General features: G+C 44.4%; 41 protein-coding genes, 1 other RNA gene and 1 CRISPR repeat array. All 42 genes read left to right on the forward strand.

Annotated features, from left to right (window positions below; all coding sequences use genetic code 11):
* Positions 1 to 1,179 precede the first annotated feature (1,179 nt).
* Positions 1,180 to 2,427: an MFS transporter gene (locus tag Q0G26_RS09590; protein ID WP_293830160.1), complete on the forward strand. Its 1,248-nt coding sequence runs from the start codon at positions 1,180 to 1,182 to the stop codon at positions 2,425 to 2,427.
* A gap of 296 nt (positions 2,428 to 2,723) precedes the next feature.
* Complete coding sequence (gene queC / locus Q0G26_RS09595; RefSeq protein WP_293830162.1) at positions 2,724 to 3,404, forward strand: 7-cyano-7-deazaguanine synthase QueC; 681 nt, start codon at positions 2,724 to 2,726, stop codon at positions 3,402 to 3,404.
* 16 nt (positions 3,405 to 3,420) lie between these two features.
* Positions 3,421 to 3,924 (forward strand): QueT transporter family protein, encoded by a 504-nt coding sequence (locus Q0G26_RS09600; protein WP_293830164.1) that lies wholly within the window; start codon positions 3,421 to 3,423, stop codon positions 3,922 to 3,924.
* Positions 3,924 to 4,421: a preQ(1) synthase gene (queF, locus tag Q0G26_RS09605; RefSeq protein WP_293830166.1), complete on the forward strand. Its 498-nt coding sequence runs from the start codon at positions 3,924 to 3,926 to the stop codon at positions 4,419 to 4,421. The genes Q0G26_RS09600 and queF overlap by 1 nt, the downstream gene beginning before the upstream one ends.
* A 276-nt stretch (positions 4,422 to 4,697) precedes the next feature.
* Positions 4,698 to 5,732 carry a sugar-binding domain-containing protein gene (locus Q0G26_RS09610; RefSeq protein WP_293830168.1) on the forward strand — a complete coding sequence of 345 codons (1,035 nt, stop codon included), beginning with the start codon at positions 4,698 to 4,700 and terminating at the stop codon, positions 5,730 to 5,732.
* A gap of 83 nt (positions 5,733 to 5,815) precedes the next feature.
* Positions 5,816 to 6,823: a type I glyceraldehyde-3-phosphate dehydrogenase gene (gene gap, locus Q0G26_RS09615; protein ID WP_087942312.1), complete on the forward strand. Its 1,008-nt coding sequence runs from the start codon at positions 5,816 to 5,818 to the stop codon at positions 6,821 to 6,823.
* An 18-nt stretch (positions 6,824 to 6,841) separates the two neighbouring features.
* Complete coding sequence (gene tpiA, locus Q0G26_RS09620; protein ID WP_293830170.1) at positions 6,842 to 8,767, forward strand: triose-phosphate isomerase; 1,926 nt, start codon at positions 6,842 to 6,844, stop codon at positions 8,765 to 8,767.
* 55 nt (positions 8,768 to 8,822) lie between these two features.
* Positions 8,823 to 10,337: a 2,3-bisphosphoglycerate-independent phosphoglycerate mutase gene (gene gpmI / locus Q0G26_RS09625; protein WP_366517768.1), complete on the forward strand. Its 1,515-nt coding sequence runs from the start codon at positions 8,823 to 8,825 to the stop codon at positions 10,335 to 10,337.
* Positions 10,338 to 10,354: 17 nt separating this feature from the next.
* Positions 10,355 to 11,638, forward strand: a complete 1,284-nt coding sequence (eno, locus tag Q0G26_RS09630) for a phosphopyruvate hydratase (RefSeq protein ID WP_293830172.1) — start codon at positions 10,355 to 10,357, stop codon at positions 11,636 to 11,638.
* 347 nt (positions 11,639 to 11,985) lie between these two features.
* Positions 11,986 to 12,216 (forward strand): preprotein translocase subunit SecG, encoded by a 231-nt coding sequence (gene secG, locus Q0G26_RS09635; RefSeq protein ID WP_293830174.1) that lies wholly within the window; start codon positions 11,986 to 11,988, stop codon positions 12,214 to 12,216.
* A 115-nt stretch (positions 12,217 to 12,331) separates the two neighbouring features.
* Positions 12,332 to 14,332 (forward strand): sodium-translocating pyrophosphatase, encoded by a 2,001-nt coding sequence (locus Q0G26_RS09640; protein WP_363316413.1) that lies wholly within the window; start codon positions 12,332 to 12,334, stop codon positions 14,330 to 14,332.
* Positions 14,333 to 14,766: 434 nt separating this feature from the next.
* A complete protein-coding gene (locus Q0G26_RS09645; RefSeq protein WP_293830176.1) occupies positions 14,767 to 16,008 on the forward strand; it encodes an S-layer homology domain-containing protein in 1,242 nt (413 codons plus the stop codon).
* 564 nt (positions 16,009 to 16,572) lie between these two features.
* On the forward strand, positions 16,573 to 17,814 hold the full coding sequence (locus Q0G26_RS09650; RefSeq protein ID WP_293830178.1) for an S-layer homology domain-containing protein: 1,242 nt from the start codon (positions 16,573 to 16,575) through the stop codon (positions 17,812 to 17,814).
* Positions 17,815 to 17,959: 145 nt separating this feature from the next.
* On the forward strand, positions 17,960 to 18,364 hold the full coding sequence (locus Q0G26_RS09655) for a type II toxin-antitoxin system HicB family antitoxin (RefSeq protein ID WP_293830180.1): 405 nt from the start codon (positions 17,960 to 17,962) through the stop codon (positions 18,362 to 18,364).
* 120 nt (positions 18,365 to 18,484) lie between these two features.
* Complete coding sequence (locus Q0G26_RS09660) at positions 18,485 to 18,697, forward strand: hypothetical protein (RefSeq protein ID WP_021720543.1); 213 nt, start codon at positions 18,485 to 18,487, stop codon at positions 18,695 to 18,697.
* Positions 18,698 to 18,814: 117 nt separating this feature from the next.
* Positions 18,815 to 19,087, forward strand: a complete 273-nt coding sequence (locus tag Q0G26_RS09665) for a hypothetical protein (RefSeq protein WP_044484564.1) — start codon at positions 18,815 to 18,817, stop codon at positions 19,085 to 19,087.
* A 214-nt stretch (positions 19,088 to 19,301) separates the two neighbouring features.
* On the forward strand, positions 19,302 to 20,513 hold the full coding sequence (locus tag Q0G26_RS09670; RefSeq protein ID WP_293830182.1) for an ATP-binding protein: 1,212 nt from the start codon (positions 19,302 to 19,304) through the stop codon (positions 20,511 to 20,513).
* A gap of 16 nt (positions 20,514 to 20,529) precedes the next feature.
* Positions 20,530 to 21,288: an alpha/beta fold hydrolase gene (locus Q0G26_RS09675; RefSeq protein WP_293830184.1), complete on the forward strand. Its 759-nt coding sequence runs from the start codon at positions 20,530 to 20,532 to the stop codon at positions 21,286 to 21,288.
* 10 nt (positions 21,289 to 21,298) lie between these two features.
* Positions 21,299 to 21,760: a PaaI family thioesterase gene (locus Q0G26_RS09680; protein WP_009146157.1), complete on the forward strand. Its 462-nt coding sequence runs from the start codon at positions 21,299 to 21,301 to the stop codon at positions 21,758 to 21,760.
* Positions 21,761 to 21,771: 11 nt separating this feature from the next.
* Complete coding sequence (rnr, locus tag Q0G26_RS09685; RefSeq protein ID WP_293830187.1) at positions 21,772 to 24,135, forward strand: ribonuclease R; 2,364 nt, start codon at positions 21,772 to 21,774, stop codon at positions 24,133 to 24,135.
* 2 nt (positions 24,136 to 24,137) lie between these two features.
* On the forward strand, positions 24,138 to 24,605 hold the full coding sequence (gene smpB, locus Q0G26_RS09690) for an SsrA-binding protein SmpB (protein ID WP_293810152.1): 468 nt from the start codon (positions 24,138 to 24,140) through the stop codon (positions 24,603 to 24,605).
* 86 nt (positions 24,606 to 24,691) lie between these two features.
* Positions 24,692 to 28,363: an SNF2 helicase associated domain-containing protein gene (locus tag Q0G26_RS09695; protein ID WP_293830189.1), complete on the forward strand. Its 3,672-nt coding sequence runs from the start codon at positions 24,692 to 24,694 to the stop codon at positions 28,361 to 28,363.
* Between the two features lie 103 nt (positions 28,364 to 28,466).
* Positions 28,467 to 28,816: a transfer-messenger RNA gene (gene ssrA / locus Q0G26_RS09700) on the forward strand.
* Between the two features lie 164 nt (positions 28,817 to 28,980).
* Entirely contained in the window at positions 28,981 to 29,433 is a 453-nt protein-coding gene (locus Q0G26_RS09705) for a hypothetical protein (RefSeq protein ID WP_293830191.1), read from the forward strand.
* Positions 29,434 to 29,907: 474 nt separating this feature from the next.
* The gene (locus tag Q0G26_RS09710; RefSeq protein WP_293830192.1) at positions 29,908 to 30,729 is read left to right on the forward strand and encodes a tetratricopeptide repeat protein; all 822 of its coding nucleotides are present in this window, start codon (positions 29,908 to 29,910) and stop codon (positions 30,727 to 30,729) included.
* Between the two features lie 549 nt (positions 30,730 to 31,278).
* On the forward strand, positions 31,279 to 32,559 hold the full coding sequence (locus Q0G26_RS09715) for a hypothetical protein (protein ID WP_293830194.1): 1,281 nt from the start codon (positions 31,279 to 31,281) through the stop codon (positions 32,557 to 32,559).
* Positions 32,552 to 32,743 carry a hypothetical protein gene (locus tag Q0G26_RS09720; RefSeq protein ID WP_293830196.1) on the forward strand — a complete coding sequence of 64 codons (192 nt, stop codon included), beginning with the start codon at positions 32,552 to 32,554 and terminating at the stop codon, positions 32,741 to 32,743. Before Q0G26_RS09715 ends, Q0G26_RS09720 begins: the two co-directional genes overlap by 8 nt.
* 174 nt (positions 32,744 to 32,917) lie before the next feature.
* Entirely contained in the window at positions 32,918 to 33,793 is an 876-nt protein-coding gene (locus Q0G26_RS09725) for a hypothetical protein (protein ID WP_293830198.1), read from the forward strand.
* Between the two features lie 210 nt (positions 33,794 to 34,003).
* The gene (locus Q0G26_RS09730) at positions 34,004 to 34,267 is read left to right on the forward strand and encodes a DUF1653 domain-containing protein (protein WP_293830199.1); all 264 of its coding nucleotides are present in this window, start codon (positions 34,004 to 34,006) and stop codon (positions 34,265 to 34,267) included.
* 53 nt (positions 34,268 to 34,320) lie between these two features.
* Positions 34,321 to 34,971 (forward strand): MmcQ/YjbR family DNA-binding protein, encoded by a 651-nt coding sequence (locus tag Q0G26_RS09735; RefSeq protein WP_293830201.1) that lies wholly within the window; start codon positions 34,321 to 34,323, stop codon positions 34,969 to 34,971.
* A 17-nt stretch (positions 34,972 to 34,988) separates the two neighbouring features.
* Positions 34,989 to 35,822 (forward strand): deoxyribonuclease IV, encoded by an 834-nt coding sequence (locus tag Q0G26_RS09740; RefSeq protein ID WP_293830203.1) that lies wholly within the window; start codon positions 34,989 to 34,991, stop codon positions 35,820 to 35,822.
* Positions 35,823 to 35,858: 36 nt separating this feature from the next.
* Complete coding sequence (locus tag Q0G26_RS09745; RefSeq protein ID WP_293830205.1) at positions 35,859 to 37,178, forward strand: M18 family aminopeptidase; 1,320 nt, start codon at positions 35,859 to 35,861, stop codon at positions 37,176 to 37,178.
* A 133-nt stretch (positions 37,179 to 37,311) separates the two neighbouring features.
* Positions 37,312 to 38,634: a hypothetical protein gene (locus Q0G26_RS09750; RefSeq protein WP_293830207.1), complete on the forward strand. Its 1,323-nt coding sequence runs from the start codon at positions 37,312 to 37,314 to the stop codon at positions 38,632 to 38,634.
* A 418-nt stretch (positions 38,635 to 39,052) separates the two neighbouring features.
* Complete coding sequence (cas3, locus tag Q0G26_RS09755; RefSeq protein WP_293830209.1) at positions 39,053 to 41,446, forward strand: CRISPR-associated helicase Cas3'; 2,394 nt, start codon at positions 39,053 to 39,055, stop codon at positions 41,444 to 41,446.
* Between the two features lie 16 nt (positions 41,447 to 41,462).
* Entirely contained in the window at positions 41,463 to 42,209 is a 747-nt protein-coding gene (gene cas5c, locus Q0G26_RS09760; protein ID WP_293830211.1) for a type I-C CRISPR-associated protein Cas5c, read from the forward strand.
* Positions 42,196 to 44,058, forward strand: a complete 1,863-nt coding sequence (gene cas8c / locus Q0G26_RS09765; protein ID WP_293830213.1) for a type I-C CRISPR-associated protein Cas8c/Csd1 — start codon at positions 42,196 to 42,198, stop codon at positions 44,056 to 44,058. Before cas5c ends, cas8c begins: the two co-directional genes overlap by 14 nt.
* Before the next feature lies 1 nt (position 44,059).
* Positions 44,060 to 44,983: a type I-C CRISPR-associated protein Cas7/Csd2 gene (gene cas7c, locus Q0G26_RS09770; RefSeq protein ID WP_293830215.1), complete on the forward strand. Its 924-nt coding sequence runs from the start codon at positions 44,060 to 44,062 to the stop codon at positions 44,981 to 44,983.
* Between the two features lies 1 nt (position 44,984).
* On the forward strand, positions 44,985 to 45,824 hold the full coding sequence (locus Q0G26_RS09775) for a Fic family protein (RefSeq protein ID WP_293830217.1): 840 nt from the start codon (positions 44,985 to 44,987) through the stop codon (positions 45,822 to 45,824).
* Positions 45,825 to 46,006: 182 nt separating this feature from the next.
* A CRISPR array of direct repeats spans positions 46,007 to 48,578; the repeat unit is 31 nt; unit sequence GTCGCTCCCGTGAGGGAGCGTGGATTGAAAT.
* 84 nt (positions 48,579 to 48,662) lie between these two features.
* The gene (gene cas4 / locus Q0G26_RS09780; protein WP_293830220.1) at positions 48,663 to 49,328 is read left to right on the forward strand and encodes a CRISPR-associated protein Cas4; all 666 of its coding nucleotides are present in this window, start codon (positions 48,663 to 48,665) and stop codon (positions 49,326 to 49,328) included.
* Positions 49,325 to 50,356, forward strand: a complete 1,032-nt coding sequence (gene cas1c / locus Q0G26_RS09785; RefSeq protein ID WP_293830222.1) for a type I-C CRISPR-associated endonuclease Cas1c — start codon at positions 49,325 to 49,327, stop codon at positions 50,354 to 50,356. The genes cas4 and cas1c overlap by 4 nt, the downstream gene beginning before the upstream one ends.
* A 10-nt stretch (positions 50,357 to 50,366) precedes the next feature.
* Complete coding sequence (gene cas2 / locus Q0G26_RS09790) at positions 50,367 to 50,657, forward strand: CRISPR-associated endonuclease Cas2 (protein ID WP_293847684.1); 291 nt, start codon at positions 50,367 to 50,369, stop codon at positions 50,655 to 50,657.
* Between the two features lie 519 nt (positions 50,658 to 51,176).
* On the forward strand, positions 51,177 to 51,995 hold the full coding sequence (locus Q0G26_RS09795; RefSeq protein ID WP_293830226.1) for a PD-(D/E)XK nuclease family transposase: 819 nt from the start codon (positions 51,177 to 51,179) through the stop codon (positions 51,993 to 51,995).
* The last annotated feature ends 535 nt before the right edge of the window (positions 51,996 to 52,530 follow it).

Raw genomic sequence — 52,530 nt, forward strand, 5'->3', positions numbered from 1 at the left:
ATACCAAAAGGTATGGTTCTTTTTTTCTGCCTGCAGCCATCTTATGAGCAGCAGCGGGCCTGGCTGCCCAGCCACCGTGCCTAAAGGAGCTTTGCGACGCATAGGCGCGTTTGTGGCGAGGCGTGTCGCTTGCGATTGAGAAGCGACACTCGATTTGTCACGAGCTTTGCGACGTGAGAAATCGAGAAGGTGGAGCTTTCTCCGAAAATGCGACCGAATAGGGAGTATTTTTGGAGAGATAGATTCTTAAATTATGTAATAAAGTCGGCAGTAGGAACTTTTTAGTAAAGTATTGGTGAGGAGTATTTTTGGAGGGATAGATAGCCATGCTTGAAGGAGTGAAACGACGCACAAGTATGTGTCAGGCTTTCTACCAAACTTTCTATATTCGCGAGAGATATATCGTTCCAGTCAGCAGCAATTTTCCCGTGCCCATAGGGCACAACGCAAATTTCGCATGAAACCAGGACGAAGTGCCGCAAAACTCGCGCTATGCTGAGAGAGTTTTCTACAGCGGATTGCTTAGCGCTCAAACAGTTGCGACACTTCGATGGTACCAGATGCTTATTTGCTAAAATTGCTATTCCTTACACGATATATCCCTAGCTCAATTTACTTGTGATTGACGCGCAAGCATGTGTTAGACTTACTCCCATACTTTCTCTATTCGCGAGAGGTATATCGTTCCAGTCAACAGCAATTTTCCCGTGCCCGTAGGGCACAACGCAAATTTCGCATGGAACCAGGACGAAGTGCCGCAAAACTCGCGCTATGCTGAGAGATTTTTCTACAGTAGCTTGCTTAGCGCTCAAACAGTTGCGACACTTCGATGGTACCAGATGCTCATTTGCTAAAATTGCTATTCCTTACACGATATATCTCTCGCTCAGTTTACTTGAGTTCAATGTGCTTGACAGCTAATCGGCGTTTTCCTGCGGACATACTTCTTGGATGGTTTTTTCTACAATATTTTAGATATACATGCTACCTTTGCGACGCATTTTTCCCTTCATTTCAATAAAAACTCAAAAATCCTTACATAATAGACAAATATTCGCACAAATCAAACGGCAAAAAAATATTGACAGTTTTAAGAAGAAATAGTATCATTATTGTTAACTGTTCGACAGAATATATATAAAAGAACAGAATTTGTTTTTTATGAAGGGAAAGAAAACTATGAAAATGACAAACTTCAGATGGAAGGTAGCGTGGCTGATCTTTGCTATCAGCTTTGTATCCTACATGGACCGCGTTAACCTTTCTGTTGCAACACCCGTAATCATGAATGAATTTGGCTTTACTAAAATAGATATGGGCCTTATTCAATCCTTCTTCTTCGCCGGTTATGCTTTGATGCAGGTTCCAGGTGGTATGGTTGCCGAAAAATTCGGCCATCGCTTTACCGGTTCTATTGCCTGCGCATGGTGGTCAATCTTTACTGCTTTAACTGCTATAGCAAGCGGTAAGTATACCTTTGCCATTGTACGTTTGATGTTTGGCCTGGGCGAAGCGCCGATTTATCCTGCTTTTGCTATGGCAGAACACAAATGGTTTAATAAAGATGAAAAGGGCAAGGCAAGCTCCTTTATTCTCAACGGCTGCTTCTTTGGTCCTGTAGTCGGTCCTGCTGTTGTAGTATGGCTGATGACTACCTTTGGCTGGCATCATGTATTCCTCAGCTTTGGTGTAGTTGGTCTGCTGCTGGCTTGGGCCTGGCATAAATATGTTACTGATGATCCGAAGGATAGTCCTTATGTTAATGAAGCGGAATTGGCTCACATCAACGAAGGCCGTGTGGAAGCAACCGGTGAAAAACAGATTGCTCCGTGGGGCAAGCTGTTGCGTTCTTCCCAATTCTGGGCTTTGGGCATTCAGTTCCTGATTACCGACTACATTATGTACGTTTTCCTGGCCTGGTTGCCGATGTACCTCATGGAGGTGCACAAATTCTCCTTAGCTAAAATGGGTATCTGGGCAGCTGCTCCTTGGATTTCTTTGATGGCTGTAGTAACTCTTTGCGGTCACTATTCCGACAAGCTGTTGCGTAGTGGCATGTCTCAGAATATGGTTAAGACTGCAACCGGTGCTGCTGGCATTCTGCTGTGTGCAGGTGCATTGTACATTTCCACCCGTACTGCTGATCCGATGATGAATGTTCTCTGGCTTTCCGTATCCTTAGGCTCTCTTGGTTTGACTATGAGTGCTTCCTGGTCCAGCGTAATCACCATGGGCGGCAAATTTGCCGGTTCTGTATCCGGCTGGATGAACTTCTGGGGCAATATCGGCGGCGTACTGGCACCTACCATTACCGCCTGGTTTGCAACTAACTATGGCTGGCAGGCTGCTTTGGCAGCAACTGCTGTAACCGGCATCTGCGGTGCTATTGCCTGGTTCTTTGTAAAGCCTGATAAAGCGATTGTCTAAATAACAAAAGATAAGCTGTAACGCTTTAGAACAGACACCTCGATATGCTGTAAGTATGTCGGCGGTGTCTGTTTTTAATTGGGCTATTTTCTTATGCTGGACAAATAGCGCGATATGCTGTATAATATCCTAGAAGTTCATAACAGACAGTTCGTAACCATCCTGTCTATAAATAAAACTACGGGCGATGTACTGGCGCCGGCCGGTATTTTTTATGTATGCAAGGATTTCGTCTGTAGCGGACGGAATCCTTTTATATTTTGTGGACTTTGCCCGCTCATTAATTGGGAGGAGAAATGAAGGTTTTAGTATTATTAAGCGGTGGCGTAGACAGCTCAACCTGTCTGGCACTGGCAAAAGAAAAATACGGCGATAATGTTCTGGCTTTGTCGATGTCCTATGGTCAGAAGCATGCCAAGGAGCTTGCAGCAGCGCAGGCGATTGCCGATTATTATCATGTAGAGCTGCTGCATATGGATTTGTCGAAGATTTTCGCTCACAGCAAATGCTCTCTGCTACAGGGCTCGGAGACCAGCGTTCCGCACGCATCCTATGCAGAGCAGCTGAAGGAAAGCAAGGGTGAGCCTGTAAGCACATATGTGCCTTTCCGTAATGGCCTGTTCTTGGCTGCTGCAGCAAGCATTGCGCTGGAATATGAATGCAATGAGATTTACTACGGTCCCCATGCCGATGATGCTGCAGGCAATGCTTATCCCGATTGCAGTGTTGAATTTAATGAGTCGATGAATTTGGCAGTATATTTGGGAAGCGGCCGTAAGGTGCGTCTGGTTGCTCCCTTTGTTGACAAAACAAAGAAGGATATTGTTGCCGAGGGCTTGCGTCTGGGCGTTCCTTATGAGCTGACCTGGAGCTGTTATGATGGTGGCGTAAAGCCCTGTCACAAGTGCGGTACCTGTATTGACCGTGAGGCAGCCTTTGCTGCCAACGGTGTTGTTGATCCCTTAGCAGAGGCTTGAAGGAGGTATAAGGATAATGAAGAGCTTAAGTAACCAAAAATTAGTATTTTCCGCGTTGTGCATTGCTTTATATATTGTTGTGATGATGTGCACCCAAAGCTTTGCTTTTGGTCAGTATCAGATTCGTATTGCTACTGCACTGTATGGCCTGAGTGCTATTTTCCCGTTTTTGATTTTACCGTTTGGCCTGGCGAACGTTGTCAGCAACACGGTGATGGGCGGTCTTGGTCTGCCGGATATTATCGGTGGCTTTATTGTCGGTATCGTAACGACCAGCATTATTGTGTTTGCTAAGCGTCGTGGCTGCGGTAACTGGATTATCTGGGCAGCAGTAACCTTTGTACCGGGACTTGGTGTTCCTGTATGGCTGAGCGTACTGCTGGATATCCCTTATCTGGTACTGGCAAGCAGTCTGCTGATTGGTCAGTGCATCTGCGGTATTGCCAGTGTAATGCTGGTTACCGCTTTGGAACGTGTGGGAGCAGGCAAGCTGTTTGCATTTGATGGAGGTAAGCAATAATGACGAGTGGCAGAAGTAAAGAAGAATTCCAGGGCGTAAGCCTGTTAGGCAACAAGACTGCTTATAAAAGCGATTATGCGCCGGAGGTTCTGGAGTCCTTCCCGAATAAGCATCCGCAAAATGATTACTGGGTTAAATTTAACTGCCCGGAATTTACCAGCCTGTGTCCGATGACAGGTCAGCCGGATTTTGCGACTATTTACATTTCCTATGTGCCGGACGAACGTCTGGTAGAAAGCAAATCCCTGAAGCTGTATCTGTTCAGCTTCCGCAATCATGGTGACTTCCATGAGGACTGCGTAAACATCATTATGAAGGATCTTATTAAGCTGATGGAGCCTAAATATATTGAGGTTTGGGGCAAATTCTTGCCGCGCGGTGGTCTGTCCATCGATCCGTATGCCAACTACGGCAAGCCGGGAACCGAATGGGAGCAGGCTGCGAAGAAGCGTCTTTTCATGCATGATATGTATCCCGAAACAGTTAATAACAGATAAAAATCTGGAGCTGCTGCGTAATGCGGCAGCTCTTTTTTGGCGCACGTAGTATACTTAAGAAGATAAAAAAATCTTTTTAGGCAGTATAAGTTAACTTAAGCTAACCGAAGAGCGGTTTTAACAAAAATTTTTCGATAAACACTAATACAGCACTTTATTTCTTAATTAGAGTATGCTATAATGAGCTATAGACAAATAATTCACTTATTTGTATTGAATCTGTGGGACACGAAAAGTACCACGAGGGACAAAACACGTCAAGGGATGTAACTGCTTATGGATAGTATTATTAATCTGCAAAAGAAAATTGTGCCGGAGCTGACAGATCTGCTCGTACAGCGTTACCAGATTCTGCGTCAGGTGAGCCATGAAGCGCCGATAGGCCGACGTGCACTGGCTGCAAGACTGGGACTCAGCGAAAGGGTGTTGCGTGCTCAGGTTGATTTTCTGAAGAAAAGCGGCTTGCTGGATTTTTCTTCCAGTGGCATGAGCGTAACAGATGAGGGTGCGGATATTCTTAAGGAGCTGGCGGATTATGTACGCAAGCTGCAGGATATTTCGTTTTTGGAAAATGCTCTCAGTGATACGCTGAAGATTGGCAAGGTTGTCATTCTTCCTGGCGATTCTGATCAGGAGGACGTTGTCAAGCGTGAAATCGGCCGTACTGCAGCGCATATCCTTAGTAAGCTGCTGAGCGATGGCAATAAGCATATCGTTGCCGTCAGCGGCGGTACTACTATGGCGGCTATGGCAGCCAATGTTTCCGGCTCTCAGCCTAATACGGTGGTTGTACCGGCCCGCGGCGGTTTGGGTGATAATGTGGAACTGCAGGCCAATACGATTGCAACTGTTTTGGCACAAAAGCTCGGAGCATCCTATCGTCAGCTTTATGTTCCCGACTGTGTAAGCGAGGATATCTTAAACAGTATTCTTAAAGAGGATATCGGTGTACGCGCTGTCGTTGATATTATCAAGCAGGCAGATATTCTTGTCCACGGTGTAGGCCGTGCCAGTGTTATGGCAAGGCACAGACGCTTAGGCAGCGAGGTAATTGCCAAGCTGGAGGCAGATGGTGCTGTAGGCGAGGCCTTTGGCCAGTATTGCGCTTTAGACGGCAGACAGGTCTATATGACTAATAATGCCGGCCTGATGCTGCAGGATTTGCAGCACATCGGCACAATCATCGGCATTGCCGGAGGCAAATCGAAGGCTGCCGCAATTTTATCGGTTATCCGTGCTTCCAGGCAGGATATTTTGATTACCGATGAGGCTGCAGCGCATGAGATTCTCAAAATGGCTAAAGAGCAATAAACAAGCGAAGCTCTTAAAGTATTAATTTGTTACTGAGCACATTTGTGCAAAATTTAGATTCTCTCAGAATTAAGGAGGAAATTATTATGACAAAAGTAGGTATTAATGGTTTTGGCCGTATCGGCCGCGAGGTTTTCCGTGTAGCATTCAACAATCCTGAGGTAGAGGTTGTTGCTGTCAACGATCCTGGCGACATCACCGCTTTGGCTCACCTGTTGAAATATGACTCTATCCATGGCACCTTCAACCATGAAGTCAGCATCGAAGGCAACTACATTATTGTTGACGACCGCAAAATCGAAGTATTCGCTTGCCTGGATCCTGCACAGATTCCTTGGGGCGAAGCTGGTGCTGAAATTGTTGTAGAATCCACCGGCCGTTTCACCGAAGCTGCAAAGGCTGCAGCTCATCTGCATGACACTGTTAAAAAGGTTATCATCTCCGCTCCTGCAAAAGGCGAAGACATCACCATCGTTATGGGTGTTAACGAAGACAAATATGATCCTGCAAAACACAACATCATTTCCAACGCTTCCTGCACCACCAACTGCCTGGCTCCGTTCACCAAAGTATTGCTGAACAAATTTGGTATTGAAAGCGGTCTGATGACCACTGTTCACTCCTACACCAATGACCAGAGAATCCTGGACCTGCCGCATAAAGACCTGCGTCGTGCCCGTGCTGCTGCTTGCTCCATCATCCCGACCACTACCGGTGCTGCAAAAGCAGTTGCTCTGGTTCTGCCGGAACTGAAAGGCAAACTGAACGGCTTCGCAATGCGCGTTCCGACTCCGAACGTTTCCATCACCGACCTGACCGTACTGCTGCAAAAAGACACCACTGCTGAAGAAATCAACGCAGTGCTGAAGGAAGCTGCTGAAGGCGAACTCAAAGGCATCATGGGCTACAGCGACGAACCGCTGGTATCCCGCGATTACAACGGTTGCCCGCTGAGCTCCATCATCGACGGCCTGTCCACCATGATGGTTGGCCCGCGTATGGCTAAGGTTGTAAGCTGGTACGACAATGAATGGGGTTATTCCAACCGCGTAGTTGACCTGGCTGCATATATTGCTAAAAAAGGTCTGTAATAAAGGAGATTCTTATCCGTGGATAAAAAAACTGTACGTGATTTAGACGTTGCCGGTAAAAAAGTACTGGTACGCGTAGATTTTAACGTTCCTCTGAATGATAAAGGCGAGATTACCGATGATACCCGTATCACCGCATCTTTACCGACCATTCAATATTTGCTGGAGCAAAAGGCTGCCGTTATTTTAATGGCACATCTTGGCCGTCCTAAAGGACAGGTTAAGCCGGAACTGTCTTTGGCTCCCGTAGCTAAGCATTTGGGCAAGCTGCTGGGCAAAAAGATTCTGTTTGCACCGGACTGCGTAGGCGAAGCTGCACAAGCTGCTGCCAGCAAGCTGAAACCGGGGCACATCCTGCTGCTGGAAAACCTGCGTTTCCATAAGGAAGAAGAAAAGAACGACATGGACTTTGCTGAGAAGCTGGCTTCTCTGGCAGACCTGTATGTCAACGATGGCTTCGGTGTATCTCACCGCGCACACGCTTCTGTGGAAGGCGTAACCCACTTCCTGCCTGCAGCTGCAGGCTTCCTGCTGGAAAAGGAAATCCAGTATGTAGGTCAGGCTGTAACCAACCCGCTGCATCCGTTTGTTGCTATTATTGGCGGTGCTAAGGTAAGCGACAAAATCGGCGTTATCAGCAACCTGCTCGATAAGGTTGATACCCTGCTTATCGGCGGCGGTATGGCTAACACCTTCCTGGCTGCACAGGGCTACAAAATGGGCAAGTCCCTGGTAGAAGAGGATAAGCTGGACCTGGCTAAAGAGCTTTTGGCTAAGGCTAAGAAAAATAAAGTAAATATGCTGCTGCCTACCGATTTGGTAATGGCTGCTGCATTTGCTCCTGACGCTGAGCATGTAACCGAAAAGGTGAAAAACCTGAACCAGGCTTATATGGCTCTGGATATCGGCGCGGAAACCAGCAAGGCTTACGCTGAGGCTCTGGCTGACGCTAAGATGATTGTCTGGAACGGACCGATGGGCGTTTTCGAAATGGACGCCTTCTGCAAGGGTACCGAAGCTGTAGCGAAGGCTGTAGCTAAGAGCCGTGCTACCAGCATTGTAGGCGGCGGCGACAGCGTTGCTGCTATCGAAAAGCTGGGCCTGGCTAAACGCATTACCCACATTTCCACCGGTGGCGGTGCTTCTCTGGAATATCTGGAAGGCAAGGTACTGCCCGGCGTTGCTGCACTTGATGACCTGCGTCGTAAAATGATTGCCGGCAACTGGAAGATGCACAAAACCGTAAGCGAGGCTGTAGAGCTTGCTGAGGACATTGTTATGGAAACTAACGGTACCTTGAACGAGGTTGTTATTTTCCCGCCGTTCACCGCACTGGAAACTGTTGCGGACGCTATTGACGGCAAGCACGTAGGCTACGGTGCACAGGATTTGCATTGGGAAGACAAGGGTGCCTTCACCGGCGCTGTTTCCGGTGCGATGATTGCTGACATCTGCGCTGAATATGTTCTCGTTGGTCACAGCGAACGCCGTACTATTTTCGGTGAAAACGAAAAAATTGTTGCCAGCAAGATTATTGCTGCTTACCGCAATGGCCTGAAGCCGTTGCTGTGCGTTGGTGAAAACCTGGCTGAGCGTGAAGCAGGCAAAACTGCCCGCAAAATCAACATGCAGCTGAAGAGTGCTCTGCGTGTAATTACTGCAGAGGATGCAGAAAACCTTGTTGTTGCTTATGAGCCTATCTGGGCTATCGGCAGCGGTAAGGCTGCTACTCCGGAGGATGCTTTGGAGGTATGCACTCTGATTCGTGAGAAAATCGGCAAAATCTTTACGCCTGATATTGCCCGCAAGGTTCGTATTCTTTACGGCGGCAGTGTTAATGAAAAGAACGCTGCTTCCTTCAACCTCAGCGGCATTGACGGTGTACTGGTCGGCGGCGCAAGCCTGAAGGCTGACACTTTTGCTGCAATTGTAAGAAGCTTTTAATTAGACCTCGGAGAAAGCACCTGTTGCTTTCTCCTTCGTCTTTAGGAATTTGATAATGAAAAAACCAGTTTTACTAATGATTCTTGATGGTTGGGGCATTGCTCCCGCAGATAAAACCAATGCTGCGGCGATGGCAAAAACCCCTAACCTGGACAGCTATTTTGCAAATTATCCTCATACAACCTTGGAAGCCAGCGGCAAGGCTGTTGGTTTGCCTGCAGGCCAGATTGGCAATTCCGAGGTCGGTCACCTGAATATCGGTGCCGGTCGCATCATCTACCAAAGCCTGACACGCATTGACAAGGCGATTGAGGATGGCGATTTGTATAAAAATGAAGTGCTTGGCAGGGTGATGGACGAAACGAAGCAGGCTGGCAAGGCGCTGCATCTTCTGGGACTGTTATCCGACGGCGGCGTACACAGCCATATTGAGCATCTTTTAGCACTTATCTGCATGGCGAAGGTTAAAGGCCTGACTAAGGTTTATGTGCATGCCTTCCTGGACGGACGTGATGTTGGTCCGAAAACGGCGCTGGAATATATCCATGAGCTGGAAGAGGGCATGGCGCAGATTGGCGTAGGCAAGATTGCTACCGTCAGCGGACGCTATTACGCAATGGACCGCGACAAGCGCTGGGAGCGCGTGGAGCGTGCCTATAAGGCGCTGGTGCTGGGCGAGGGCGGCAAAGCCGCAAGCGCTGCTGCCGGCGTAGAAGCATCCTATGCCGCAGGCGTAACAGACGAGTTTGTTGAGCCCTTCACTGTTGACGGCGTAGACGGCCAAATCACTGCAGGGGACGGTGTGATTTTCTTCAACTTCCGTCCTGACAGAGCGCGTGAAATTACCCGTGCGCTGCATGATGAGGACTTCCCGTATTTTGCACGTCCTGAGGGTGCACGCCCGGTAAACTATGTGTGCATGACGCAGTATGATGCAACGATTACCGCCCCGGTAGCCTTTCCTCCGGAGGAGATTAAGGATACTCTGGGTGAAGTACTGGCGCAGCATGGACTGCACCAGCTGCGCATTGCGGAAACCGAAAAATATGCGCATGTAACCTTCTTCTTCAATGGTGGTGTGGAAGCTCCGAATGCTAATGAGGAGCGTATTCTGATTCCGTCGCCGAAGGTTGCAACCTACGATTTGCAGCCGGAAATGAGCGCCGAAGAGGTTACGCAGGCACTGCTGGCAGAGCTGGATAAGGACAAATTTGATGCCATTATCCTGAACTTTGCTAACCCGGATATGGTTGGCCATACCGGTGTGCTCAGCGCTGCGATTACCGCAATGGAAAAGGTGGATGACTGCGCCGGACGCATTGTGCGCAAGGTGCTGTCACTTGGCGGCAGCGTGTGCATTACTGCGGACCATGGCAATCTGGAGAAGATGGCCGAAAGCGACGGTTCTCCGAACACCGCGCACACTACCAACCCTGTACCGTTTATTTTAGTAAGCGAAGAGCAGCACAAGCTGCATAACGGCATTTTGGCCGATATTGCACCGACGCTGCTGCAGCTGCTTAATATTAAACAGCCTGCCGCTATGACAGGTAAAACTTTGATAGACTAATCATGAGGTGATAAAAAATGGCAATGATTACTGAAGTTTACGCTCGCGAGATTCTGGATTCCCGCGGCAATCCGACCGTAGAAGTTGAAGTATGCCTGGAAGACGGCGCTATGGGACGCGCTGCTGTTCCTTCCGGCGCATCTACCGGCGTACACGAGGCTGTAGAGCTGCGTGACGGCGACAAAGAGCGTTACCTGGGCAAGGGCGTTACCAAAGCAGTTGATAATGTTAATGACATTATTGCTGAAGCAATTATCGGCCTGGACGCAACCCGCCAAACCGAAATTGATGAGCTGCTGGTTCGTCTGGATGGCACTCCGAACAAAGGCCGCCTCGGCGCTAACGCTATCCTCGGCGTTTCCATGGCTGTAGCTAAGGCTGCTGCTGCTTCCGTTGGCCTGCCGCTGTACCTGTACCTGGGCGGCGTTGCTGCCAAAGAGCTGCCTGTTCCGATGATGAACATCTTAAACGGCGGCGAGCATGCTGATAACAACGTTGATATTCAGGAATTCATGATTATGCCGGTTGGCGCTAAATCCTTCAGCGAAGCACTGCGCATGAACGCTGAGATTTATCATAACCTGAAGGCTCTGCTGAAGGAAAAAGGCCTGAGCACTGCTTTGGGTGATGAAGGCGGCTTTGCACCGAACCTGAAATGCAATGCAGAGGCTATCGAGGTTATCCTCGAAGCAACCGAGCGTGCAGGCTACAAACCGGGTAAGGACATCGTTATGGCAATGGACGTTGCTTCCAGCGAATTCTATGTAGACGGCAAATACAAAATGACCGGCGAAGGCGTAGAAATGACCAGCGAAGGAATGGTTGATTATCTGACTGGCCTGTGCGAGAAATATCCTATCATCTCTATCGAAGACGGTATGGCAGAGGATGACTGGGACGGCTGGAAGAAGCTCACCGAAAAGCTGGGCAAAAAAGTTCAGCTGGTTGGCGACGACCTGTTCGTTACCAACGAAGAGCGTCTGGTTCAGGGCATTGAAAAGGGCGTAGCTAACGCTATTCTGATTAAAGTAAACCAAATCGGTACCTTGACCGAAACCTTCAATGCTATCGAAACTGCTAAACGCGCAGGCTATACCTGCATCATCTCTCACCGCAGCGGTGAAACTGAAGACACCACTCTGGCAGATATTGCTGTTGCTGTAAACGCTGGCCAGATCAAGACCGGTGCTCCGGCTCGTACCGACCGTGTTGCTAAATACAACCAGCTGCTGCGCATTGAAGAGGATCTGGGCAAGGCTGCAAAATATAACGGCATGAAGGTTTTCTACAATATTAAATAAAATTTGACAAAGCAATATAATTGCGCTATAGTTAACTCGACAAGAGATTGTGCAAATGTCATAGTTCGCACGCAAAAAGAAAAGCCCCGGGATTGCGCCTCGGGGTTTTTCATTTTAAGCTGACTGTGCGCTATTTTCTGTCTAACCATTTGCAAATATAATAGCTGATTATACCTGCCATAGCAGAAAGAATAAGAGATTGAGCAAATTCTGCCATAATTCACCATTTTCCCGCTGGAAAGAGTCGCAGCAAATATAATATAAAATAATCTGTGAAAAAAATACTAGCTTTATAATTGGCTTTATGGTAAAATACTATGGTACAAAAATATGAGGAGGTAAGCTCTGTGATTGAAACTGTCTTGATGGTTCTTGAAGTTATCGTTTGCATAGCACTCATTGGCGCAGTTCTGCTGCAGTCCGGAAAAGGCGGCGGTATGGGCAGTACTTTCGGCGGCAGTGACGGTGCTTTTTTTGGCAAGGGCAATGATCTGGATACAGTCATGGCGAAGGCTACGATTGTTTTGGGTGTTGCATTTGCTGTTATTACTTTGGCGCTGGCAAAAATCAACGCTTAAGACTGACGGGGTTTTCCTGTTTGTCGCACTCATCATGTTACCAAGAGTGCAACTGCACTCTTAAAATTTTAAATTTTTTTATAAAAAGAAAGGGGTTTGGGTCTTGAATTTCTTAATGATCTCCATTGTTGTCGGCCTCATTGCACTCGCAGTTGCACTGATGCTGAGCAGCGCAATCGGTAAGGCTCCTGCTGGTACAGCACGTATGCAGGAAATTGCCGGTTACATCCATGAGGGCGCTATGGCGTTCCTGTTCCGCGAATACAAAGCACTGTCTGCTTTCGTAATCGTAGTTGCTATTGTAATTTCTATGTTCTTATCTCCGCTTACTGCAGTATGCTTCGTTGCAGGTGCAGTATTCTCCGTATGTGCTGGCTACATTGGTATGACCGTTGCTACCAAAGCTAACGTTCGTACTGCTGCAGCTGCTCAACATGGCGGCATGCCAGAAGCTCTGAAAATTGCTTTCTCCGGCGGTGCTGTTATGGGTCTGGGCGTTGTTGGTCTGGGTATCGTTGGTGTTGCTGCTGCTTACATGCTGTTCGGCAACATTGATATCGTTACCGGCTTCGGTCTGGGCGCAAGCTCCATTGCATTGTTCGCTCGTGTTGGCGGCGGTATCTACACCAAAGCTGCTGACGTTGGCGCTGACCTGGTAGGTAAAGTTGAAGAAGGTCTGCCTGAGGATGACCCGCGTAACCCGGCTACCATCGCTGATAACGTAGGCGATAACGTAGGCGACGTTGCAGGCATGGGCGCTGACTTGTTCGAATCCTATGTTGGTGCTATCATCTCCGCTATTACCCTGGGTGCTGTTGCATATCCTGGCGGCGAAGGCATTATGTTCGTATTCGAGCTGGCATTCGCTGGTATCATTGCTTCCCTGATCGGTGTATTCTATGCTCGTAGCAGCAAATCCACCAACCCGCAGGCTGCTCTGAACCATGGTACCTATGTTGGCGGCGTAATCGTAATTGCTGCTGCTTACTACCTGTCCACTTCCATCTTCGGTAACACTGCTGCATTCGTAGCTATTGCTTCCGGTCTGGTAGTTGGTCTGTTAATCGGTAAAATCACCGAAATCTACACCTCTGCTGATTATGCTTCCGTTAAGAAGATTGCTGAGCAATCCGAAACCGGTCCGGCAACCACCATCATCTCCGGTCTGGCTGTTGGCATGTATTCCACCTTCCTGCCGATGATCTTCATCTGCATTGGTGTAATCCTGGCATTCTTCACCATGGGCGGTGCTAAAGATGCAGGCATGGGCCTGTTCGGTATCTCCCTGGCTGCAGTTGGTATGCTGTCCACCACTGGTCTGACCGTAGCAGTTGACGCTTATGGTCCTATCGCTGATAACGCTGGTGGTATCGCAGAAATGTCCGAGCTGCCTCCTGAAGTACGTGAAATCACCGATACCCTGGACTCCGTTGGTAACACCACTGCTGCTATCGGTAAAGGCTTCGCTATCGGTTCCGCTGCTCTGACTGCTCTGGCTCTGTTCTCTGCTTATGCACACACTGTAGGCCTGAAAGCAATCGACCTGCTGAACCCTGTAACCCTGATTGGTCTGTTCATCGGTGCAACCCTGCCGTTCGTATTCGGTGCTATGACCATGGAATCTGTTGGTAAAGCTGCTTACCAGATGATCGAGGAAGTTCGTCGTCAATTCCACGAAATCCCCGGCCTGCTGGAAGGCAAAGCTAAAGCTGACTACCAAAAATGCGTAGACATCTCCACTGCAGCTGCTCTGCACGAGATGATTATGCCTGGTGTTATCGCTATCGTTGCTCCTCTGCTGGTTGGCTTCCTGTTCGGTACTGAAGCTCTGGGCGGCCTGATTGGCGGCTCTCTGGCTTCCGGCGTACTGGTTGCAATCCTGATGGCTAACGCTGGCGGTGCATGGGATAATGCGAAGAAATTCGTAGAAGCTTCCGGCCGCAAACATACTCCGGTGCATGATGCAACCGTAGTAGGCGATACTGTAGGTGACCCGTTCAAAGATACTTCCGGACCTGCAATGAACATCCTGATCAAACTGATGACCATTGTATCCCTGGTATTTGCTCCTGTACTGGCAGCAAACGGCGGCATCCTGCTTGGCCTGTTCAAATAACTTTATAGTTAAGCTATAATCCACGCTGCTGCAGCATTAGCTGCAGCAGCTTTTTTGTTGCGCTGAAGCCAGCTGGCGTAAAACATAATTATATTTTTTGAAAATTGCGTATGATTGCAAAACAATGATTTTTACGTCAAAATACTTAGTGTAACGATGAGGTAAAATGCACGTAAAAAAAATAAACGATTAACAAAAAAAGCTTGTGCTCTAATTTGGCATATGGTATAATTCAACTATCAGTAATGAATGAGCATATGCTCTTACTGATACATATTGCTTTATAAATCATTGTGATGGAAAAACCGGCGAAGGAAGACAGAGGAAACAAGGCAACTCTTGAGCGGAATTTGTTGGCGGCTTCGGAAGGTGATTTGTAAAAATAAATTATGAGCAGTTTGATAATACTGCTACTTCCTGAGGAGGAAACAACAATGAAAAAATCCTTAGTACTCGCTATGGCTATGGCACTGGGCGTAACCGCTTCTGCTTATGCTGCAAATCCGTTCTCTGATGTACCTGCTGGCCATTGGGCATATGACAGCATCAACAAGCTGGCTGCTGCTGGCGTAGTTGAAGGCTACGGCGACTCTACCTTCGGTGGCGACAAGCTGATGACCCGTTATGAAATGGCTCAAATCGTTGCAAAAGCAATGGCAAAAGGCGCTAATGTTGACAAACTGGCTGCTGAATTCGCTGACGAGCTGGACAACCTGGGCGTTCGCGTAGCTAACCTGGAGAAAAAAGCTGACAACGTTAAAATCACCGGCCAAATCCGTTATGAATATGGTGACCGTGATGGCGATTTTGGTGATAATGTTGCTAAAAACCGTCTGCGTACTCGTCTGTTCGTTAATGGTGCTGTTAATGACGATTGGACCTATACTGCACGTCTGCAAAATGACCAAAACCTTGCAAATAACAAAGGTGATGAAACTACTTCTTTGAACCAGGCATATGTTACTGGTCGTGTAGGCGGCTTGGCAGTTGTTGCTGGTAAAGCACCTCTGACTTTGGTTGATGGTAACCTGTACGATGATACCGCTGAATTCGTTTCTGTATCCTATGGCAAAGACGTTAAGCTGACTGCATATGCAGGCCAACCGACCGACTATGGTTTTGATAACTTCTATGGTGTTTCTTTAGCTGGCAATGTTGGTAAATTGGCTCTGAGTGCTGGCTATGATGCATTTAAAGATTCTTTAGATGCAACTAAAGAAGGTATTGCTGATACTGCTAAAAACGCTAACGTTAAAGTAGGCGAAGATAACAATGTTTGGAATGTAACTGCAAAATATGCATTCGACAAAAATGTTGCTTTGAATGCCGCTTACCTGCATTCTGATGTTGCAAGCGATAATCTGTACAATAAAGATGTTGATACCGACGGCTTTGTTGTAGGCTTGGATTACAAAGGCGCTAAAGCTAAAGAAGCTGGTTCCTGGGGTCTGAGCACTAAATATTTTGATCAAGGTGCTGGCACTTTCGTAGCTCATACCATGAAAACTGCCGATTGGGATAAATACCTGACTGAAGGCTTCAAAGGCTATAATGTTGGTGCTTCCTATACTCTGGCTAAGAACATGGTTTACATGCTCGACTACTATGATTTCGAAGGCAAAGAAAGCGATAAAAACGATCGTGTAATCTGGAGCCGTCTGCAAATCAGCTTCTAATCTGACCTTACGTCAATCCGCTGAAAAGCAAAAAATTGCATATGCATAAATAAGAGAGGACGGTGCACGCCGTCCTCTTTTGCTTACTGAAAATAATGATGTTCTGGAATAAGCATTACAAGGCTAAAATATATTTGGCGTTCTGATCCTTATTTTTGTTTATACTAAAATGCGAGAAGTTGACAAATGTACAGAGAAGCTGATTCAGACAAATATTCTCATGAATTAATATACCTAATGCCTCTTGCTATAGAATAATAAAATACATCTAAAAATAAAAGCATAAAAATAAAATAGTACTGTAATAGAGTTAAAGAAAAACGATAAAAATATTTGCGCTCTGCGTTGTTGTATGGTATAATGCAATCATTGGCAAGAAGATTTAGATACTCTACTTGCCGTTAACATGCTTTATGAATCATTGTGAAGGAAAAACTGGCAAAGGATGACAGAGGAAACAAGGCAACTCTTGAGCGGAATTTGTTGGCAGCTCCGGAAGGTGATTTGTAAAAATAAATTATGAGCAGTTTGATAATACTGCTACTTCCTGAGGAGGAAACAACAATGAAAAAATCCTTAGTACTCGCTATGGCTATGGCACTGGGCGTAACCGCTTCTGCTTATGCTGCAAATCCGTTCTCTGATGTACCTGCTGGCCATTGGGCATATGACAGCATCAACAAGCTGGCTGCTGCTGGCGTAGTTGAAGGCTACGGCGACTCTACCTTCGGTGGCGACAAGCTGATGACCCGTTATGAAATGGCTCAAATCGTTGCAAAAGCAATGGCAAAAGGCGCTAATGTTGACAAACTGGCTGCTGAATTCGCTGACGAGCTGGACAACCTGGGCGTTCGCGTAGCTAACCTGGAGAAAAAAGCTGACAACGTTAAAATCACCGGTACCATTAAAGCTTCTTACTCTTCCTATCATCAAAATGCTTACACCACTACTGGTGAACGTGAGAACCCGACCAATCACTTCGGTCGTCTGCGTTCCGACCTGTGGGTTAACGGCCAGGTAAATGATGACTGGACCTACTCCGCAATGTTCCGTAACGAGCAAAAATTCACTGGCGAAGAAGCTAATGCTGGCGAAGAAAAAGTTGCTTTCCAACGTGCTTATGTAAATGGCCGTATTGGTGGTCTGGCTGTTCAAGCTGGCCGTTACAACAAAACTGATATCACCGCTACTGCTGTAGGCGGTAACATCTATGATAACCGTATGGATGGCGTTCAAGTTTCCTACGGCAAAGACGTTAAGCTGACTGCTGGTTATGGCAAAGCAACCGCTTTGGAAACTGCTTCCGCTGAATATGACAACGATCTGGCTTATGCAGAACTGACCGCTAAAATCGGTGCTGTAAACGCTAACGCTGGCTACTACAAATTCTCCGATATGAAAGCTTGGAAAAACCAAGACAACAAAATCTGGACTGCTGGCGTAGGCTTTGACCTGGCTAAACATGTAGGCTTCACCGCTTCTTACTTCGATTCCAACCTGGATGACGCCAACAAGAACGATGACGGCTTCGTACTGGGCCTGAACTACAAAGGTGCTAAAGCTGCTGAAGCTGGTTCCTGGGGCATGAGCGCTCAATACTTTGACCTGGCTTCTACCGTAGCTGTAGCTCCTGGTTTTGATGCTGATTATGAAAAAGCCAACGGTTACAAAGGCTATGCTGTAGGCGCTAACTACACTCTGGCTAAAAACATCGTTGCAGGCGTAACCTACTACGATCTGAAATCCAAAGCAAACAGCGCTGAAGAAAAAGAAACTCTGTGGAGCCAAGTAGTATTCAGCTTCTAATCTGACTTTACGTCAATCCGCTGAAAAGCAAAAAATCGCATATGCATAAATGAAAAGAGGACGGTGCGCACCGTCCTCTTTTTGCGTACCTAAGGCTTGTACGTATTCAATACGTACGCTATAATAAAAATGAGGAGGCATTTCTATGTACAAAAAATACCCGGACAATTATATTTTCCCCGCCATTATAGAAAAAAATGAAAAAAACTACAATATATATTTTCCCGATTTACCGGGCTGTGTTGCCTCGGGTGAGGATATTCCGCAAGCTGTTAATCAGGCTAAGGGTGCTTTGGAATTGCATCTTTGGGGAATGGAGCAGGATGATGAGGTGATTCCGGTTCCTGAATATAGAGATATGCAGATTGCTGCCAACGAAACCATTTGCTTTATTGATGTGAATATGTTTGGCATACGTGCAAAGATGGATAACCGTTCCGTTAAGAAAACGCTTTCTATTCCCTGGTATTTGAATGAATTAGCAGAAAAGAAAAAGATTAACTTTTCTCAGCTGCTGCAAAGCGCACTTAGAGCGCAGCTTGGGTTGTAAAAAAATATGAGGACGGTGCGCACCGTCCTCTTTTTGCAGTGGGCAAGATAGATTTTGCCTTTTTTGCTGAAATACAGTACTATGTAAGTAGGATAGTGTGTTTAGAAAGGTTGGTGTCTTATGAGTCAACAAAAATATATTTCTGACGAGCAGGTTGTAAAACGTGCTAATTGTGCCGTAAAAATTGCTTTAGAAAAGAAGCGTGCTATGGATGTGCCTATTTTTACATATGATAGGGAAACGCAGAGTATTTGTGTAATTGGTAGCGATGGTAGTAAAACTCAAGTATGTGGGAGATATAATCATGGACGCTACAGCGAAAGAGTTAAATAAAAAGCCGGAGATAATCGTTTTTGTTGGTAAGAGTACCTTTTGGCAGTGATAAAAGAATAACTCTCTTGCTTTTTGAGACGCTTTTGTGTAAACTTAGACTAAAAGGAGGGGATTACTTTGATGTATCCGTTTTTAACCTTAGACGATAATACAGAAATTGTACATTCCGAGATGCGCAGTGATGGAACTGTAAAAGTTTACATTGAAAAGCCTGATGCCAAGGATTGCTTTCATCATGCTACGTGTTATTTACCGGATTATAAGTGGGAAGATATATTTGGTTTTTCACAAGAAGAAATAGATAAGTATCAGGAAATTATTGAATCAACGGCACATTTAATCATGCAATTCTCTCAAGAGGGTGGGTTCGATAATGCCTCAGGTTTTTAAGATAGGTAAAAGAGAGAGGACGGTGCGCACCGTCCTCTTTTTTCTACATCGAAATGTATAAAACATCGCAAAAACACAAACTACATACATTGCGATGTATGTAGTTAGCCGAAAAACATCTTTTTCTACATTGCAATGTATGAAATTCTTGCAAAAAGAAGCAAAAGGGTATAAGATAGATATAAGAAATAGTGAAGCAGAAAGGAGAGCGGCGATGAGTCAACAGTGGATTGTAAGAGAAGCATATTTAAATAAGCTAATTGCTCTTAAGGATAAACAGCTTATCAAGGTTATTACAGGTGTGCGACGTTCTGGAAAATCGACCTTGTTGGAAATATTCCAGGAGTATCTTGTTGGGCATGGCATAGAGCGGGAACAGATTATTTCGATAAATTTTGAAGACTACGAGTATCGTTATTTGCGTAATCCGGATCAACTCTATCAATATATTAAAGAACGTCTTAGCGAAAATAGTTATACCTACATTTTTTTGGATGAAATCCAGCATGTGGATAATTTTCAGGAAGTAGTTGACGGTTTATATATAAAGAAAAATGTAGATATTTATATTACCGGCTCTAATGCTAATATGTTGTCAGGAGAACTGGCAACCTTATTATCAGGTCGTTATGTTGAAATTTCTATTTTACCATTATCCTTTAAAGAGTATGCCGAAAATGTAGCTGATAATAAAACTCTGATGCAGAAGTATAATGATTACATAACATATGGATCGTTTCCGTATGTGTTGGAGTTGGAGAAAAATCCCGGAGAAGTACAGGATTACATAGAGGGAATTTATAATACAGTTGTTGTCAAGGACATCATTGGACGTAAAAGGGTTACAGATCCCATGATGCTGGAAAGCATTGTGCTGTTTACCTTGGATAATATTGGCAATCAGCTGTCTACGAAAAAAATTGCCGATACGATGACCTCTGCAGGAAGAAAAATTGATGTACGTACTGTGGAAAAATACATTAATTCGTTGCAGGAATGTTACATCTTATATCAGGCAAGAAGGTATAATATAAAGGGAAAGCAGCTTTTGCGCAGCCTGGAAAAATATTATGCAGTAGATATGGGCCTGCGTTATGCTATGTTAGGCTCTAAAGCTTTTGATGTCGGGCATGTTTTGGAAAATGTAGTTTATCTGGAGCTTTTGCGCCGTGGCTATAAGGTTTATGTAGGTAAGGTCGACGAGCTGGAGGTTGATTTTGTCGCTGTCAAGCCGCAGGGAATAACTTATTTCCAGATTTCCGCAACTGTGCGTGATTCTAAAACCTTAGAGCGGGAGCTGGCATCCTTAAGGGCAATTAATGATTCGCATCCCAAATATCTGCTTACTTTAGATGAGGATCCGGATGCTAATTATGACGGCATTATCAGGACGAATGTTTTAAATTGGCTGATGCAGAATAAATAATTTTGAGGTGAAGCTTGTGCAGATAATTGAAGGTGCAGAATCATTTCTGCTGGAAGGGAAAAATAATAAGGCGGTTTTGCTTTTGCATGGTTACACCGGTGCACCGTCGGAAATGCGACCGCTGGGTGATTACCTGCATGCGCTTGGCTACACGGTGAGCTGCGTGCGCCTTCCTGGCCACGGCACGAGCATCAAGGACCTGGAGGCAACCACCGCGACGGATTGGTATGGTGCAGCCGAAGCGGCCTGCCAGGAGCTGCTGGAGCGCTTTGACTGCGTGTACGTGGCAGGCCTTTCGATGGGCGGACTGCTGGCCATCAAGCTGGCCGCAAAGCTGCCGGTGAAGAAGGCTGCTTTTATTTCGGCACCTATTTTTGTGCAGGATAAGCGTGCGCCACTGTTGGCGTTCTTGCGCTTTTTCATCCACTACTTGCCTAAGCACAAGAAGAATTACCAGGAGCTGCAGAAGTATTGCATATCCTATGCCAAAATGCCGACGAAGCCGTTGATGAGTCTTTTTAAGATGCTTAACGAATGCAAAAATAAGCTGCTGGCAGAAATCAAAATCCCCTGCCTGGTTTTGCAGTCGAAAACAGAGCATACGGTGCAGCCGCGCAGTGCTGAATACATCTATAATAAATTAGCCGCAGCCGCCAGCAGAAGATTAGTCTGGTTTGAACACAGCGGGCATATTCTGACGCTGGACCGCGAGCATGAGGCTGTTTTTAAGGAAATCGCCGATTTTTTTGCAGAAGAAAAGGATATTGAGGGGTAAACGAAGAAATATGGATAAGTCACTGTTGAATAATAATGAATATAGCTGGTGCTTTGCCTGTGGCAAGGATAATCCCAGTGGTTTACATATGCGTTTTGAAATTGATGACGACAAATGCACAGCGTATTTTACGCCGCGCCGGGAGCACCAGAGCTACCCCGGACGTATGCATGGCGGACTAGTCGCCGTACTGCTGGATGAGGTGACAGGCAATTATCTTTTTGCCAAGGAGGGCAAGCCATCCTATACGGCGAAGATTGAAATCCGCTACCGCCAGCCACTGGCGATTGGCGAAGAGGTTGTCTGCACCGGGCGCGAGCTGAAGCGTAAGGGACGCATGGTGGAGATGCAGGGTACAATCTGCAAGAAGGATGGTACGCTTTTAGCAGAATGTCTGTCGAAGATGATGATTGTGGACGAAACGCCGCAACCGTCGCGTAAGCTCGCCGCAGGCGAGGGTGAAGAAGAATAGAGGTAAATATTATGCAGACGAAGGACGTACGAGAAAAAATTTTAAGCCTGATGCGTGATGGCAGCTATGCGCCGATGACCTCGGAGGAGCTGGTGGATGCACTGGGGCATGATGTTAATCCCAACAAGTTTTGGGATGAGCTGCTGGCGCTGGAGCAGAACGGCGAGATTATAAAAACACGCTTTGAAACATACGGTCTGCCGGAGAAAATGGGCCTGGTTGCAGGACGCTTTCAGCTGACGAGCAAGGGCTTCGGCTTTGTCATCCCGGATAACAAGGGCGACAGACCGGACGTGTTCATTCCGCCGCGCGCTTTGCATGGTGCGATGAACAATGACCGCGTGCTGGCGCGTGTGAACAATGCGACGCAGGGTAAAAAGCCTGAGGGCGAAATCCTGCGTATCATCACGCATGCTAATAATAAGGTGGTAGGCGTTTTCCACCAGACCGGTGATTTCGCCTTTGTAACGCCTGACGACAAGCGTATCGGTCAGGACGTATATGTTATGCGCAAGCATTTTAACGGAGCCAAGGAAGGACAGAAGGTAGTAGTAGAAATTACCGAATGGCCGCAGGAGCACCGCAAGGCGGAAGGCAAGGTTACCGAGGTTTTGGGCAACATCGGTGATGTAGGCCTGGAGATTCTGTCGATTATCAAGCAGAATGACCTGCCGCTGACCTTCCCGGAAGAGGTGCTGGAGGCTTCGCGCAAGGTGCCGAAGTCTATTAAAAAGAGCGAACTGGCAGGCCGTCGCGACCTGCGTGAGCGCACTGTCGTAACCGTCGACGGCGAGGATGCCAAGGATTTGGACGATGCTGTTTACGTAGAGCAGATAAGCGACAACGAATACCTGCTGGGCGTTTATATTGCAGATGTCAGCTATTATGTTACGGAAGACAGCGTGCTGGATAAGGAAGCAAGAGAGCGCGGCACAAGCGTTTATCTTGTCGACCGCGTACTGCCGATGCTGCCGGAGCGCTTGTCGAACGGTATCTGCAGCCTGAATGCCGGTGAGGACCGCTTGTCCATGGCCTGCGAGATGCATATCGACAAAATGGGCAAGGTGCTCAGCTACGAGATTTTCCCGGCGGTTATCAATGTCCGCCACCGCCTGAGCTATAATATTGTGCGTGCAATTTTGGCAGGCGACAAGGAAATGTGCGACAAGTATGAGGACATTTTGCCGATGATTGCCCGCATGGATATTTTGCGCCAGATTTTGCATGACAAGCGTGCGCGCCGCGGTGCTGTGGACTTTGATTTGCCGGAGCAGAAGGTTATTCTGGACGAAAAGCTGCACCCGATTGAGATTGTGCAGCGCATTCACGGCAATGCGGAGTCGATTATTGAGGAGTTTATGCTGGCGGCTAACGAAACTGTTGCGCAGCATATGTTTAATCAGCACTGGCCGTTTATCTATCGTGTGCATGATATTCCGAACGAGGAAAAGATGCAGGAATTCGCCAAGCTGTTGACAAACTTTAATATTAAGTTCATTCCCAAGGAAGAAACGGAACCGAGGGATATTCAGCAGGCTGTGAAGGAAATTGCCGGCCGTCCGGAGGAACGTCTGGTAACAACAGTAGCGCTGCGCTCCATGAAGCAGGCAGTTTACCAGACGGATAACATCGGTCACTTTGGCCTGGCAGCGAAGTACTACACACACTTTACCTCGCCGATCCGCCGTTATCCCGACCTTATTGTGCACCGCCTGCTGCGTGCCTGGATGGCCAAGCTCACGCTGAAGGAAGCAGATGCTGAAAAGCTGGGCGATAAGCTGGATATTATTGCCGATCATTCCTCCATTCGCGAGCGTGTGGCAGCGGATGCGGAGCGTGCTACCGTCGACCTCAAGAAGTGCGAATATATGGCAGACCATATCGGTGAAGAGTTTGACGGCGTAATTTCCGGTGTGACGGCCTTTGGCATGTTCGTTGAGCTGGAAAATGGCGTCGAGGGACTGGTGCATATTTCCAGCCTGATGGACGATTACTACGAATATTACGAGGAGCGTTATGCCCTTGTCGGCACGCACAGCGGTCACACCTATCGCCTGGGCGATAAGGTGCGCATTGAGGTGCTGCAGGTAAATATCAGCGATGTAAGCATCGACTTCATCATGGCAGGGGAGAATGCAGGCGTGCGTGAGCACATCCGCCAGCAGCTGCTGATGAAACAGAAGCCGAGCAGCGGACGCAGCACGCAGAGCATCGCTCTGAGTGCGGAGACGCAGAAGAAAAAGCACAAGGGTGCGAAGAATAAAGAGGCAGGACGCCGCAGCGCCAAGCACGGCAAGCCTGCGCCGAAGAGCAGCGCCAAGGGTGGCAGCAAATCCGGCAAAAAGAGTAGGAAAAAGAATAGGAAAAGCAGATAATTATGGCAGAACAAAAGATTAAAATTATAGCAGAAAATCGTAAGGCACGCCATGACTTTACCATTTACGAAACCTTTGAGGCAGGCATTGCGCTGACCGGTACGGAGGTAAAGTCCCTGCGTGCAGGCAAGGCGAATATGAAGGACAGCTATGCGCAGGTAACGCGTCAGGCGGAGGTTTTTGTGTATAACTTGCACATCAGCCCCTATGACCACGGCAATATCTTTAACCATGACCCGCTGCGCAGCCGCCGCCTTTTGCTGCACCGTGCGGAGATTAACAAGCTCATCGGCAAGGTGAAGGAAAAGGGCTATGCGCTTGTACCGCTCAAGCTGTACTTTAAGCATGGTCTGGTGAAGCTGGAGCTGGCGCTGGCAGTAGGCAAGAAGCTGTATGATAAGCGTCAGGACATGGCCAAGCGCGACGCGAAGCGCGAGATGGAGCGCGCGCTGAAGGACAGGAACAGGTAAAACAGGTAGCTCTCTTGAGTGCGCCGGAAGTGTATTGGTGTGCTTAAGAGAGCTTTTTACATGAAGGGTACGGGAGTGTTGCGATAGTGAAGTGGCAGAATTATTTTCCTTGGAAAATATTACAAAGAGGCAGAGAATATTATCGTGAAGGCAATATAGATGATATTATTATCGATGGCTTGTCCTTGGAGGCTTATGTATTTGGCAGGGATGTATATCATGTTCATGTAAAAATAACTGAAAACCATAAGCTTGCTATGGACTGCTCTTGTCCATATAATGCTACAGGACCATGTAAGCATATAGCTGCTGCCTTATTTTTAGCCGAGCAAGAAGGCTTTTTTGATGATGAGCGCATTAATGAATTTTTGGATAAAAATAATAAGACATTCATTAAGCCGTTTTTTTCTGCCAGTGATTACGATGAATGCATTTTTAATCTGGCAGAAATAACCAGAAAAGTTTGTTGCACTGAAGAAGCTTATGCAAAAGCTAAAAAACTGGTGCAGCAGGATGTTGTTTTGACAGCTTGTGATACAGAAGAAAATGATTTCTATTCGCCTGATTCGAAAAAAATCTTAACAGCCCGTATAGAAGGATATGCCTTCTTTAGCAATGGACGGTACCCGTTAAAGATTGTTTTTTCGGAAGATGATATCTTAGCTATAGAATGCAGCGTGCCGCGAGCACAGTTTAGTTATTTTGCGCATTGGTCACCGGAAGCTAAGAGGTTTAAATTTAATGCCTACCTTATGGCTTTTCTGCTTTTGATTGATGCTTACATTAAAGAACATAATCCTGGCGATTACACCAGCACTGCCGGAAGGGAATTGCTGGAGCTTTATAGCAGCAAGCCGAAATCTTTAATTCCTGTTATGCAAAAGCATAGTAATGCAAACATGGTGCAGCTTGTACCTCGGTTGGAGCTTAGTGAGGATGCGTTAAATCTATCCTTTAAAATTGGCAGGGACAAGCTGTTCGTTGTCAAAAATATCCCTGGATTAGTGAAGGAGTATAGCTTTAGCGCAGAACATGCTTTGGGCAGTAAGGATAGTATTAATTTCAGTATAGAGAAATTTACGGAAGCTGCATATAAGTATTACACCCTGCTTAGGGAGGTTGTGGAAGAAGATAATTTCCGTACTGCTGAAAATATGAAATATCGCAGTTATGGCGTACCGGTTAAAAGCATTGCTTCAGGCAACAGTATTTTGCTGTTCGGCAAGACGTTAGACAGCTTTTATGAGCTGGCGAGCGGTACAAAAATTGAAGCAACGTGTAAGCTTAACGACAGCAGTAAAAAGCTTATCTTAGGCTTCCGCGATAAAAATCTGGATGTAAACCTGATTCTTTCTCCTGATATGAATAAAAAGGGTGTATTTAAAGGAATCAATGTAGAGGGTAATCTGCCTAAGGTGTATCAGGGTTCTAAATTTGCTTACTTTGCTGATGATTATTATTTGAACCGTATGGATATTGCCCTTTTTAATAAATTACAGCCGTTGCTTAAACATAGTGAAAATGGTAAGGTTAGCCTGAAAATAGGTCATAAGGACTTGAACAGGTTTTATTATCAGGTATTGCCGGAGCTGGCAAGCTGTGCACAGATAATTGAACATGATGCGGCTGTCATTGAAAAATATCTGCAGCCGGAGGTAAAATTTTCCTTCTTTTTGGATTATCAGCAAGGAAAAATTTTTTGTGTGGCCAAAGCCTGCTATGGTGAAGAGCAATATAATCTGCTGGATGCCTTAGCCGGTAACATGATTGCTGCCAGCAGAGATGAAGATAAGGAAAAGCAGCTGGTAGAACTGCTTCATTATTATTTTAATGAGGTTGATATGACTGAGCTTGCTTTTGTTATTGATAAAGATGAAGACGTCATGTGGCAGTTCCTGGAAAATGGTGTTGCTCAGCTTATGGAGTTAGGTGATGTGAACAGCACGGATGCTTTTCAGCGGATTAAAATCCACCATAAAGTTAATGTCAGTGTGGGTGTAAGCATTGACAGCGGCTTAATGGATTTGTCACTGACTACCAGTGAAATTTCTCTGGAAGATTTGTTGGCAATCATAGGCAGTTATAAAAACAAGAAAAAATATCATCGTCTGCGTAATGGTGACTTTGTCAATATTACTAATAAGGCTATTGAAGAATTAGCAGATATGTTTACGGCGATGCGGATTGCCCCAAAAGATTTTGTCAAAGGAAAAATGCAGCTGCCTGCTTACAGGGCGTTTTATCTGGATAAAATGCTGGAGCAAAATGCAGATTTATATACAGAGCGTGACAGCAAATTCCGCAGGCTTATTAAGGAATTCAAGGTTATCAATGAATCTGATTTTGAAGTACCGCCCTCTTTAGTTAAGGTAATGCGCAATTATCAGGAATATGGTTATAAATGGCTGCGAACTTTGGCAGCTTATGGTTTTGGCGGTGTTTTGGCAGATGACATGGGCCTTGGCAAAACACTGCAAAGCATAGCTGTTTTAGTAGCTGCTAAAGAAGCAGGTGAAGAGGGAACATCGCTGATAGTTTGTCCTGCTTCGCTTATTTATAATTGGCAGGAGGAATTTACGCGGTTTGCACCAGCTTTAAAGATTATTTTGATTGTTGGTACACAAAAAGAGCGGGAAGAAAAAATTGCTCAGCTTACCGGTTATGATGTAGCTATTACATCTTATGATTTGTTGAAGCGGGATATATCAGCATATGAGGGAAAGACCTTTAATTATGAATTTATCGACGAAGCTCAATTTATAAAGAATCATACTACAGCTGCAGCAAAATCGGTTAAGCTGATTAAAAGTAAGCACCGCTTTGCACTGACGGGTACACCTATCGAGAATCGCTTAAGTGAACTCTGGAGCATTTTTGATTATCTTATGCCAGGTTATTTGTATGAATATAGTTGTTTTAAAAAGGAGCTTGAGCAGCCGATTGTTAAAAGCAATGATGAAACTGCTGGCAAGCGCTTAAAGCAATTAATAGCACCCTTTATTTTGCGACGTTTAAAGAAGGATGTTTTAAACGAACTGCCGGAAAAAATCGAAGAGGTGCGTATCGCGTGCTTTGATGCCAAGCAGCAGGCTCTTTATGATGGGCAGGTTGTGAAAACGCTCAAATTAGTGCAGTCGCAGAGTGAAGAAGAGCTTTCTAAGAGCAAAATACAGATTTTTGCAGAGCTGATGCGTTTGCGTCAGATTTGCTGTGATCCTGGCTTGGCATTCAGTAATTATGAAGGTGCTTCTGCTAAGCGGGAACTGTGCCTGGAGATGGTGCAAAGTGCGATTGCAGGCGAGCATAAGGTACTGATTTTTTCTCAGTTTAAATCTATGCTAGAGCTTTTAGCTGATGATTTGCAGCGAGAAGGCATTAGCTACTATACGATTACCGGTGCAACGCCTAAGGAGAAAAGGCTTGAACTGGTGCGTGCTTTTAATAATGATGCTACACCTGTATTTCTTATTTCGCTCAAGGCTGGTGGTACCGGCTTGAACCTGACAGGAGCAGATGTGGTGATTCATTATGATCCGTGGTGGAACGTTGCAGCACAAAATCAGGCTACAGATAGAGCGCATCGCATTGGACAGGAAAAGGTTGTTTCTGTTTATAAGCTGGTGGCGAAAAACTCTATTGAAGAAAAAATCTTAAAGATGCAGAACGATAAACAGAATTTGGCTGAAAGCATTTTGTCTGTTGATGGACGCAATAGCATCTTTAAGATGTCTAAGGAAGAGCTGCTGAATTTATTGTAAAAGCCGTCACAATTTATTCATAATATGCTATTTGACTTTTTGACTAAAGCATAGTACAATATCATTGTAGCGTATCGGCTCTTTCACCGATATATTCCAATTTGGGGATGTACTGGTTTCGACGGGGGTAGGTGCGGTATGATAAGCGAGCCGTGGTTCCATCTGCACGATAATCGGTGGGCACGTTTAAATATAAACGCTGAACAAGAATACGCTTTAGCAGCTTAATCTGCTAACTGTCTCTGAGCCTCTTCCCGCGGGTGAGGAATGACAGTCAATAGTGGGATACCTTAAGGCTGATTCCTATAGGCTTTAAGGGAAACTCTTTAGGATAGCAATGTGAAGGCCCGTCGTCAGGCAATCGCAGCGCGAAACAAAGTATGACGTCTGCGCTCGGAGAAAGTTGTATGGCAATATTTTCGGACAGGGGTTCGACTCCCCTCATCTCCACCAGAATTAGTCCAATCGTGACAGTTGATTGGTGGAATAAAAAACAGAGGATAGTGTATGACAGCACTATTCTCTGTTTTTATTTGAAAAATGCTTTTATATGCAGGAGTGTCGGGATAGAGTAGATTATTCCTAGCTGAAAGTGGAAAAGGAAAGTGGGTTATAGCGTGGAAAATTTTGGCGAATATCTTTTAGGTGCCTTAGGCTGTATTAACATGATTTTGGCGATGCGTAAGTTTGAAATACAGTGGACGTTTTGTGATTATGTGGCACCTGTGCTGGAGGAGACAGGCGAAACGATGCTAGGAAAACGTGGCTCCTTCTTAGTACTGGTTGCGACCATCTTTATTCTGGGGTTGCCCATCAGACACCAATTATACCGGGGTGATTATGTGCTGCCTTTGTTTATTTTCCTGCATTTTGTTGTTATGCGGGTATTTTGGCTGCAGACACAGAGAATGATTTATCTTGTGTTCGATCAGTATAACGAGGAAATATGTGAAAGCTACGAGAAGCAGGAGGAGGAGCCGGAGTATCCCTGGAAGGAAGCGGAGCTGAGCCTGCTGTCGCTGCCTTGGACCTGGACGGATAGTTATAATCGCTATAATAATTTAGAGTAGGCTGGGGGAGTAGACTAAGCATTATTAATATGGAAAAATTAGCTCTGCTGCGGAGTGTGCAGCAGGGCTACGGAAAATTTTTAAAGCATAAAAAAGCCTATTGGATTACGTGGTCAGTAATTCAGTAGGCTTGATTTTTTTTTAGTATGTCGGTGTTCAACCGCTGAACAAGGTATAGCATATAATAACGAGGTAATCGTGGAAAAAAGGTGCGCGTTGAATTTGTTAGAGAGAGTAACACAGGCTGACGCTTCGCGGTTACGCAAGGCGTCAGCCATTTTTAAAACGATTGATATTGGAAAAAAGCAGCCTTTGTCATATAATATGTATAAATAGGCGAAAATTTCACTGAATGATACTGCTTGATAGTTTTATAAATACTAGAAATTTGGGGTGTATACGATGAGTAGATTTGATTTTTTGAAGAGCAAGGACCAAAAGCTATATAAGCTTTGCACACAGGTAGAAGAGCGCGTGAATGATGATGCTGATGTGTTTATGCTCAAATGCCGCAGAGCTTTGGAATGTGTAGTTACTGTTGCCGGTTGTAATGGTAGAAGCTTATACGAAAAGGTTAATGACATAAAAAATAATTTGCAGATATCCAGAGAGATGCAGCATGAAATTTTTGCATTAAAGGATATGTGCAATGAGAATATCCATTTTGAAGAAAAGAGTAGAAGCGAAGTTGATGTTGCTGGAACACTTGCTAAGCTGGAGCACATTTGTCATTGGCTAGTTGATGCTATTATTGATAAGCAAGTAAAAACGGTTATTTCTGATAACGTAAATGTGCTGAAGGGAAAAACGCGCGAGCTGGAAGAGGCTTTCAAGAAAAATGATTTTGCAGCGGTAGCAAGGTTGAGCGAGGAGATTAAAGCCTTGTCTGATAAGCAGCGTGAGGATATACATGTTATTAAGAGCGGTTCTGAGTTAAATGCAGCTAAATTATATAAACAAGCTAAGCGAAAAAAAGATGAAGAAGATTATGAGGGAGCTTTTAAGCTTTTTATGCTGGCTGCAGAGAAGGGACATGCTGGCGCACAATACATGGTTGGCGAAGCATATTTTTGGGGTGATGGTGTAGAGGAAAATAAAGAAGCAGCGGTTAAGTGGTATAAACTTGCGGCTGAGAAGGGATATGTAGATGCATATTATGATGTTGGATGTGCTTATCATTATGGTGAAGGCGTAAAGGAAAATGAGGAAGAAGCGGTTAGGTGGTATAAACTTGCGGCTGAGAATGGCATTGAGAAGGCAAAGAATATGGTAACTTATTTTAGTAGGCTGATATGAATAAAATAGCTTGTGGTGCTTAGGTTGCAAGGTATTAAGACCACTCCAAAACATAACTTTTTACAGCTACTAGAAAAAATTGAATAACCTCGTACAAAACAATACAGGCTGACGCTTCGCATTTACGCAAAGCGTCAGCCTTTTTTCGTTGGCAGCTGATAATTTGTGCCAAGTGTCCCGAATAATATATAAAATTTAGGACACATGCTGCTCTTGTTGATGCCCCTGCTACTCATTATTCTAAGCAGTGTGATTGACAATTATGATTAGAATGGTTAGAATATGAGCAGAATGATTAGAATATGGTTAGAATATGAGTAGAATAGAACTGAGGAGTGAGCAGAAATCCGCACCTTGCCAATGTCTTTTACCATAATTCATAGCATATAACACAGGCTGACGCTTCGCATTTACGCAAGGCGTCAGCCTTTTTTCGTTGGCAGCTGCTACACTGACTAAAGCTTTTTATATTGAAATTATGTTCGTAAAGTGCTATAATAGCATTACAAAAACACAACGAATGTTCGTTTAGTGCAGGAGGAATTTGTCATGGAAGCCAATAAGCAGAAAACAGAAAAATACTATGCCTGTATAGATTTGAAGAGCTTTTTTGCTTCCGTAGAATGCGTGGAGCGCGGGCTTGATCCCTTCGAGGCGAATCTGGTGGTAGCTGATGCTGCGCGTGGACGCGGCGCAATCTGCCTGGCCATCTCCCCGGCGCTGAAGCAGCTGGGCGTGCGCAACAGGTGCAGGCTGTATGAGATCCCCTCGTGGATTAAGTACACGATAGCCAAGCCACGCATGAAAAAGTATATGGAATATTCCACTGCCATTTACCGCAACTATTTGGACTACCTCAGCCCGGAGGATATTCACGTATATTCCATTGATGAATGCTTTCTTTATCTTTCACCCTATTTGCGGCTCTACAAAAAATCCCCGCGGGAGTTTACGAAGCTGCTGATGGATTCTATATATACTAAATTTGGTATTTGTGCTACCGGCGGCGTGGGCACAAATATGTTTTTGGCGAAAGTGGCGCTGGACGTGCAGGCCAAGCACAAGCCGGATAATATAGCGTATCTTGACGAAGAGCTTTTTAAGCAGACGATGTGGCATCACCAGCCGTTGACTGATATCTGGAACATCGGCAAGGGGATTGCCGGAAGATTGGAGCGTCATGGCATCTGCGACCTTTACGGCATTTGCCAGGCGGACAAAAAATGGCTTTATAAGGAATTCGGCGTGAATGCGGAGTATTTGATAGACCACGCCTGGGGACGGGAACGCTGCACGATGCAGCAGCTTAAGGCATACCGGCCCAAGTCGCACAGTATTTCCAACAGCCAGATTCTTTTTGAGGATTATGCTTATGAGGACGCGCTGATTGTGCTGGTGGAGATGGTGGAGCTTTTGGCGCTGAAGCTGGTGGAAAAGCAGATGCTGTGCAATGTTATAAGCCTGCAGATAGGCTACAGCAAGGATTGCTATGCACCGACCGGCGGCAGCAGGCGTTTGCCGCAGCCAACAGATTCGTTTCAGGTGCTGGAGGATTTTTTTGTTGCGCTGTATAAGGAAAAGACGCTGCCAAATCAACCAATCAGAAAGCTGACGGTTTGCGCGGATAATCTTGCCTGGCTGGGCAGTGCGGAACAGTCGCTGTTTGCTCCTTATGATGTTGATGAGGACAAGGACAGGGACGTCCAGCAGGCGCTGCTGGATATTAAGGGGAAGTATGGCAAGAATGCTATCCTGCGCGGAATCAGCTATCGGGAAAAGGCGACGGGCAAGCTGAGGAATACGTTGATTGGAGGTCATAACGGTGAATGATGATAAGTATTTTCGCAAGGGCGGCAGGCGCCAGGCGGTGCATAATCCGTTTAAGGCTGCAGCCGAGGATAATGCAGATTACAGCGTGCGTGCGAAGCAGTTTGCTGCTTTTGACGCTTTGAAGGGTTTTCGGGAGCTGATAGAGGCAGCGGAAGTGGATGCAAAGGAAGAGTACGACAGGTAGGGGGAAGGGTGCTTTATCGGGAAGTGTTATTATCTCGTTCTTTATTAATACAGAAAAAGGTGCATTAAAATTTTCGTTTCATGGCTTTTTTTATAACAATGACAGTTTCTGTCCATGGTGTCATATATAATTTAGTTATCGGAATGATATTTATGAAAGAGCGGAGTGTGTGCAATGCGTAAATTTGTAAGAGTACAATTTTATAATAGCAGCAAGCTGTATGATTATATGTGCGATATAGATGATATCAAAAAAGGAGATAAGGTTTATGTTACTACGCGTGATGGCAGTAAGGTTGTAACAGTGCGTGGTATTTTTTACAGTGAATTGGCGGATATGCCCTTGCCAGAATATTGTTATAAAAGTGTAGATGCGAAATATTTGCGGCCGAAAGTGCAAAAGAAAGAGCCGGAGGCTATTGGAAAATCTCCTGAGGATGCAGAAGGAAATGCTTTGTCGCCAAAAGTACAAAAGAAGTCTTCTGCTTGCGCTTCGGACACTCCGCAAAATAAAGCTTCTGTTGATGATTCGTATTTTGTGGTTATTGACAGTGACAGAGGAATTCGTCGAGGCAAGAATAACAGAAATTTTTTGCTTTATGATAATCATGCAGATAAAGAAAAGCATAAATTTTTGTTGCTTAGGTATAGGCTTAGAATGCAAATCAGGCGCGATTGGTTTATTACAGATATGTTATGCGTGAAAAAGGGCGATTTCGTTTATGTAAATGAGGACATAAGAAATTGCTATCCAGGATATGGGCGAGTTGAAAAAATATTTGAAGGAACGTATGCTGAGCTGAATTCTTCCCGAACGAGTTTCAGATATGTTGATAGAATAATCAGTGATTCAGAAATCATTAAGGCTAAGAAATCTTTAGGTATATTGATGAAAGAGGATTATTATACGTTGGTTAAGGATTGGGTGATTATTTTATTGATATGTGCATTGATTTACTTTTTGTTCTTTTCGGAAGAATGGCAGCAAGCCCGTCATATTTATAGTGAGCTTGATAGAGAGTTCCCAAGAGGTTTTCCCAGAAGGCCCTAGTATATCAATAAAAATAAGAAGTTTAAGAAAGCGTTCTACCGAAAAAACGGCAGGACGCTTTTTTTAGGTCCTGATAATTATAAGGCAGTGATAAGTGTTTTGCTGATTTTTCATGAGCTGACAGATGATGTGACGTAATAGCTTTTTTACTTTATCATGAAAAAACGTGTTATAATTATATAAGCTGACATACTTCCGGAGGTTAATATTATGACTAGAGAAATGCATATGGGCGACATTGTGCGCCATTTCAAAAGAGAAACTATCGCCAATCCTACGACGGAATACTTGTATAAGATACTGGCCTTTGCCGAGCATACGGAGACCGGCGAAAAGCTGGTGGTGTATCAGGCGCTGTATGCTCCGTTTAAGATTTGCGCCCGTCCTTACGCTATGTTTATGAGCGAGGTGGACCGCGAAAAATATCCTGCGATTAAACAAAAATACCGCTTTGAGGTTGTGCAGGAGTTCTGATTTCAGCTGATTTGCTGGCGGTATTGCTGATTTTATTTGCAGGGGGAAGGGCAATGCTTTATCCTATTTTAGAGCAATATGATGTTGATATAAAAAAGGCGCTGGCCTATGGCTTTGTGCAGGAGGGCGCAGAGCTGACACTGCGCAAGCCGCTGACGCAAACAGAATTTTACGCTGTCGTTACGCTTGCAGGCAAGGCGGTGGCGGTAAATGTTTTGGAGAGCGATACGGACGAAGAGTACCTGCCCTTTAACGTGGCCGATAACATCAGCGGCTACGTGATGAGCGTGCGCGAGAAAGCAGAGGCGCTGCTGGAAGAAATAAAAACGCAGTGCCTGATAAAGAGCAACGTTAAGCTGCAGCTGATGGATTACTGCTCGCAGCGCTTCGGCACTGTTCCCGACGCACCGTGGCCGGAAACGCCGGAGAATTTTACCTTTAAGACGGCACGGAGAAATAAATGGTACGCTTTGTTTATGACGATTCCCTATAAAAGCCTGGGCATAGCGAAGGCGGGGAAGGTTGATGTTTTAAACATTAAGCTGCCGCCGGCAAAGATTGAGCAGCTGGTGGACAGGCAGCATTTTTATCCTGCGTATCATATGAATAAAAAGCATTGGCTGACGGTAATGCTGCAAAAGGATGCAGACATTTCGTTGGTGCAGAAGCTGTTGGCGGAAAGCTATCAGCTGGTGGAAAAATAGCAAAGGAGATTGAAGAAGTGTTACATATAGGTTGTCATTTATCCTCATCGAAGGGCTTTCTGGCGATGGGGAAGACGGCGCTGTCGATTGGTGCCGATACGTTTCAGTTTTTTACGCGCAATCCGCGCGGCGGCAAGGCAAAGGCTGTGAAGCCGGAAGACGCGGCGGCGCTGAATGCGTTGATGCAGGAGTACAATTTTGCGCAGATTCTGGCACACGCACCGTATACGATGAACCCCTGCGCGGCAGATGCTAAGCTGCTGGAGTTTGCGCAGATGGTGCTGGAGGGCGATTTGGCGATGCTGGAATATGTGCCGGGGAATATGTATAATTTTCACCCCGGCAGCCATGTGAAGCAGGGCGCTGAGGTTGGCATTGAAAAAATAGCGGCGCTGCTCAACAGTGTGCTGCATAAGGATTTGCATACCACGGTTCTGCTGGAAACGATGGCAGGCAAGGGTACGGAGGTGGGCCGCAGCTTTGAGGAGCTGGCGGCGATTTTGAGCAGGGTGCAGCTTAACGAAAAGATGGGCGTCTGCCTGGATACCTGCCATATTTTTGACGGCGGTTATGATATCGTCGGCGACCTGGACGGCGTACTGGCGCAGTTCGATAAAATTATCGGCCTGGAGCGCTTGAAGGCAGTGCATTTGAACGACAGCCTGAACATTTGCGGCAGCCATAAGGACCGTCATGCGTGCATCGGTGCAGGCAACATCGGTCTGGAGGCGCTGACGGCGGTGATTAACCACCCGGCGCTGCGCGCCTTGCCGTTTTACTTGGAAACGCCGAACGAGCTGCCGGGTTACGCTACAGAAATCAAGCTGCTGCGAGAGCGCTTTGTGGAGTAATATACCAAGAAATTTTTACAGAGGTGAGCGATAGAAATGGAAAAGGCTTATACGGAGCTGAATGCGAAGCTGTGTGCTTTTTTGGATAGAACGCCAAACAGCTTTTTCGCGGTGAAAAATATTAAGGAGGAGATGGCGGCGGCTGGCTTTAGCGAGCTGCAGGAAAGCAGCAGGTGGCAGCTGCAGGCTGGTGGCAAATATTACGTGAGCCGTAACGGTTCAGCGCTGCTGGCCTTTGTTATTCCCAAACAGGATTATTTGGGCTTTCAGGTTTACGCCTGCCACTGCGATTCGCCGGCGTTCAAGCTGAAGAATAATGCTGAAATCGTAGTAGACGAAAGGTATGTGAAGCTGAATGTGGAAATGTATGGCGGCATGCTGCTGAACACCTGGCTGGACAGGCCGCTTTCCGTTGCCGGACGCGTGCTGTGCAATGTTGACGGCCGTTTGGAAGCGCGCCTGGTTAATATTGAGCAGGATTTGCTGCTGATTCCCAATCTGGCAATCCACATGAACAGGGAAGCCAACGATGGCGTTAAGCTGAACGCGCAGACAGATATGCTGCCGCTTGTTGGCAGTGCTGCGACCAAGGGCGGCCTGCAGAAGCTGCTGGCGCAGGCCTGCGGCGTTACTGCGGAGCAGATTGTAGATACGGAGCTTTTCCTGTACAACCGTATGCCGGCGACTACAGTGGGCCTGGCGCAGGAATACGTGGCCAGCGGCAGGCTGGATGATTTGCAGTGCGTGTTTGCCGGATTGCAGGGCTTTTTGGCGGCAGAGGCAGGCGCAAGTGTGCCGGTGTTCTGCATGTTGGATAACGAAGAGGTTGGCAGCGGGACGAAGCAGGGAGCGGCAGCGACCTTGCTGAAGGATACGCTGCAGCGCATCAACAAGGCAATGGGCAGAGACGAGGAGGATTATCTGGTAGCTTTGGCCAATAGCCTGATGCTTTCGGCGGACAATGCGCATGCTGTGCACCCCAATCATACGGATAAAAACGACCTGACGAACAAGACCTATCCCAACGAGGGCGTGGTTGTGAAATACAGTGCCAACCAAAAATATACTACGGATGCGGTATCCGGCGCGCTGGTGCAGCTGCTGGCTAAAAAGGCAAATGTGCCGCTGCAGCTTTTCTATAACCGTTCGGATATGGCAGGCGGTTCCACCTTGGGTAATATCTCTACCAGCCAGGTAGCGATTAAGTCGGTGGATATTGGCCTGGCGCAGCTGGCGATGCATTCTGCCTACGAAATGGCAGGCGTTAAGGATACGGCGTATCTGGCAAAGCTGGCGCAGGCATTTTTTGCTGCCGGTGTGGCGGAGGCTGGCGACGGAACGTACTGCCTGAAGTAACAATTTAATATGTATATATAAGGGCATAGCAGATGCTGGTGACAGGTCTGCTGTGCCTTTGCTATTAGTTGCGGGCAGTTCGGCGTGGTGCTATACTGAGCTTAGAAAGTTTAGAAGCGAAAGTGGTGATTATATGTTGCAGGCAATACGCAGATTATCTAAAACACATCTGGCAGTGCTTTGCATCTGCCTGCTGGCTACGGGCAGCGCTGTGTACTTCTTTTTGGCGCAGCGTGCCAGCCGTCATGCGGCGGAGCTTTTTAATTATTATATGGCAAAGCAGCAGGTGCTGGCAGGAAGCGTGACGGCCGAGGAGCTGCGTGCCGATATCTGGGGCAACGTGTATTTTAAAAACCTGACCTGGGATTCGCCGGAGGATGAACGCTTGTTGGATGTGCCGGAGGGACGCATCAAAATCAAGCCGAAGGATATTATCCTGCGCATTGCCGGTATTGATACTGTGCAGGAGGTGGAGCTGAGCGGTGCTTATATTCATCTTGGCTTTGATGATAAAATGCGCCTGGATGTGCTGCAGCGTAAAGGCGAGGCGCAGGAGATTTTGCCGGACGAGGTGCCACCGGAAAAGCGCCATCTGCAGATTAAGGGCAGACTGCCGAATATTAAGCTGATTTTGCATGATACGGTGCTGTCGGCAGAATATAAAAAGCGCCATTTTATTTTGAATGACGTGGACGGAACGGCGCAGATACATGAGCATCAAAAGTTGGAGCTGCATTTGGCGGCAGGACGCTACGGCGGCAGTATCGCAGGCAAGGGGCTGAATATTGACGGAACCTGCGACCTGCAGGGGGAGCAGAAGACGAATATCAACATCTGCCTGTATGATGTTATCCCGGATTCGCTGGGCATGAAGAATATTAATGATGCGATGACGGTGACCGGGCAGATGACAGGCAGCCTGAAGAAGCCTTTGATTGATGGGGCGCTGGCGCTGAAGGAGCTGCATCTGAACGATTTGTATTTTACGAATATCAACGGCACCTACCATTATGAAAATGCGCTGATCACCTTTCAGGATGTGACGGGCAGCATTTTTGGCGGTACCTTTGATGCTATCGGCCTGTATCATTTTGATAATCGTTATTACAAGATTGATGTTGATGGCAAGAACCTGATGGCTTCGCTGGCTGCCAAAAGCAGCAAGATTAATACGAGCGTTGCTTTGAAGATTAAGTTCCGCAATGAGGGGCCTAAGGGCAATAACCTGGTTTATGGCAGCTTTTCTACGGGCAAGGGAACGTACATGCTGGTGCCGTTTTTGAGCCTGTGCGGCAGCTTTAGCGACCAGAGCGGCGAGCTGGCCTTTAGTAATGTGGAGATTGAAACTAAGGTGGGCACGTTTGAAAGCGATGTGTTTAAGATTGTGGATGGCAGATTGCAGCTGGGCGAGATTTTTCTGGCGAATGGTGAAGGCAGGCGTATACGCGTGAGGTAGGGGGGAGAATTTTTATAATAAAAGAATATACAATATAGGTATTCATTGTGGAATCAGAAAAGTCCAGTCTGTAATTTAAAAAAATTAATAGACTGGACTTTTGTGCAAATTCCTAAATTTTTTTCAAGGTAGCAAGTGACTTTTTCAATATAGACAAAAACTGTCTTTGTAGTGTGATACACTAAAGATAAATTAGCAGAAATGTAAAATAGAGATACATTTTAGTATCTCCATTTACATACATAAAAATATAATTTTTTCAATCCACATATACCGAAAGTATATGACTCTTTCATTGTACAATAACAATCTTCAGAAGACAAGGTAATTTTGCGTGCTTAGCAGAAATAATAATCCTTGACAATTGATTCTTCAAACATTAAAATATAATTGAAAGCAAAAAAGTGAGGTGTTCAGTATGTATCCGGCTCATATAAGAAAAGAAATATCTTGTGATGGTAAAGTAACTTATTCATTTCAATCTGTTGCTGAGCATTGCCGTAATACAGCAAAATATGCTAGTGAAGCATTAAAGACAGTAGGCTTAGAAAAGACTGCTTATCTTGCAGGCTTATTACATGACTGTGGCAAATATATGTTCAGGTTTAAACGGTATATTGAAGATGCAGTTATCAATGAGAAAAAAGTTCAGAGAGGTTCTGTTAATCATACTTTTGCAGGGGTAAAGCTGATTTTAGCGAAACATGCTAAATATGTTGGAACAAATTACTTCCAAGATTTAACTGTTGAATTGATAGCTTATGCAATCGGAGCACATCACGGCTTATTTGACTGCATAAAAGATAAGGATGAAAGTGCCTTTGCTTACAGATTAGAAAAAGAAAACATTGATTCTGAGGAGGCTATAGAAAACTTCTATAATGAATGTGCCAGTGAGGATGAAATTGAAAAATTGCTTTTGGAGGCAACAGATGAAATAAAAAATCTTGCCGATATAATAGTTAGTATAGATAGAACAGAGCATGATGAAGAACATGAAATTCCATTTTATTATTCATTGGTGTGTCGTTTACTGACATCGGCAGTTATAGATGCCGATAGAAAAGATACTATGGAATTTGAAAAAAATGAGGTAACTAAGCAGGTAAGCTTGGATTGGAGCAAGGCGTTAGAGAATTTTAATTCTTATATTAAAAATTTTAAGACAGATCGAGATATAGATTTAGCACGCAAGGAGATTTCTGCTGCATGTGCTGTTGCTGCGCAAAAACCTGAAGGAGTATACAGGTTAAATGTTCCGACTGGTGGTGGCAAAACTTTAAGTTCATTGCGTTATGCCTTGGAACATGCAAAAAAATATCATAAAAAAAGAATGTTTTTTGTCATGCCTTTACTGTCCATCATTGAACAAAATGCACAGGAAATAAGAAAAGCAGTACAGGATGATAGTATTATTTTAGAACATCATTCTAATGTCATTGATGATGAAAACAGTGATGTCGAAGAATTAAATAAGAGAGAGTTGCTTATGCAGTCATGGGATAATCCTATGATTATAACAACATTGGTGCAACTTCTAAATACTATGTTTTTAGGAAAAACCAGTTCAGTCAGACGTTTTGCATCTCTGTGCAATAGTGTAATTGTTTTTGATGAGGTGCAGTCTTTGCCAAACAAAATGCTTACGCTGTTTAATTTAACTATTAACTTTCTTGTGAAAAAATGTCACGCAACTGTTATTTTGTGTTCCGCTACCCAACCGTCCTTTGAAAATGCTGAGCATAAATTATTAAACGAGGTTAGTGATTTGATTACGTTGCCCTCCGAAACTTTAAAGGTTTTTGAACGTGTGGAATTAGTTGACAAGGGTTCTATGAGCATGGAAGAGTTATCTGATTTTGCTTTAGAAATAATAAGGAGCAAAAAAAGCCTTCTAGTTGTATGCAATACAAAACGAGAGGCAAAAGAATTATTTGAGAATTTACAGGCTGAAGTAAACAATACCGTTCCAATGTATCATTTATCTGCCTCGATGTGTACAAAGCATAGAAAAATGATAGTAGAGTCAATGAAAATAGATTTGAGTTTGCCAGATCCTAAACAAATAGTTTGCGTTGCAACTCAAGTAATTGAGGCTGGTGTGGATATTTCTTTTAAATGTGTTATTAGATTACAGGCTGGAATGGATAGTGTTGTTCAGGCAGCAGGAAGATGCAATAGAAATGGCGAAAATAAATTAGAGTCGGTTTACATTGTAAATTTATTGGGAGAGAAACTTCATCGGCTTAAAGAGATTGAAACTGCCAAAGGAGCAACTGAAAGTTTATTACAGGAAGTTAAAATAAAAAAACATTATACTAGCTTGAACTCCGATGCAGCTATTTCCTTTTATTATAGAAAGCTGTACTCTAAGATGGATAAGGGTGAGCAAGATTTTTTAGTACCTAATTTACATAAGTCTTTATACGGATTGTTAAATCAACATGATGTTGCAGATGGTTACTTTTTGGCGCAACAGTTAAAGACGGTAGGAAAGTATTTTAATGTTTTTGATAATAATACCGTTGAAATGATAGTACCTTATGGGAAGGGGCAAGATGTTATTAGTGAGCTGAATTCTGAGAAAGCTATGTATAATTTTGTGTATGCTGAGGAAGTTATAAAGCAAGCAACTGGATATACTGTTACATGCTACCAATATCAAATAGAAAAATTAAAAGAAGGAAATAAAGATGCAGCAGTGATATATAATGATTATTTTGGCATCTATATCTTGAATGATTCTGCTTACTATGATGATAAGCTTGGTTTGAATTTAGATGCCATAGGTGGCGAAGGAGTTTTTTATTAAGCAATGGAGGTGTCGTATGCATTCTAATAATGTCGAATTTGAGGTTTATGGTAATTATGCACTTTTTAGTGATCCAATCATGCGTGTAGGTGGTGAGAAGTGTTCTTATCAGGTGCCTACATATGAAGCATTAAAAGGTGTTTTAATGTCTGTATATTGGAAGCCAACCATCATTTGGTACATTGACAAGGTGCGTGTAATGAATCAGATTCAAACAGAGGTTAAAGGCGTCCGTCCAATTAAATACACTGGTAATGGAAATGATTTGGCATATTATACATACCTGAAAAATTGCCGGTATCAAGTCCAGGCGCATTTTGAATGGAATAAGAACCGACCTGAGTTGGAAGGTGACCGAAATGAGAATAAACATCATAATATTGCAAAACGGATGATATTGAAAGGCGGCCGCCGAGATGTTTTTTTGGGAACACGCGAATGTCAGGCTTATGTAGAGCCTTGTAAATTTGGTGAAGGTGCTGGGGCCTATGATGATGTTAATGAATTGGCTTTTGGTGTTATGTATCATGGTATTACTTATCCGGATGAATTTTATTCTTCTGAAACTAAGGACTGCATGACTGTACGTTTTTGGCGACCGGTTATGAAAAAAGGAGTTATTGATTTCATACGGCCTGAAGAGTGCACTGCTACTAAGAGAATTCATCCGATGAAAATGAAAATTTTTGAAGATAAGAAGAATTTTAGTGGTTTAGATGAGTTCGAACAAGAGAAAGGAGGAACAATAGATGAGTTTGTTTAATAAAGCCTATGAGACATATGAATACCATAAGTCATTAGTAGGAATGCTTGCAGCCGGCAAATCACCTTTATTGCCAATTTCGCATATTTTGAAAAATGTACAAATTGAAGTAAGCATTAATCTAAATGGCGAATTTGTAAGTGCAAGAGCATTGGATAAAAAAAGCAAAGATCCTAATGTGCCTTTTGAGCAGCCAACTATTATTCCTGTAACAATAGAATCCGGTAGTCGTTCCGGCAAGAATCCGGCAGCGCATCCATTAAGCGATAAATTAGATTATCTGATTCCAACAGAAAACAATAAGCATCAGGAATATATGAATTTATTAGCAAATTGGGAAGCCTCACCAGAATATGGCGATATAAAACTAAGTGCTATAAAGAAGTATCTTGATGGAGAAACAATTGTCAAGGATTTAGTAAGAGAACAACTTTTGGAATTGGATAAAAATAACAAAATAGCTGACAAAAAAATTAATGGTGTAGAACCATTGCAATGCATGGTGCGTTGGCGTGTTTTGGGAACAGACGTAGAAGAATGTTGGCGTGATAAACAGCTATTCCAAAAATGGGCTTCTTATTATGACACTCAAATGCAAAATAATGAGAAATTCATTACGGACCTTTGCATGATTTCTGGAGAACAAGAAATTCTTGCACCTATGGTTCCTAAAGGCATTGTAAATATGCAGGCAAATGCTAAATTGATTTCTTCTAATGATACTGCAAATTTTGTTTTTCGTGGACGCTTTACTGATGCCGAACAAGCAAGCAGTGTGGGATATTCAACCTTTCAGAAAGTGTTTGTGATTTTGCAGTGGCTGGCCAATAATTCTGAAACTAGCTTTTGCGTATCTGATAGAACTTTTTTGTGTTGGAATCCTAAAGGAAAACCTGTACCAAAGTTTAATAAGAGTATATTTGGCGATAAAAAGAAAACAATTTTTATTCCTTCTGATTATCGCAAAGAATTGTACAATACCTTGGCTGGATTTAAAAATGATTTACCTAATGATGAGGATGTAATTATAGCAGCTTTTGATGCAGCAACAACCGGTCGATTATCATTGGTATATTATAATGAATTAAAGGCATCTGATTTTTTTGAAAGAATTAATAGCTGGTATAATAGTTGTTATTGGTATTATTATCAAAATATCCAATCACCGTTGTTGTATGATATAGTGCGTTTTGCTTTCGGTGTTCAGCGGGGCAATGATGATAACAGCAAAGTTGAAGTTGATGATAAGCTTTTAAAACAACATATGCAGAGGCTGTTTAAGTGTCTTATTGAGAAACTGCCTATGCCTTATGATATAGTAATGGCATTAACTGCCAAGGCTTCAATGCCTAAAAGCTATAATAAGAAAAATCGTGAAAAGATACTTTCTGTAGCTTGTGCGGTCATAAGAAAGTATTATAATGATAAGGCCCAAAAGGAGGAATGGAATATGAGCCTTGATAAAAATAAGTTGAATCGTGATTATTTATATGGCAGATTATTAGCTGTATTTGAAAAGCTAGAGATTGACGCAATGAAGAGCCGGTACGGCTATACTGATAATGATATCAGGGAAACTCATGCTGATAAATTGTGGAATTTTTATTGTGCTAAGCCGGAAAGTGGTACAGCGAATATTAATGGTGCTTTAAGACCTTATTTGAAGTATTTGCCGGATACAAGAAAAAACTTCTATTTGGGGCTTATTGGCGAAATTATGGGCAAAATAGGTGAAACAGCTGATAAAATCCGCAATAAAAGTTTGGAACCCTGTTATTTGATGGGGTATTATGATCAGCGCAATGATTTATATACATCTAAAAAAGACAAACAAGAGGAGGATAAGTAAAATGGCAGAATTAAGCAACAAAATTGACTTTGTATTATTGGTAAGTGTAAAAATGGCAAATCCCAATGGTGATCCGCTGAATGGTAATCGCCCGCGTATTGATTATGGAAGCTATGGTGAAATTACAGCTGAATGTATTAAGCGTAAAATCCGTAATCGTATGCAGGATTTGGGATATCCTATTTTTGTACAGTCTAATGATCGCAGCGATGATGGCTTTACTTCTTTGAGCGATCGAGCATCAGCACTTATTGCTAAAAAGCTTGAAGAAAAGAATTCAGCAGAAGATAAGAGTGATAAGAAAGCAAAGAAAGGTGACAAAGTTAGTCCGGAGCAGTATGCTGCCTGGACATGTGAAACTTGGCTTGATGTGCGTAGCTTTGGACAGGTATTCGCATTTAATAATAAAAAAGATAAAGAAGCAGCAGGTGTTTCAGTAGGTGTAAGAGGACCTATCTCGATTCATCAGGCAGTAAGCATTGATCCCGTTGAAGTATGCTCTTATCAAATTACTAAAAGCGTTAATGGCGAAAATAAAGAGGGCAAAGAAGGAAAATCTTCTGATACAATGGGCATGAAGCACATGATAAAGTTTGGTATGTATGAAATTAAGGGTGCCATTAATGTTCAGCTTGCAATGAAAACTGGTTTTACAGATGAAGATGCTGAGGTAGTCAAAAAATGTTTATTAACTCTGTTTGAAAATGATGCTTCTTCGGCTCGTCCGGATGGCTCTATGGAAGTTGTTAAGTTGTATTGGTGGAAGCATAATTGCAAGGAAGGGCAGTACTCTTCTGCTAAGGTTCATCGTTCTGTTAAAGTAAAGCTTAAGGAAGGTATTGCTGAGGCACTGTCTGCAGATGATTATGATATTGTTGTTGATGAATTGACTGGACTTGTTCCCGAAGTTAAAGAAGGAATGTAATATGCAGAAAGATTGGTATCAAGACTTAAATGAATATATTCGTTTGGGTGAACCAAAGCTGGAAGAAAAAACAGTTGCCTGGCAGACTGCAATTGGTTTACAGGCAGTAGATGGCCTTTCTACTTCTAATTACTTACTGGAAACAGCTAAAGAGAATATTGAAGGCAAAATCACTATTAGTGAAGCTAATGCTAAAATCAGTAGTTATTATGAGGAATGTAACGATAGGAAAGCTATTGAAGCTGGAACGAAAGAAGCGGATATTGTAGCCGGTAGGATTACTGCAATATTGGGAGAAAAAACATTTAGCTTTTCTCCTGCTTATTGGATTTCCATACATAAAAACCTTTTTGCGAATGTATTTGCTCATGCCGGAGAGGTCAGAACCTATAATATTAGTAAAAATGAATGGGTTTTGAATGGAAAAAGTGTTTTTTACGCATCTTATGATAGCATTCCCATGACACTCGACTATGATTTTAATACTGAAAAGAGATTTTCTTATAGAAATCTTAGCGAGAGTGAAATCGTTAAGCATATAGCAAAATTTACTTGTGATATATGGCAGATACATCCTTTTTGCGAAGGAAACACTCGCTCAACTGCTGTTTTTATCATAAAGTATTTGAATTCTTTAGGATATTCCATAGGTAATGAAGCTTTTGCTAAGTATTCCTGGTATTTCCGTAATGCTTTGGTTAGAGCAAACTATAATGATTTGCAAAATGGAGTTCATGCTACTACGGTGTATTTAGAGAAATTCTTTGAGAATTTACTATATAACGGAAATAATGAATTAAAGAATCGTTATTTGCATATTGATTGGCATGAGGAAGAATAGTCTAGATTTATCCTGTGCGAAGTTATATGGAACATAAAATTTAGCTTAGGTTCGCAACTTGAGCTAGAATGGGAAACTAAAAGTTTTCTCACGTCAAAATAAAATTCTTGAGTATTTGAGTTGAGCCGGTTCGCAAAAAATGCTTGACTTAAATTAATAGAGAAGTAATTTGTTTTGATGCGGTCGCTCCCGTGAGGGAGCGTGGATTGAAATCTGACAGCGCTTACATGTATACCACTGCTGACAGTCGCTCCCGTGAGGGAGCGTGGATTGAAATCTGACTGCCGTTGGTAAAGTTGTAGATAAGGTGCGTCGCTCCCGTGAGGGAGCGTGGATTGAAATATTCTGGATACAATATTTGCCATTGCACGCTCTGTCGTCGCTCCCGTGAGGGAGCGTGGATTGAAATTACAATCTGCTGGCGCTGATCCGTGACCATACGAGTCGCTCCCGTGAGGGAGCGTGGATTGAAATTCTCACTTCGATGGATATTGGGGATTCTATCTGGTCGCTCCCGTGAGGGAGCGTGGATTGAAATAGGAAACTATCATCCGCAAGTTCAATCCGATTGGCGTCGCTCCCGTGAGGGAGCGTGGATTGAAATATTTTTTATTTTTATCTCTTACCCTTACCTCTTGTCGCTCCCGTGAGGGAGCGTGGATTGAAATGAAGCATCATCAGTCCAATTCAGAATCATCCACCGTCGCTCCCGTGAGGGAGCGTGGATTGAAATTGTTATCAAAGATATTTTGACAGCTAGAGCTACAGGTCGCTCCCGTGAGGGAGCGTGGATTGAAATTGTAGGATTTCGGCGGCCTCTGATGCCGGGGCAAAGTCGCTCCCGTGAGGGAGCGTGGATTGAAATGTTCGGTTAATGGCGCAAAACCCGATTCTAAAGGGTCGCTCCCGTGAGGGAGCGTGGATTGAAATCCCAATATGGGACTGACAGAATATGTAGACGCTGAGTCGCTCCCGTGAGGGAGCGTGGATTGAAATTGAGAGCGAAGCTAACGCCGCTCAGAGCGCGCAGGGTCGCTCCCGTGAGGGAGCGTGGATTGAAATCGCCAACATCTGGAAGAGCCAGCTAATCAGCAGCGTCGCTCCCGTGAGGGAGCGTGGATTGAAATGTTTGTTCCCGGTATTGGAACACGATGAAGAAGCGTCGCTCCCGTGAGGGAGCGTGGATTGAAATTGAAAAAAGATTATCTCACAGCGATTGAATTGCGTCGCTCCCGTGAGGGAGCGTGGATTGAAATCACGCAAGCAGTAAAAAGAACTGGACTTATCATAGTCGCTCCCGTGAGGGAGCGTGGATTGAAATACCTGTGGAGTGCTGTAAAAATTGCAGAGCAAAGTCGCTCCCGTGAGGGAGCGTGGATTGAAATATTATCTAAGACTGTTTGCCAAAAAGTGGGTAAGAGTCGCTCCCGTGAGGGAGCGTGGATTGAAATCAGGAAGACGCTTTGACCATGATTGCCAAAAAAGGTCGCTCCCGTGAGGGAGCGTGGATTGAAATTATCATGAAGTTAGTGAGGAGTGCAAAAATAGGCGTCGCTCCCGTGAGGGAGCGTGGATTGAAATAACACCAGAGGGCAAGCCATAATTAGGATTAGCAGGTCGCTCCCGTGAGGGAGCGTGGATTGAAATATTATGCTTGTATATACCATACCATACCGGATTGTCGCTCCCGTGAGGGAGCGTGGATTGAAATACTTATTTCATAATTATAATATATGAATATAATGTCGCTCCCGTGAGGGAGCGTGGATTGAAATACCAAACAAAAATTGACCAAGATATGTAGCGGCCGGTCGCTCCCGTGAGGGAGCGTGGATTGAAATCGCGGCTCAAGAATCTTAAATCTCGCAACATGCGGTCGCTCCCGTGAGGGAGCGTGGATTGAAATTATTGAGCAGACTAAGGCTCTCGTTGAAAAGTAGTCGCTCCCGTGAGGGAGCGTGGATTGAAATACGGCATGCGGCGTAGACTTCTCCCTTTGCACAGTCGCTCCCGTGAGGGAGCGTGGATTGAAATAGCTTTGCTTATATCAATGCCGAAGGGCGCACGGGTCGCTCCCGTGAGGGAGCGTGGATTGAAATTTTTTGGCTTTGCTTTCCAGCGACCACTCTCGCACGTCGCTCCCGTGAGGGAGCGTGGATTGAAATCGTCAAGGCTCGTATATGATAAATGGGTTAATCGTCGCTCCCGTGAGGGAGCGTGGATTGAAATGGCTCCCGTGACGTTATCGGCGAGCTTACCCCAAGTCGCTCCCGTGAGGGAGCGTGGATTGAAATAGTATGTATGACAATAGCGATGTTGATGACTGGCGGTCGCTCCCGTGAGGGAGCGTGGATTGAAGTAAAATGCCTTGCAAGGCACTCGCAGAAGTCAGCTAGTCGCTCCCGCGAGGGAGCGAGGATTGCAATTGGTTATCACTGTAGATGCTAACGCTTATATGTGGGTGCTGTTGCCCGCGAGGGAGCGAGGATTGAAATTGGTTATCACGGCGCTGGATGGCGGTGAAGCAGGTCGCTCCCGCGAGGGAGCGTGGATTGAAATGGCGGCATGATGGAACAGCAGAGCGTGACCATACAGTCGCTCCCGCGAGGGAGCGTGGATTGAAATACTGTAATGCATTATGATCCAGTTTACGAAAACGTCGCTCCCGCGAGGGAGCGTGGATTGAAATAATCTGCGCATATAATTACGCAGCCTTTTCTCTCGTCGCTCCCGTAAGGGAGTGTGGATTGAAACACTGAACACGGTTGGATTTTCGGTTTTGTTAATGTAAATGTAAATGACGTATTCTGATGAGCCTAAAGGGAAAGGAGAACTCTTATGGAGTATTGCGAAGACGAATTCTTACAGCTTTCTGGAATTCAGCATTTTTGTTTTTGTCGCAGACAATGGGCATTGATTCATATAGAGAATCAATGGCAGGAAAATGTAAGAACAATTGAAGGTAACATAGTACATGAACGTTGCCATGATGACGGCATTATAGAAAAACGTGGCAATTTGCTAATTACACGTTCTTTGAGCGTTTTTTCAAGAAAGTTAGGCGTTTCGGGACAATGTGATGTTGTAGAGTTTACACAGTCTGAAAATGGCTGCACGCTATATGGACGCGAAGGAATTTGGCAACCCTACCCCATAGAGTATAAGCGTGGAAAGAGCAAGCTGATTGATGTGGACAGATTGCAATTATGTTGTCAAGCTATGTGCTTAGAAGAAATGCTGCATGTGAAAATACCTAAGGGGGCTTTGTTTTATAATGAAACACATCGGCGGGAAGAAATTGATTTTACTGTTTCTATGCGTGAAACTGTTGAAGCTATGCTGCGCGAAATGCATAACTATTATAAACAAGGGTATACGCCTAATGTTAAACCGAAAAAAGGCTGTAGCTTATGCTCTTTAAAAGATATTTGCTTACCAATTATATGTAAGAAAACAGATGTAGCAGATTATTATGCAAAATTTTTAAATGAGGATGCATTATGAGACACTTAATGAATACTTTATTTGTGACAAGTGAAGATATTTATTTGTCGCTGGATAATGAGAATGTTGTAATAAATCGGGAAGGTACAGTAGTAAAAAAATTACCATTGCGGATGTTTGAGCAAATTTTATATTTTGGCTATATGGGAGCGAGTCCTGCATTATTGGGAAAGTGTGCTGAATATGGTATAGCTGTATGCTTTTATAAACCTAGCGGAAGATTTTTAGCGAGAGTAATGGGGAACCATAATAGCAATGTATTGTTACGTAAAGAACAGTATAGAATTTCCGATTCAGAAGAGCTTAGCTGTAAAATAGCGAGGAATTTTATTGTTGGAAAGCTTTATAACTCACACAGTGTTTTGGAACGGGCGAAGCGAGACCATGCTTTGATTGTTGATGTAGCTAATTTAGAACAAGCAAGTCGCGAAATTATGCGTTTGACGAGGTTGTCAAGAAAATGTACAGATTTAGCTGTCCTACGAGGCTTAGAGGGAGATGCTGCAAGCTTATATTTTGCTCAGTTTAATGAGCTCATATTGCAAAATAAGGCTTATTTTAGGTTTACTAATAGAAATAAAAGGCCTCCGACTGATCCTGTTAATGCTCTATTATCCTTTGCATATACTATTTTGGCTAACGATTGTGCTGCAGCACTTGAAGGAGCCGGCTTGGATCCCTATATTGGTTTTCTGCATCGGGATAGGCCGGGGCGTTTGTCTTTAGCGCTTGATTTGATGGAAGAATTTCGCAGCATTATAGCAGACAGATTTGTGCTTACGTTGATTAATAATCGTGTAATTAATGAAAAATCATTTAATAATCAAGAAAATGGCAGTGTACTATTGAGCGAAGATGGACGCAAGATGTTTTTGGAAGCTTGGCAAAAACGCAAGCAAGATGTAATTATGCATCCGTTTTTGCAAGAAAAAATACCATGGGGCTTAATACCTTTTGTTCAAGCACAGCTTCTAGCAAGATATATACGTGGCGATATTGATGAATATCCAAGTTACTTATGGAAGTGAGGAAAATAGAATGCTGATATTGGTAACCTATGATGTTAATACGCAGGATGCGGCTGGCAGGAGAAGACTTAATAAGATTGCCAAAATGTGTTTAAAATATGGGCAAAGAGTGCAGAATTCTGTATTTGAATGCCTGGTAGAACCACATGACTATGTTCTTTTACAAAATGAACTATTGAAAATAGCTGATTTAAACAAGGATAGCCTGCGTTTTTACAATTTGGGTGCTAAATATAATACGAAAATAGAACATTTTGGAACTAAAATGTCATATGATCCCGAAGGCGTTTTAATGTTTTGAATATTCCTTGTCCCTTTTTCCTAAATCCGGACAGAGTCATCTACAACGCCTTCCTCATGCCAGTTGACAAAAACAAATGGGCAGGGGAGAAAGCAGGCGCGTTGCATTATGCAGGCGAAGCTGTGGCGCAGTGGAAGGAAAACAAGAGGAGGGCAGGGACAAGGAGTAAGAACATATTCATGGCATCCTGCTGGATGTGAAGTACCTGATGCAGATTGCCGAAAAGCATTCGGAGACGGATATCAGGAAGCTGGCGGAACTCATAGAGAAGTACTGTAGCGAGTGTATGACAAAGTAAAAACTAAAGGCGTTCTACCTGACTGCGGTAGAACGCCTTATTTTCCAAGCGTTAATTATGCAATATTCATAAAATTCTTGACAATATCTTAATTATCTGCTAAGATAAATCCATAAGATTTTGCACACCTGCCTGGAGCACGGTCACTGCAGCGTCACGAACGTCTTATGTATTATTGAGTAGTACATAAGGCGTTTTTTGTTAAGAAGGGAGTTGAACGAATGGTAAATCTGAGAGAAGATACCAGAGAATCCATTGCCAAGTTAACTTTAATGGATGATGTTTTTATGAACAAGGTCTTTGAAAATGATACGGAGCGTACAGCGTTGTTATTGCGAATTATCTTAAATAATGATAAGATAAAGGTAATAAAAGCTGTAACGCAGCAGAAGCTGAAAAACCTGCAAGGACATGACCTGCAGCTGGACATCCTGGCGCAGGAAGAAAACGGCAGGCTCTTCAATGTAGAAGTACAGAACCGTAGTAGTGGCGCTGCAGCACGCAGAGCACGCTATCATCTGAGTATGCTGGACGCTTACAGCCTGCCAAAGGGTGAAGTATACCAAAAGCTGCCTGATAATTACGTTATCTTTATCACGCAGTATGACGTGCTGAAGGGCGGGTTGCCAATATACCACATCAGTAGAAAAATAGAAGAAAACAATGCAGCTTTTGTTGATGGTTCGCACATCATCTATGTAAATAATAAAATTAAGGACAACACACCACTCGGTCGTCTGATGCACGATTTCAACTGTAGTAATCCGAATGATATGTATTATCCGGAATTGGCAGAAAAAGCAAGATATTTTAAGGAAACAGAAAAGGGGTTGACGAATATGGGCGATGTATTTGAAAAATTTGTAGCAAAAAGAGAAAAAGAAGCTGCTATGAAAGCAGCAGAAAAAGCTGCCAAAGAGAAAAACATTGAGTTTGCCAAAGGCCTTTTGGCTGATGGCATGAGCATCGAATTTACTGTGCGCCACTCCAAACTTTCGGAAGCAGAGGTGCGTGAGCTTGCCTCCAAGCTGACAGCATAAGAGCACATTAAACTAAAGGCGTTCTACCGGACTGCGGTAGAACGTCTTATTTTTACCTAGCACAATATATTTTTACGCAAACGAAAAGACCTGAGGTCCGCAAGAATCCGGACTTCAGGTCTTTTTTTGCACTATACCGTAAACGGTAATCATTGGCACAACCATTTCGTCTGCTCGCAAAGCTCGCAGCCACCTCGCCTTTCAGGGGAGATATAGTAAAAGTTCGCTTAACTTTATATGCTCCCTGCAAGGGAGCTGGCATCGCCGCAGGCGATGACTGAGGGTTGTTTTAAAGCGGTAATCTAGGCCTTTAACTCGCGGGAGTATTTTTAGGGATGTTGGAACAGGAGTTACAAAACCGCAAGCGGTAATCTAGGCCTTTAACGATGTGAACCAACTGCGTCTTAAAGCATTGGCTGAGCAGTTACAAAACCGCAAGCGGTAATCTAGGCCTTTAACCCTGTGGCTCGCACACGGCTCACAGAGCGGGCTTAAAGCCCTACAATGGAAAATCAAAAAACTGTTCATAGCAAAA

Source organism: uncultured Phascolarctobacterium sp. (genome assembly GCF_934190775.1).
GTDB lineage: Bacteria > Bacillota > Negativicutes > Acidaminococcales > Acidaminococcaceae > Phascolarctobacterium_A.

Coding starts and splice junctions, on each gene's coding strand:
- Q0G26_RS09590 (WP_293830160.1), top strand. CDS start 1,180: ATGAAAATGACAAACTTCAGATGGAAGGTAGCGTGGCTGATCTTTGCT.
- queC (WP_293830162.1), top strand. CDS start 2,724: ATGAAGGTTTTAGTATTATTAAGCGGTGGCGTAGACAGCTCAACCTGT.
- Q0G26_RS09600 (WP_293830164.1), top strand. CDS start 3,421: ATGAAGAGCTTAAGTAACCAAAAATTAGTATTTTCCGCGTTGTGCATT.
- queF (WP_293830166.1), top strand. CDS start 3,924: ATGACGAGTGGCAGAAGTAAAGAAGAATTCCAGGGCGTAAGCCTGTTA.
- Q0G26_RS09610 (WP_293830168.1), top strand. CDS start 4,698: ATGGATAGTATTATTAATCTGCAAAAGAAAATTGTGCCGGAGCTGACA.
- gpmI (WP_366517768.1), top strand. CDS start 8,823: ATGAAAAAACCAGTTTTACTAATGATTCTTGATGGTTGGGGCATTGCT.
- eno (WP_293830172.1), top strand. CDS start 10,355: ATGGCAATGATTACTGAAGTTTACGCTCGCGAGATTCTGGATTCCCGC.
- Q0G26_RS09640 (WP_363316413.1), top strand. CDS start 12,332: ATGATCTCCATTGTTGTCGGCCTCATTGCACTCGCAGTTGCACTGATG.
- Q0G26_RS09645 (WP_293830176.1), top strand. CDS start 14,767: ATGAAAAAATCCTTAGTACTCGCTATGGCTATGGCACTGGGCGTAACC.
- Q0G26_RS09650 (WP_293830178.1), top strand. CDS start 16,573: ATGAAAAAATCCTTAGTACTCGCTATGGCTATGGCACTGGGCGTAACC.
- Q0G26_RS09655 (WP_293830180.1), top strand. CDS start 17,960: ATGTACAAAAAATACCCGGACAATTATATTTTCCCCGCCATTATAGAA.
- Q0G26_RS09660 (WP_021720543.1), top strand. CDS start 18,485: ATGAGTCAACAAAAATATATTTCTGACGAGCAGGTTGTAAAACGTGCT.
- Q0G26_RS09670 (WP_293830182.1), top strand. CDS start 19,302: ATGAGTCAACAGTGGATTGTAAGAGAAGCATATTTAAATAAGCTAATT.
- Q0G26_RS09680 (WP_009146157.1), top strand. CDS start 21,299: ATGGATAAGTCACTGTTGAATAATAATGAATATAGCTGGTGCTTTGCC.
- rnr (WP_293830187.1), top strand. CDS start 21,772: ATGCAGACGAAGGACGTACGAGAAAAAATTTTAAGCCTGATGCGTGAT.
- smpB (WP_293810152.1), top strand. CDS start 24,138: ATGGCAGAACAAAAGATTAAAATTATAGCAGAAAATCGTAAGGCACGC.
- Q0G26_RS09715 (WP_293830194.1), top strand. CDS start 31,279: ATGGAAGCCAATAAGCAGAAAACAGAAAAATACTATGCCTGTATAGAT.
- Q0G26_RS09725 (WP_293830198.1), top strand. CDS start 32,918: ATGCGTAAATTTGTAAGAGTACAATTTTATAATAGCAGCAAGCTGTAT.
- Q0G26_RS09730 (WP_293830199.1), top strand. CDS start 34,004: ATGACTAGAGAAATGCATATGGGCGACATTGTGCGCCATTTCAAAAGA.
- Q0G26_RS09735 (WP_293830201.1), top strand. CDS start 34,321: ATGCTTTATCCTATTTTAGAGCAATATGATGTTGATATAAAAAAGGCG.
- Q0G26_RS09745 (WP_293830205.1), top strand. CDS start 35,859: ATGGAAAAGGCTTATACGGAGCTGAATGCGAAGCTGTGTGCTTTTTTG.
- Q0G26_RS09750 (WP_293830207.1), top strand. CDS start 37,312: ATGTTGCAGGCAATACGCAGATTATCTAAAACACATCTGGCAGTGCTT.
- cas3 (WP_293830209.1), top strand. CDS start 39,053: ATGTATCCGGCTCATATAAGAAAAGAAATATCTTGTGATGGTAAAGTA.
- cas5c (WP_293830211.1), top strand. CDS start 41,463: ATGCATTCTAATAATGTCGAATTTGAGGTTTATGGTAATTATGCACTT.
- cas8c (WP_293830213.1), top strand. CDS start 42,196: ATGAGTTTGTTTAATAAAGCCTATGAGACATATGAATACCATAAGTCA.
- cas7c (WP_293830215.1), top strand. CDS start 44,060: ATGGCAGAATTAAGCAACAAAATTGACTTTGTATTATTGGTAAGTGTA.
- Q0G26_RS09775 (WP_293830217.1), top strand. CDS start 44,985: ATGCAGAAAGATTGGTATCAAGACTTAAATGAATATATTCGTTTGGGT.
- cas4 (WP_293830220.1), top strand. CDS start 48,663: ATGGAGTATTGCGAAGACGAATTCTTACAGCTTTCTGGAATTCAGCAT.
- cas1c (WP_293830222.1), top strand. CDS start 49,325: ATGAGACACTTAATGAATACTTTATTTGTGACAAGTGAAGATATTTAT.
- cas2 (WP_293847684.1), top strand. CDS start 50,367: ATGCTGATATTGGTAACCTATGATGTTAATACGCAGGATGCGGCTGGC.
- Q0G26_RS09795 (WP_293830226.1), top strand. CDS start 51,177: ATGGTAAATCTGAGAGAAGATACCAGAGAATCCATTGCCAAGTTAACT.